The sequence below is a fragment of the Aerococcus viridans genome (assembly GCF_002083135.2).
Classification (GTDB): Bacteria; Bacillota; Bacilli; order Lactobacillales; family Aerococcaceae; genus Aerococcus; species Aerococcus viridans_C.
In genome coordinates this window covers 1,095,755-1,153,425 of the sequence record NZ_NBTM02000001.1, presented here as the reverse complement: position 1 = coordinate 1,153,425, position 57,671 = coordinate 1,095,755, and the positions used below count along the sequence as shown (strand labels likewise).

The following is a 57,671-nucleotide window of genomic DNA, read 5'->3' as shown; positions in this document are numbered from 1 at the left end:
CTAATTTGGCAGCATCTTTGTAATTGGCTACTGCTTCAACTATGGCTTTAGCACGTTTTTCTGGATTACCTGATTTGAAAATACCTGAACCAACGAAAACGCCTTCAGCACCTAATTGCACCATTAAAGCTGCATCAGCAGGTGTTGCCACCCCGCCAGCTGAAAAGTTCAACACAGGTAATTTACCACTATCATGGACTTGCTTTAATAAATCATAAGAGACGCCTAGTTCCTTAGCTTGGTTAAAGAGCTCATCATCTTGTAACGAAGCCACATAGCGGATTTGTTCATGGATTTTTCTTAAGTGGGTAACCGCTTGACTAACATCCCCCGTTCCTGCTTCACCTTTAGTACGAATCATTTTAGCCCCTTCTTGAATACGGCGTAAAGCTTCACCTAAATCTCTAGCGCCACAAACGAAAGGTGTTTCAAATTGGTGTTTATCAATATGATAAACATGGTCAGCTACTGATAAGACTTCTGACTCATCAATATAGTCAATTTGTAAACTTTCTAAGATTTGAGCTTCGACAAAGTGACCAATTCTTACTTTCGCCATAACTGGTATAGAAACCGCTTCTTGAATTTCTTTTATCATTTGAGGGTCACTCATTCGACTAACACCACCAGCAGCTCGAATGTCTGCAGGAACTCTTTCTAAAGCCATGATTGCTACGGCACCAGCCGCTTCAGCAATTTTAGCTTGTTCCACATTTACTACGTCCATGATTACGCCACCAGCTAGTTGTTTATGTACTTCTTCAATTGATCGTTTCATTTTGATTGCTCCTTTATAAATATTGTCTTCACTTTAACAGTCTTTTGGATGTTTCTTAAGATGCAAAAATGGATATTTTTATGGGTCCAGATAGTTTTTTTATGTATAATGGATAAAATGAATAATACGAGGGGAAAGAAATCATGATTACGGTGAACTTTAACGAAGACCAACACCTCTACTTACAAATAGTTGATGAAGTCATCCGGCAAATTGCCCAAGGACATTTAAAAAGTGGTGACCAATTACCCTCACGGCGGGCCTTGGCAGATCATTTAAAAGTCAGTCTTAATACGGTCATTAACGCTTATGACCAACTGACTGATGAAGGTTATATAGTTTCGAGGGAAAGATCTGGTTATTTTGTGGATTTACTTGCAATTGATATGTTGCCCTCTGAGGAAATTGAGACAAAGCCACAAAAACATGAGCATGCTAAAATAAGTGAAGCCAGCCAATATACTTATGATTTTCACTTTGCCAACCGTGATATGACTACTTTAAAACCCAAACAATTATTGCAGTATGCACCCGACGCTCTAGCAAAAAGCATGGCTAATTGTAATTTAAAAGAAGACTTGGGTGCGCTCCCTTTACGCTTGGCTATTGCTAATTATTTACGTAAATACCGGGGAGTGATGACTTCAGCTGACAATATCATCATTACAGGCGGTCATAAGGCTAGCTTACAGACGCTATTTGCCTTATTAGACGATTCAATCTATGCCTTAGAAGATCCTGGCTATTATAAAAATTTAGATGTCTTTACAGACTATCAGCAAAAGACGATTCGAATTCCGATTGATAAATATGGTTTCTCAGTTAAAGATTTGGAGACTACATCAGCTAACATCGTGATTACTACTCCCAACCATCAGTTTCCCACCGGCATTATCATGGGGATGCGTCGACGTCAGCGTTTATTAAAATGGGCCTATCAGGCAGAAAATCGTTATATTATTGAAAATGACTACTATAATGAGTTCCGTCTTAAGGGCCGTCCTGTTCCTGCTTTGACTAGTCTGGACGACCAAGAGCGCGTCATTTTATTAGGGGCCTTTCGTCAAAGTATGGGTTCAATTTTTAAGATGTCTTATTTAGTTTTACCCGATCAATTAATGGAAAAATTCCATCAAACTAAATTAAAAACCAGTGATATTTCCAGCTTTGAGCAATATTTAATGTCTGATTTTCTCAATTCTAACCATTTTCCTAAATACATTAATAGCCTGCGGACTAATTACCGTCGTAAGGAAAAAGCGGTTCTAGCAGCGCTTAACCAAACCCAACTACCCCTAACCATTAAGGAAGCAGGGGCTGGACTTTTCTTTATTATTAACATTGAGGGTGAGATTCCACCGGCTGACGTGATTCAAGCTAGGCTAGCAGAAAATAAGATCCGCTTGCAACCGGTCAACCACTACGCTAAATTAAAGAACAGCTTCGACCAAAGTTATATTTTAGGTTATGCTGGGCTAGCGCTTGATGAAATTTACCAAGCTATTCAAGCTTTAGTCACTATTTTTAATTAGATTAAAAGAAATTCAACTAGATAAACGACGATTACCAATACCGTCATAACTGCTAAAGTCACATAAGGATCATAAAATAAACATAAGTTTACATGTTCAAAACTATCAATGTAGGCTATGAATTCAAGCTTATATAAAAGCTCTAAAAGTAATGGTAAGTGCACCTGTACTCAAGCGCTGACTACTTCCTTCATAAGTTTGATAATTTCCCTATCCAACCTAACAGCCTTACTCTAATTGACCAGTTCCCACAAACATACCCCTGTTTGCATAATAAAAAGGAGTCACTTAATCTTAAAATTAAGTTTACTCCTTTTAATATTAGTGGAAGTTTTTATGTTGAAATGGCAACAGTTTTTTTGACAAATTTTATAAGGTGCAGAACTTCTTTCCGTATGCTATTCCGATTGTCCTTGACAATGAGCCTCCTCGGATGTGACGATCTTCGGCAGGAGCTAACAGTTAAAGTTAGACTGCCTCGCTAGCGTTCGCACATCCGAGCTCATTATCAAGGATTCGCTGCGCCAATTTCTGGTTACGGTAACCAACCGGTGTCTCGTAGCCAAGTGTACCGTGCAACCGAAGCAGTAACAGAAGAAATAAGGGCGTCCAGTTCTATCAAATCTAGCGTTGAGGTAGCTTCTGTGGTTACCGATACGAAAGAAAGTAAAGAAAATGAAGAAGTATATTCAGAGTCGGTAGTTCCTTCAGATGCTTCTGAAAGTGCCGAACCCCAACCGTCGGTATCTTTTGATGGCTATGCATTAATCGAAGTATATGGAGGGGAATTGTCAGGATATCGTGCAGCAAATGTAGTCGTTGATATCGGTTTTGGTGACAGGGAATATTGGGCCTACACAAATGAATTTGGGCAATTGGTTCGGGTTGTTGCAGCAGAAATCATTTTGCAAGATGATGCCACTGAACCGGTTAATTCCAACGGACGCTATTACGATGACGAAGCAAACGTTTCGGGTACTGAGAATTCAAATCTTGATCAAGGGCACGTCATCGCCGACTCCTTAGGAGGTGTGTCCAATGCCTATAATATTACTCCACAAGACAGTGTGCTGAACCGTCACGGGGATCAGGCTTATATGGAACGAAACATTGTGCAAGCAGGTGGGGCTACTAATTTAGAGGCTATCATTACCTATCCAGATACAACTACACAGGTTCCAAGTTCTTATAAATACACGTATACGATTAATGGGTACCAAGTAGTAGATGAATTCCAAAATATTAACCCAGATGAATACAACGCAGCACAAGGGCTAACAAGAGAAGATAGCTCACCTTCTGGCAGTTCCGGAATAGTAACATTCGCTGCACCCACCGAGACTGCTGGAGGAGATGTATCTGCTGTAGATACGAACGGCAATGGCCAAGTCACGATCCAAGAAGCAAAAAATGCAGGGTACGCTATACCCATTTATAGTGATCATTGGTTGTATCCGTACATGGATGACCGAGATGGGGATAGACAAGTCGGCGAATAGCTGTTAGAAATCTCATAAAATAACTCATACGTAGTCGGTAAAAATCAGTGCGTTGCGAGTCAGTTTCTAAAAATTATAATCCACTAAGTATAACCTTATTTTTTTTAGCTATACTATCGCCCTTGCAAAGGTTATCTTTTGACTTTTTCTGAGAGGTTTCATAAAGTTAGAGAAAAGTAATTCATGTGAATAACTGCGATGTTTGTTCTATTAAAAACAAGGAGGTTACACCATGGACAAGATTATGATCACCGGCGCAAGCGGTAACATAGGCAAAGTCTTAATAAACCATCTTAAAAAGAGTTACGAGTTGACTTTGGTGGATAACAATTTCTATGACGTTAGACCGGAGCTTTTGAAGGGCACTATCGTCAAAGAGCTCGACTTGACCGTTAGCGAAAATTGGGAGGGTCTATTAGAAGGAATCGACTATGTTATCCACTTAGCGGGTAATCCTTCCCCCAATGCTGCGTTTGATGATTCATTGATTGAAATGAATTACAAGATGCCTTACTATTTATTCAAAGAAGCCTCAAAGAACGAGAACTTCGTTAAGCGGATTATCTTTGCAAGCTCTATTCATGCTGTAAATGCCTATCCGAAAAATGTGCAAGTGTCTGTCGATGATCCAGTCCGGCCAGGAGATCTGTACGGTGTCTCAAAAGTCTACCAAGAAAGCCTTGCCAGCTATTTCGCCTTTATAGAAGGGCAAGAATCAATTGGCATTCGTATTGGTAATTTCAATGAAAACCTTCATGACCCGATTGTTGATGAATCCGGGCTGTCCGAATACCTTTCCCCGCGAGACCTTTGCCACCTAGTTGAATGCGCTATCAGGGTTACGCTGACTGAACCGTTTTTATTGGTTAATGGGTTGTCGAATAATAGATTCCCGCGTCTAGACATTTCACAGGCAGGGACAGCCATCAGTTACCAGCCACGTGATGATGCCTTTGCACTGCAGGACTTCTTTACTGACGAAAATAGAAATTAATTCTATCAAATTCTCCAAAAAAGAGCGCTGCTGTATATAAGAATCCATATTTCACTTGTTAAGTTTACTACGTATTGAGGGGGACCTTATGGGAGAAGTTATAGAAGGACTTTATGCAACGTCGGAAGATGCTAGCCTTGTTATTGAGCGGCTTAAGAATCAAGGTTTTCCCTCTTCTGATATAACGGTTATAGCAAACGCAGATATATATGGTAATTTTAGTGACATAGTAGATGCAGATGTAACTATACACTCTCGTACAAAGAAAGATATTGAAGATTCTATATGGGAAAAAGTTAAAGGGATTTTTGTAAAAATGGATCAAAAGAAAGAAGCATGTGACTTCACAGGTTCCACACAGACGGAAACAAAGCCACTATTCTCTTTTAATAAAGAAATTAATGCGGGAGCTGTAGTAATCTTAGTAAACGAGGAGGCTGACAATACTATAAATAAATGACAACTTAAATAATGAAATGGCAACAGTTTTTTTGACAAATTTTATAAGGTGCAGAACTTCTTTCCGTATGCTATTCCGATTGTCCTTGACAATGAGCCTCCTCGGATGTGACGATCTTCGGCAGGAGCTAACAGTTAAAGTTAGACTGCCTCGCTAGCGTTCGCACATCCGAGCTCATTATCAAGGATTCGCTGCGCCAATTTCTGGTTACGGTAACCAACCGGTGTCTCGTAGCCAAGTGTACCGTGCAACCGAAGGTGGTTCCACCAATTGACATAGTCAAATAACTCATAACTTGAAGACGGAAACCACTCTGAGTATATTCTACCCCATACATTTTGAGGTGTCTCTGGGAATGGTCCAATCGATTCAAATACTGCCCAGGTACAAGCATCAATTTTTAATACATCAAATTCTGCTATTTCATCACCTGAAGTTGCTACCCCGATGTAATGATCCAACTCGCCCTTTTCTTCCATTCTTCCTTCTGAAAAATTAGTGGAAGCACTAATAATACCCATTGGTTCTACATTTGAGATTGCTTTTAATTGTTTAATAGCCTCCGGTGTTAAAAATTCGGTCATTTGTGCAATCTCTTGCTTGACACCTTCAAAAATAATTGGGACTCTCTTCTTAAATCCTACTAACTTAAACGACTCTTTCTCAACAATACGATAGTTCATTTCGCATCCTCCTTTAATTGATAATTGAAAGGTCATTCGTGGATAAGCTTTTAATTGTGTATTCTCACTCCTTGCCTCAGAAGGGAGAATACCATGCAGGGAATGAAAAGCACGGGAAAATGAATCAGCCGAATTATAGCCATATTTGACGGCTACATCAATTATTCTCAAATTTGTATCTTTCAAATCAATTGCAGCCAACGACAGTCTTCTTCTCCGAATATATTCTGATAAACCTATGCCAGCTAAAAATGAAAACATCCGCTTAAAATGATACTCTGAACAGTAAGCAATTTTAGATACTTCACTATAGTCAATTTCTTCTGTTAAGTGCTCTTCAATATATGTCAATGCATTATTCATATTGCTTAACGTATCCAACAAACAACCTCCTTTCAATTTCAATATTAGCAAAGGATTTAATTACCCACCCGATAATCTGTGCACAATAAAATCGACTAAATTTAAAAATATTACTCACAATTACAACTATTTTAATGAACTGAACTTCAACTACAATTAAAGACTTAGGGAGTTCTTTCGCTAAAATGTTACAAACCACAAGCGTCTCAACATGTCATGTTGGGCATGTAATAATTGATTACAGTGTGTTGGAAATGTGGTTCGAATGATTATTAATATAAACTATTGACTGACCACTCCCAAATTTTAAATCATATATAGACCTTTGATATACCCCTAATGCTTTCATTATATTTTCACTCTTTGAATTTGAGTGAAAACAAAAACGTTGTCGACCTTTTTCATCAATACCTGGTTCAAATCCTGTCACTTCATAAGCAGAAACCACTGTATTATTTATCCCCGTATTGATTCCTAAAATATATTTAACTTTTTCAGCTTTATCTTTCGCAACTCTCCAAGTCCCTAACGTTCTAGATTTAAGATTATGGTCATCTCTATCGTAAAAAGGGTAATCATACGTTTCATCCTTATCTAACTGGAGGGAGTCTGTTATCTTGACAGCAAGTATAAGTTCGTCAATTTGTATTTCAGTTATGGACATTGGGATACTTCCAAACTGTTTTTCCAAATCACCCACTTCAGTTCCCCGGACTCCATGACCATTTACTTTATTTGTTAGGTTTCGAGGCGAAAAAATGTTAAATAAATTTATTAAAGTGTTTTCGCTCGCGAACGCTTCTCGTTCTGATAACCAGTAATTTAAAATTACTTTTTTTATTGGAAATCCTTCTGCCTTAATAGCTCTGATTTTGTTAATTTTTAAGTCTTCAGTTTTATCTTCACTTTCTAATAGCAGTTCCGACTTTTTATCAAAGGCAGCTTTCTCATGATTAAAGACTCGTTGGCCTTTCCCTTTACCGATGTAGAATATCTCTTCCTCATCGTTACTAGTATCGACTAAACAATAGATATAGAACTCTTTATCTTTGTTTTTATTTAAATATGATAATACTCTATCTGAAAATTTTTCCATAAAATATTCCTTTTTATCATCTTTTTCAATTCTGAAGCTATCTAGTAATCAACAAATAAATTAAATAGGCCTCAACATCCTCGTTAGCTCATCTAATTTTTTCGGTGGGTTAACAAGAATTTCACGGGCCTTATCCATATCAACTTTCACATTATATGTTAAAATTCCAGATGGTTTGCCTTTAAAAAGATAATATACAATATAACCTCCGGCAACTTCTTCAATAATCGCATCATCACGGTTGCGACTCATTTCACCGACACCTTCAATAGAAATATCTAAGACATTCGTATAAGAGAGTGGTGCACCATGATTATAAACTTCTTCAGCGCCCGTCATGTTTCGTCCCGCTACTTTCCCAGAATACTCCGCTTGTTCTTCATGTTCAAAACGATTACGTCCTATGATTACATCTGGATAATTCAACACATCTCCTGCTGCATAGATATGTTTGTTGGAAGTTTGCAAATACTTGTCAGCTATGACGCCATTACCCACTTCTAACCCAGCTGCTTCTGCTAATTCAACATTTGGCTTTAATCCAATTCCTAAAACAAGAATATCCGCTTTCAATACAGCGCCGTTCTCTAATGTAAGACTCACTTGATTGTCCTCTACACTGTAACTATTAGCATACGTATTGTTTATCAAAGAAACGCCAATATCTACAAAGCGCTGTTGAAATTCTTTAGCAAGCATTCGTGGTAGTCGTTTTTCGTTTAATATTTCATTAGGAAAAACAAGCGTCACATCCATATCATTCAGCTTTAGACCTGCTGCAAGTTCTGTTCCAACCCAGCCTCCTCCAACGATAATGACCTTGCTCCCAGGTTTGGCTAATTTTCGGAGGTTTCGGTAATCTTTTAAGTTTCTTAAAGCTAGGACACGCTCGCTCTCCAGCCCATCAATCCACTTTGGAGCGCCACCCAGTGAATAAAGCAATTTTTCGTATTGATAGATTTCTCCACTCTCAATCTCAATCGTTTGTTGATCGGCATTAATTTGCTTCACAGTTGTCCCAGTTAAGATATCAATCGATTCATCATCCGAAATATTATAATATATCGTTTCTTTTGGATAGTCTGGCTCTGTCCAAAATTCTTTACTTAATGGAGGACGATAGTAGGGTTTGTCAGTTTCTTGCGTGACTATCAACAATGTCCCTTTACGGTCATACTTACGAATTTCCATTGCGGCATTGGCACAAGCCATCCCGCCACCTAATATTATATATTTATATGAATATTGCATAAATCACGCCTTCCTTTTTCTCTTCCTACATATATTACCAAAATTCTTCTTAAATGTTTTTGTATACGCTATATTTCTTATTGTCTCTCGAATTAGATCTATGATTGTCTCAGTTATTCAAGTATAACCTATTAATAAAATATCAGCTTATTTATTTCCCATTTAGAGAATAAGAAAGCTGTGATCCATAATTGTTAAAAAATATACATAAAAAAGAGACACAAAACGATGCTAATTATATTGCATCGTTCTGTGCCTCTTTCATATTCCGGTTGTGTTATATGTATCTAAGCTCAACCTTATATACTTTAATGGTATATTCTACTTTCCGTGAAGCTGCTTAAAATTCTATGCAATCAGTGACCAAAGATGTTGAATCGTACCATTCTCTAACAGAATAAAAATACCCAAGCCGATGAAAACGACTGGTACGATGACTTTTTCGTAACGCTCAACTACCTCACCAATCATAGGAACCGAAGCTAATCGTTTGGATAAATAACACAAGGTAAAAATCCCAATGATAAAAACAAGGATCACAACCATGACTTCCTGGAAGGACATTCCAGTAAAGTAAGGAATATAAATTCCCAAATTATCTCCGCCAAGGGCAATGGTCAGAGCAACCACACTCGCAACTTCTGACTGTCTATGCGACATCTTTTCTTCTAAGTCCTTTTCATCTACATCTTCATCGATGAAGATAGCCCGAATCCCCAGAATCAAAGGAAGTAAACCAAGTAATCCGATCACCCAATCTTGTGGAATAAAGTTCAAGAAGTACGCTGCAATGAGACTAAAGCCAACGAGCAACCCCGTTCCAATATATTGGCCAATATAAATTGATCGTTGTTTAACCGTATTCATGGTAGAGAAAAGAATCGTTAAAACAACCAAATAATCGATGGACGTAGAGATAAAAACTAACATTGAAGATATAATTATTTCCATAAGCCTCCCCTTTCAATATGTTTATTAGAATTGGTGGTTTTCACACAAACACATCAACTTGGCCAAAGCCAAGGGAGAATGTTTAATAAATTGCTTCATATAAAACATCCAACTTTCATATTTTTTTCACGTGACTCATATGCTTTCTAAACCAACATTTATGAAGTCGCTTTGTTCCCTCGAGAATTATACCATTAAACATACAATGTTTCAGCCACTCAGCTTGCTCATTTTGCTTGCCTTCTTGGAAAATCCCTGCATGGGTAGGAGATCTACTTCTGCGAAACTAACGTTTCTTCTCAAGTAGTGTCACTGTCTCAACATGCCAAGTTTGTGGGAACATATCTAATGGTTGAACTTGCTCGAAGTCATAGCCTGCTTCTACGAATTTTGCGATGTCTCGTGCCATAGTTGTTGGATTGCACGAAACATAGACAATCTTTTCTGGGTTAGCTCCAATTGTTGATTCGATGAAAGTATCATCTAAGCCTTTACGTGGTGGGTCTACAACAACTACGTCCGGTTGAACGCCTGCTTTAACCCATTCGTCCATTACTGTTTCGGCTTGTCCTGTTTCAAAATGGACGTTATTAATATAATTTTTAGCTGCATTATTTTTGGCCATTTTTACAGCATCGCCTACCACTTCAACCCCGTATACTTGTTTGGCTTTTTTCGCTAGAGCCATGGTGATTGTACCAATACCACAATAGGCATCTACTACTGTTTCCTCACCTGTTAGATCAGCCGCATCAATCGCCAATTGATATAATTTTTCCGCTTGAGGAGTATTGATTTGGAAGAATGATCTACTTGAAATATCAAAGGTAAAATCAAACATCTTATCTTCGTATTTGTCCACACCGTATACCACACGTGGTTTCCCTGACATCACGACATTTGTTTGTTTAGTATTCGAACTCAAGACAATAGACACAACTTCTGGTACTTTTTCCACAATTTCAGTCACAATTTGATTTTCTGCTGGTAAATCTTTGCCATTAATCACAATAATGACCATGATTTGGTTTGTGTAGTAGCCTTTACGGATTACAATATTACGTATTAGTCCTGAATGTTTCGCTTCATCATAGCCTTTTAATTCATATTGATTAAAGATATCCACAATGCTTGCGATAGCTTCGTCAATTCCAGGTAATTGGATTTTAAAATCTTCCACAGGGATAATCTCATGAGAATTTTTCCGGTAAAAGCCTGAATATAATTGTCCTTCATCATCCGTACCGATAGGAATTTGCGCTTTATTACGGTATTTAAAAGTATCTTCAGAACCTACAGTAGGCAATACTTCGCGCCCTTCAGCTAGACCAAAACGACTAAAAGCATTCTCCACTTGTTTTTGTTTGAGAGCAAGTTGGGCTTCATAAGTCATATGTTGCAGCGGCATTGTACCCACTTGGCTTGATACCTTATCCACAATGTCTACTCGGTCTGGTGAATCCACAGTTCGTTCCATCATTTTTCCATAGCCAAACTTTTTACCCACAGAAATGGCCTTAATTGTCCCCTCCTCACCTGGTAAAGCATCCTCTACGAATAGTGGATAACCATCCACTTTAACCACACCTAAACCTTGAAAAGTAAGGTCTTCAATTGTCCCCTCAAAAGATTCATTCTTTTGAATTGGCGTTGTATATTTTTGTTTCATATTTATCATCATCCTTTTTCATTGTCCCCACCATTTTACCATGTATACCCTTGAAATACTTGAGAAAACAACAAAACGCCAACACCCAAGTGCCAGCGTTACTAATCAAATATTTTTTATAATGTGTTTCTTAACCCATCAAATAAATGAGTGTATCAATCTTATCGCCAAAACAGATGTCATTATGCTTATCCATTCTGTTACCAAATTCAATGTTCTTGGTTCATAATCTAAGTGAATTTTACACTTAAAGCCAAAGGATTACTTCAAGTATCCTTTATAAATATTCACATATTTATCGATGAAGGATAAGTATTGGTCCACTTCAATAGATTCGTCTATGGTATGAGCGCTATCAATCCTACCTGGTCCATAAATAACAAAGTCAAATTTGTTATCTACATTGGTAAAGTTAGACCCGTCAGTTGCACCACTTAACCCGCGGTTTTCCGCTTGTGGATCTTCTAGCTTAATTAAATCTACTAATACAGAATCATTATCTCCATCTGCATATTGGTTGTTTTGTAACAAGTTCAATTCTAACATACCTTGACCGTTAGCGTTAATATCTTCAATCACGTCATTGAAAATGCCAACCACAACGTCATTGCCTACTTCAGGAATTGTCCGTGCATTTCCTGATAGGACTGTATATTCAGGGACTGAGTTGATTTGGTTGCCCCCTTCAATCATAGTGAAGACATTCAACATTTTACCTAACATATCGTTTTCAGCTGTCGCAGCCGCTTCATCAATCTTGACATTGGTCTTGTTGATAAAATCGTTAATCAGCTGGATGGTGTTAACCCCTTTTTCTGGTGTAGAGGAATGGGCAGCACGTCCGTGGGCAATGACTTGATATTGGATTGATCCCTTGTGCTTTGTGTAATAATAAGGTGTTGATGGTTCAGCAATGATCATGCCGTCAATATCTTCTGTATAACCTAGGTCAGTTAATTGTTTAGACCCTAGCATACCAATTTCTTCCCCTACACAGGCTAATAAGCGAACTGTTCCACTAAAGTCTTGGCCAGATTCTTTTAATTCGATCATAGCGATGATTAAAGCCGTTAACCCAGCCTTCATATCAGTTGTTCCGCGTCCGTACATCACGCCATCATGGATTTCTGCCCCATATGGTGGGTATGTCCATAAGTCAGGATTACCCGCATCTACCACGTCCATATGACCTGATACCGCTAAAATTTTACCTTCTTCGTTACCTTTTAATTCAGCTACTAAGTTGGCACGACCGTCTGCATATTGAATCAATTGCGATTCAATGCCGTGGGCTTCAAGTAAGTTCTTGTAGTATAGGGCAACAATTTCTTCATTACCATTAGGTGTTTCTAATTGGATGACATCCTGTAAAATTTTAATTTTCTCTTGTTTATCCATAGAAACCTCCTTAATTTAGGACTTTACGTTCAAACGGATCTACTGAAAATCCTACTTCTAAAACGTCTTTAGCATATTGTTGGGCGCCCCATAGCGAATGGTCACGGAAGTTACCACATTCCACGCGCTCAGTCCCTTGTACATCTGACCATTTAGCCGCTAAGACATCATTCAATACTTTTGTCATGGCTGTTGCCACTTCCTCAACTGTTGGTGTTCCCCAAACAATCATATAGAAACCAGTACGACAGCCCATTGGTGAAATATCGATTACACCTTCTAAATAATCACGCGTGTAAGCCGCTAATAAGTGTTCTAAAGTGTGGATAGCACTGGTTGGAATGGAATCTTGGTTTGGTTGCACAAAGCGGATATCAAACTTGCTTAATTTGTCTCCTAACGCCCCCGTTTCAGCGCCCGCAACACGTACGTATGGTGCCTTCACTGCATCGTGGTCTAATGTAAAACTTTCTACTTTTGCCATAATAATCTCCTTATCATTTTGTATTGAATTTAAGTTAAAACTTCCTTATTATTTTATCATTAATTGTCAAGCTTTCAAAGGTATCGAGTTTATCCCTTACCGGAAGAGTGCGTAACTCCAGCTTGTTGGTAGCCAGATGAAAACCTATGCTATAATCAACGAAAGATCTAAAAGGAGGGCCTTCCATGAAAGCAGCCGAACGACGAGACTTACTGATTCAAACCATGAACCAAGCCACAACGCCTCTGAAAGCCACTAGCCTTGCCAAAGAATTTGGTGTTAGCCGCCAAATTATTGTAGGGGATGTCGCTATTTTGCGGGCGAGTCACCATGACATTATCGCCACAAACCAAGGCTACCTATTAGCCGATAAAGCTACGAGCGTGGATGATAGTCGCTTCCGTGGCAAAATCGTCTGCCAACATTTAGCGGACCAAGCTATTGAAGAATTAACTATAATCGTCAGCCACGGCGGTTACGTTGAAAATGTCGAGGTAGACCACCCTTATTACGGGTTAATTAAAGCCAGCCTACAAATTAAGCATACGAGCGATATTCAAGACTTCCATGCAGCCATGGATAAATCAGCCGGCACAATGCTGTCTTCTTTAACCAACGGCATCCACCTGCATACTATTACAACGTCTGATGAAGCCACATTTGAAGCCATTAAAGCCGACTTAAAAGCTGTTGGCATTTTATTAGATGAAAGTATTTAGTTTACACTTTCAAAGTTTAGATCATCTTCCTCGTTAGTCTTTACACCTGTCTTGACACCTAAAGGAATTTTGCGTATGATTAACTCAATAAATTTGGGAGGAAATTATCATGCAAAGGAATCAAGTGTCTAAGCGCACACAAAATTTAACTATCACTGGTTTACTTACCGCTATAGGGATTTTTATCCCATTAATTATGCCATTTAAAGTCATCATTGGTCCTGCTTCTTTTACCTTAGGTTCTCATGTCCCTGTTGACATGTCCATGTTTAGAAAACCTTCAACAGCAGCTATTGTCGCAGTCGGCACTACTATCGGTTTTTTAATGGCAGGTTTCCCTATCATTATCGTGGCTCGTGCCCTTACTCACTTAATTTTTGCAACTTTAGGCGCGTATTACCTACAAAAAGCACCAAATACCCTGGTAAAAACTAGCTCAAGAACTGCCTTTAACTTCGTTATCAACACCATCCATGGTCTTGGCGAAGTAGTAATTGTATATGCTTTGACTACGGCTGGCGTAGTCCCACCATCAGATGGTTTCATGTATACTTTAATTGTTTTAATCGGTATCGGTACCTTGATCCATGGAATGGTTGACTTCGAAATTGCCTATCAAATTTCAAAGGCCATCGAAAAAAGAGCACACCTTGGTTTTGCTCAGGTAGCTTTATAAAATTGACACAAAAAAGAGAGCAGCTGCTCTCTTTTTTCTTGCTATTTTCCAAATATCAATAGCTGCCATTATAGTAATTCGCCATGACGTTTCACATAGATATGTTTCACGATTTGTACGAATATCAAATACAAAACGACTGTTACGGCTAATAATCCCCAGAATTGGATTGGTAATGCGGCTAAGCCAAGTGCGTGACCTAAACCTGTATAAGGTGCAAATGAACCGATTAAGATACCAATACCTGTAATTGAAAGTACTACTTTTGATGGTCGACTTTGAATAAATGGGATTTTTGGTGTGCGTAAAGTATACAAAACAAGCGTTTGTGTCCATAAGGAAAGCACAAACCAACTAGATTGAAAGATCGCGATAAATAAATCTTGTTGACCTTCGTTTAAGTTTACAAATTGTCCACCAGCAATACTTGGTGCTATAAGGAAAAATGTAACGATAAAGGTCGTGACATCAAAAATGGAACTCGTTGGACCAAACCATACCATAAATTTTTGAATGGAAGAAGCTGCCCATTTTTTAGGTAGGTATAAATATTCTTTATCCATATCGTCCCATGGTAATGACATTGACGCAATTTCATAAATTAAGCCTAAGAATAGCAATTGAATAGGTAGCATTGGTAAGAATGGTAAGAAGATACTAGCAATCAGTACTGAGAATACATTCCCAAAGTTAGATGAAGTAGTCGCTTTGATATACTTCATGGTATTACCAAATACTTTTCGTCCTGCTAGAATCCCTTTTTCAAGAATCATTAAGTCTTTTTCTAGCAAAATGATATCTGCTGATTCTTTAGCAATATCCACTGCGTTATCCACAGAAATGCCCACATCAGCTGCTCTTAGTGCTGGCGAATCATTAATCCCGTCACCTAGGAAGCCTACCACATGACCATTTTCTCTTAGAATCGTCACTAAAGTTGATTTTTGCGTTGGATTTAATTTTACAAATAAGCTGTTTTTTTCAGCAATTTCACGTAGTTCTTCATTTGTTTTATCCACTAATTGATCACCTGAAATAATGTGATCTGTAGGAATACCTACTTGCTCAGCTACAGATACCGTCACTAGTTCGTTATCACCTGTCATAATTTTCACATTAACTGCATGATCATTTAAAACTTTAATAGCTGCCTTAGTCGATGGTTTTGGTGGATCTAGGAAGGCTAAATAGCCAATAAGTACCATTTCACTTTCATCTTTTACTGAGAAGGCATCTACAGGACTGGGGTTTGTTTTTTGAGCAACGCCTAGTACACGTAATCCTTGGCTATTTAATTTGGCAACTTGAGCTAATACTTTTTCGCGCACTTGGTCTGTCAACTCAAGTATTTCACCCGCATAGTCCACGTAAGATGATACAGCCAACATTTCTTCGACCGCACCCTTAGTGATCATTTGCGTTTTACCCGCTTGGTCTTCAACCACTACACTCAGTCTTCTACGCTCGAAGTCAAAAGGAATTTCATCTACTTTTGTATAAGCGAGTTTTTCACATGATAATTCATCTTCACCTGCTTGAATAATCGCCTTATCCATAAGGTTACCTAAACCAGTTTGATAATAGCTATTTAAATAAGCGTGGCGTAATACACGTTCGCTTTCTTCCCCATCAATATTTAGATGATGTTGGAGCACAATATTATCTTGTGTTAAGGTACCAGTTTTATCTGTCACTAATACGTCAATAGCACCAAAGTTTTGTATACCTTGAAGGTTCCGTACAATCGTACCCTCTTTTTTCATATCTTTAGCACCCTTAACTAGGTTTGTTGTCACAATCATTGGTAACATTTCAGGCGTTAAACCGACTGCAATGGAAATACCAAATAGTAAAGCTTGTAACCAATCACCTTTTGTTAAACCGTTAATGAGGATCACAATCACTGCCATCAAACCCATAAAGCGAATTAATAATAGTGACGTCTTTTCAATACCTTCATCAAAACTTGTTTTGATAGGTTCATTGGCAAAGGCATCCGCGATACCACCGAATAATGTATTATTCCCGGTTCTTACTACCACACCTTCACCGACACCGCTCACTACTTCACTTCCAGTAAATACTAGGGTAGCATAATCTGTTTCAGTAGTAGGTTCCTCTATTTCATCCAATGCGCGTTTCTCAACAGGGTGACTTTCACCTGTTAATGAAGTCTGAGATACGAATAAATCTTTACTGTTTAGTAAGCGAATATCCGCTGGAATCATATCTCCAGCTTTTAACCGAACTAAGTCACCGATTACGATATCTTCCGTTCTAATTTTTTCGTATTGACCTTCCCTCTTAACTGCCGATGTCACTTCGACCATAGATTCTAATGCTTCTACAGATTGATTTGAACGGATAGTTTGAATCAAAGACATGGTACCACTTAAGATAATTAACACTACAATAATAATTGGCCCTAAAATTTCCCGTTCAGCAGCCTCTACAAATACATAGTCTGTTAAAAATGAAATCAAAGCTAAACTTAATAGTACTAGTGTAAATGGCGTGAAATAAGCCTCAAAAATATAGCGCCATAAACTTTTCTCTGTACCATAATCTATTTCATTATCGCCGTATTCATTTCTAATTTGATTTGCTTCGTTTTCTTTAAATCCGTCTACTTTTACTTTAAATATTTCTTTTATTTCTAAAATAGGTTTACTAGCTAGTTCAAAGTAACCTAATTTATCTCTGTTATTCATCATTGTATTCAATCCTTTCTTTCACACGATGCTACTTCCTCACATTAGTCTAGACTGTAATCAGCCACCTAATGTTCTAGAAAGGATGCAAAGAAAGTCTTTAACCATTGAATGAATGATAAAAACAACTAAGAAATGATACACCTTTTTACCATAAAAATACCTCCTCATTTTATACTTGTTAAAATGAAGATTTGTCGTAATATAAAAAGCCCCCACTAAAATTAGCGAGAGCCTACTCTAAATATCCACAACAAAAATGGGTATACACCTCTTCTTGTTATTCGATCTTTTCGTGGAGTTTTAGCACTATACAACGTAAACATTACTGTTAGCTACGTTAGAAATTCCTTCTATTCGGATGATCCTGTTATACCCATTGGCGTCTCTGGACGTTTCTGGGCAGTAGCCTGTGTTTGTATAGGAGCCTCTGCCTAACAAATCATATTCTCTTTTCAACACCTATAAGCTTACAAACTTTAACAGTCATTGTCAAGTCATAGAGAAAACTTGGGTTTGTATCAAGCCTTTGTTAGCTTATATTTACTACTTAATTTGACGGTTTTTTTCTACCTTAACCTTCCCAGTCAACCCCCTTCGCTCGCTAGGTAAAACAGCCAATATTTACATTTCAACTGTAACCAGCTTTACCCCAACTTTGGACAATTAAATATACCTTAAATATCTTAATTGATATCGCTAGCTTGATTCACAGAATGTTAGATTTTTAAATTACTTATTAAATAATTTAGGTTTGTGAGATTCGTTTGCAAGATTGAGGCTGGAACTACCTAGCATGCCTGTACAGTTAGAAAGGATAACTGACCATATCAGAGTATTTGAGGGTGCGAGTAAACAAGAGACTTTGCGATTCATTTACTAACGATAAAAAAACATGTCCGATTCACCGATTTGATGGACCAGACATGTTTTCTTTTGTTCAAAATTAGCGCTTATCTAATTCTTCTGTTAATAATTGGTTTACTACTTGTGGGTTAGCCTGACCCTTAGTAGCTTTCATAATTTGACCAACTAAGAAACCAGTCGCTTTCTTCTTACCAGCTTTGTAGTCGTCAATTGATTGTTGGTTGTTATCCAGGATTTCAGTAATCAATGGTAACAATTGTGCTGGATCAGATAATTGTACTAATCCCTCAGCTTCAACAACCTCTTTAGCTGAACCACCTTTATCTGCTAAGGCTTTGAATACTTTCTTCGCTTGTTTACTTGAGATGGTTCCATTTTCAATCAAGCCAATCATTTCAGCTAATGATTCGGGTGTTAAACCAATTTGGTCTAAGTCTTTTTCATTGTCGTTCATGTAAGCATTCACTTCACCCATTAACCAGTTAGAAGCTTGTTTCGGATCAGCGCCAGCTTTCACTGTAGCATCAAAGAAATCAGACATTTCTAAGGTTTGTGTTAAGATTTGAGCGTCATATTCAGGTAATTCGTATGTATCTACATAACGTTTACGACGATCAGCCGGCATTTCTGGTAGGGTCGCTTGAATTTCTTCTAACCAAGCGTCAGAAACTGTAAATGGCGGTAGGTCTGGTTCTGGGAAGTAACGGTAATCCGCTGCCCCTTCTTTAACACGCATTAATTGTGTTTTACCAGTGTTTTCATCGTAACGACGAGTCGCTTGTTCAATCACGCCACCAGCATTTAAAACTTGTGCTTGACGTTTTTCTTCGTAAGCAAGACCTTTACGAACATAGTTGAATGAGTTCAAGTTTTTCAATTCGTTTTTGGTACCAAATTCTTTTTGACCGTAAGGACGTAAAGAAATATTGGCGTCACAACGCATTGAACCTTCTTCCATTTTCACATCAGAAACGCCAGTGAAACGGATGATTTCACGGATTTTTTCTAAGTAAGCATAGGCTTCTTCTGGTGAACGCATATCTGCTTCAGATACGATTTCTAATAACGGTGTACCTTGACGGTTTAAGTCAACTAATGAATCGCCAGCACCATGAATGTTTTTACCGGCATCTTCTTCTAAGTGAAGACGTTCGATACGGATTTTTTTCGTTTCACCATTCACTTCGATTTCAATCCAACCATTTTCACCAATTGGTTGCCATAACTGAGTTGTTTGGAAGGCTTTTGGATTATCTGGGTAGAAGTAGTTTTTACGGTCGAAGTGTTGTACTGGATTGATTTCACAGTTTAAGGCTAAGGCCGCTTTAATAGCGAATTCAATACCGCGACGGTTCATTTTTGGTAAGACACCAGGGTAACCGAAGTCGATAACGTTTGTGTTTGTGTTAGGTTCTGCTCCAAAGTGAGCGGCAGATGGAGAGAACATTTTTGATTCTGTCTTTAATTCGACATGGACTTCAAGTCCAATGACTGTTTCGTAATTCATGCGATTTCCTCCCTCTTACTCTGCTGGATGTTTAGTATAAGCGTCGTTTACTTGTTCAACAGCATACGCTGCACGGTAAATTTTTTCTTCTTCGAAACGGTTCCCGATAATTTGTAAACCGATTGGTAGACCTTTGTCGTCAAAACCAACAGGCATTGATAAACCAGGTAGTCCAGCTAAGTTTACAGGAACTGTTAATAAGTCAGCCATGTACATTTCGATTGGATCATCATTTTTCTCACCTAATTTAAAGGCAGTACCAGTAGTTACTGGTGATACGATTAAATCAACTTCTGAGAAGATGCTATCAAATGCTTCTTTAATTAACATACGTACTTTAGCAGCTTTCATGAAGTATTCGTCGAAGTTTTCTGATGCGATAGAGAACGTACCTGTCATCAAACGACGTTTTACTTCATCACCAAAACCTTCAGTTCTTGTATTTACATACAATTCTTCTAAGTCATTGAAGTTTTCTGCACGGTAACCATAACGGATACCATCGTAGCGTTGTAAGTTTGAAGATGCTTCTGCAGAGGCAATGATATAGTAAACTGGAATACCATATTTCAGATTTTCGAAGCTAATCTCTTTAATAGTTGCACCAGCATTTTCTAATTGCTTGATTGATGCGCGTACTTGTTCTTTAACTTGTTCGTCAACTGAGTCACCAAAGAACTCTACCGGTACACCAACAGTTAAACCTTGAACGCCATCTTTCATAGAAGCTACATAGTTAGGCACTTCAATGTTTGCTGAGGTTGAATCATGGTCATCATAACCAGCAATTGCTTCTAACATAATCGCATTATCTTCAACTGTACGCGTCATTGGCCCAACTTGGTCTAATGAAGAAGCAAAAGAAATAACGCCCCAACGTGACACACGACCGTAAGTAGGTTTCATTCCTACAATACCGTTGTATGCCGCAGGTTGACGGATTGAACCACCTGTATCGGTACCTAATGTTGCCATCACTTGGCCAGCTGAAACAGCGGCTGCTGAACCACCTGAAGAACCGCCTGGTACTCGGTCTGTATCGAATGGATTGCGAACTGGGCCGAAATAAGACGTTTCATTTGAACCACCCATGGCGAATTCATCCATGTTTAATTTGGCAATATTAATCGCACCTGCTTCAGCTAATTTTTCAGTAACTGTTGCATCATAAATTGGTACAAAGTCAGCTAGCATTTTAGATGCTGCTGTAGTTGTGACACCGTTTGTTAAAATATTGTCTTTTAATCCAATCGGAATTCCTTGTAATGGTCGGTCAGAGGAGTAACCTTTTTCGTCAGATGCTTTGGCTTTAGCTAAAGCATTTTCTTCGTCTAATGTGATCACAGCGTTAATAACGTCATTTTCTGCTTTAATGCGTCGGATAGCTTCTTCCACTAGTTCAACAGATGTCACTTGGCCTGCTACTAATTTCTCATTTAATGAGCGAATTGTATCTGTAAATTTTTCCATTAAGCGTCGCCTCCATCTGTATCAATAATTGATGGCACTTCGATAAAGCCATCGACTGTTGTTTTGGCGTTGATAAATAATTCATCACGCGTTTGCATTTTCACAACTTTATCTTCGCGCATCACGTTTTCAAAATCGACTGCCCAAAACATAGGCGCTACATCTGTAGTATCGATTTCTTGTAATTCTTCAATCATATTTAAAATATTCCCAAATTCTTCAGTAAAGTGAACGACATCTTCATCTTCAACCTTGAATTTAGCTAATTTAGCAATCCGTTTAACTTCTTCTTCAGAAATTGACATAACGGGTTCCTCCTTCATTCTTCAGCTTAGTTTTCGCCTTATTTTACCTGTTTTATTTTAGCACAAACCGCTCAAGTCAACAATGTAAATTAAGGTTACATGAGTAGCTTTTTTATAATTTTAATCTTCTATAGTTAAAAACCGCTTATAAATGGCAATAGACAAGCTTTTATACTAAAACTTGCCTATCGATTTGCTCATTTTTCCTATTGCTATCAGCTAGCAAACAGCTGACAACTACTTTTTCAAATAAGAAAAATAGATTGATATGTCACAAAACATCACACATGTTAATCGACTAATACATAGTCAAAGGTATCTGAATCTTTATTTCTCGTTAATAAGGCGCGTACACCGTCAGCGGTCACTACTTGAATTTGAATCTCAATATTATTATTGAATACTGAACTAGCAGTTGAAATTGCTTGCTGAGACAAGGCAATAACTTCACTATAACCATCAAACTGACTATTGATAACAATATTAACGTTTTGCAGTTCGTTATCTTGATAGTATCCTACCCCTGATAAACCTGATAGTTGCGGGTAGAAGGTCTGGATTCGGTCACGGAAACGGGTAAAGGATACAGTATCTTCTTCATTTGGTGCATCGTCTACGTCATAAACAACGAAGTCTTGATTATAAGTCGACCAGTCACCAAAAGTGTTGCCACTTGAAGAAACAGCATCTGTGGTATAAGTACCACCACCTAGATCACCTGATTCCTCATTTTCAAAAATGGCCACATGAATTGGCGTATCGGCGTAAGCTTCATCTTGACGAATATTGCTTACAATCTTTTCCGCCATTTGTTTCCCATGGTCGATACGCTCTTCGGATGTGATTTCAAATTCTTGTGTTTCTGATTCAGAGTTAAAGGTGTCCGAATAGTTCATCCCCAAACCGATTGAAATACCTGCTACGTTACCATCTTGGTCCACAACATCATATTCCATAATAGAATTTAAGTAGCGAGGCTCATATCCATCGAGTGTTTCAGAGAGTGCACCTGATGGATTTAATCCTTCTGGGTTTTCATCAGATTGTGCTTTTAAGAAGGCAATCGTTTTGTCTTCGCCAATTACTTGGCCCTCTTGAATTGAATAGTCCTCTGTTGAGAAAATATTCTTAGCTAGGTCATATAGACCGCGCTCTAAGTTTTCCGCATTGGCTTGTGAAGATGTTCCAGCAGTGATACCAGCACCAGAATTGACTTGATAAGTACCGTCACTAATATATGATGGATAATATTCTGTTGATAATTGGTCTGTTTTAGTTTGTTGTTCTTCACTATTAGATGAAGTAGATGAAGTTTGGCTGGCTGAACCTGCTGATTCGGTTGAATCCGCTTGGTCATCTTGACAGGCTGCTAGGGCCAAGGTTGCCACCAATAATATAGATAAGGTTTTGAATTTTTTGATTTTCAATACGACATTCCCTTTCTTAACTTGGTATTCTCCCCAATCACAAGTTCCCATTTTCTTCTATTGGTCTATTATATTATAACTTGTCAACCATGTCTTGTTCAGAAAATATGGTTATTCCTAAGCTTTCTGCTTTGGTTAATTTTGAGCCAGCGTCTTCACCAGCAACGAGTATATCTGTTTTTTTTGAAACAGAACCCGTTACATTACCACCTAAATTTTCAATGGCTTTTTTAGCTTCTGGTCTTGTGTATTGTGACAGCTTTCCAGTTAGGACAACGGTTTTACCAGCCCAGAAGGAATTGATGGCTTCCACTTCTGCTTTAACCGGGCCCTTGTACACCATGTTGACCCCATTTTCCATTAGAGAGTCAATCGTTTCTTGGGCACCATCTGTAGCAAAAAAGGCCACAATAGAATCCGCAATAGTTTCACCGATTCCTTCAATATTGGTAAAGTCCGCAATATCTTTGGCCATGATTTCTTGCATACTTGGGTAAACTTCGGCAATCTGACGAGCTGCTTTAGCACCCACATGGCGAATACCTAAACCAAATAACAAACGTTCTAGGGAATTCTCTTTAGAATCTTCAATCGCTTGGATAATTTTATCTGACGCCTTGTCACCAATTTTATCTAAGGCCATTAACTGGTCTTTTTTCACCTGGTAAAGGTCTGCTGGACTATGAACATCTGCCTTATCATACATTTGCTCAAGGACACTAGGCCCTACCCCAGTAATATTCATGGCATTACGAGACACGAAATGGTATAACTTTTCTTTCGCCTGAGCTGGGCAAGCTGGGTTCACACACCGTAAGGCTACTTCGTTTTCTAAATGGATTAAGTCACTGTGACAAACCGGACAAGTTGTTGGCTTGGGATAAGCTATCGAATCATCTGGGCGTTTATCTAAAACAACTGTTACCACTTCTGGAATAATATCTCCAGCTTTATGGATAATCACTGTATCATTTAAACGAATATCCTTGGCTTCAATCAGGTCCATATTATGCAAGCTAGCTCGTTGAACGGTTGAACCGTCTAGCAATACTGGATCCATAATAGCAGTTGGTGTAACGACACCCGTTCGACCTACTGTCCATTCAATATCACGAATCGTCGTTTCAACTTCTTCAGCTTGAAACTTGTAAGCAATCGCCCATTTAGGTGCTTTTACCGTATACCCCAAGGTTTCTTGGTCAGCGAAGTCATCCACTTTTATAACAATACCGTCGATACCGTAAGATAATTCATGGCGTTTAGCAGTCATTTCTTCAATATAAGCTTGAATTTCTTCTACATTTTCACACACTCTTGTCAGTGGGTTCACACGTAAGCCATATTCTGGGAAATATTTAAATAGGTCTTGTTGACTTCTAATCGGTAATTGATCAGAAAAAACACCTGAATATAAGAATATGTTCAAGTTTCTACCCGCTGTGACTTTTGAATCTAACTGACGAATTGAACCAGCTGCTGAATTTCGAGGGTTGGCAAAGGTTGGTAAACCCGCTTCTTCGCGCTTTTCATTTAAGGCCAAAAAAGACGCCTTTGGCATATAAATTTCACCACGAACTTCAATATCTATCTCTTCGCGTAGTTTCATTGGGACTGATTTAATTGTGCGGACATTGTTGGTAATATCCTCACCAACAACACCATCCCCCCGAGTAGCTGCTCTGACATAGCGGCCATTTTCATATTGGATAGCCACTGATAAACCGTCAATTTTCAACTCACATACAAATCGTACTTGGTCTCCAACAGTTTTCTTTGCATCCGCTACAAATTTAGCTACTTCTTCAAAATTAAAGGCGTTACCTAATGACATCATCGGTTGCGAATGGGTTACCTTGGTGAATGCTTCACTGACAACATCACCCACTCGTTGCGTGGGCGATTCTGCTTGGATGAAAGTTGGGTATTTTTCTTCTAAATCCTGTAGCTCACGGTAAAGTTTATCGTACTCGGTATCCGAAATACTTGGATTATCTAAGGCATAGTATTGGTAAGCATAATCATTCAACTGATGGGTTAAGGCCTCAATACGCGCAACATCAATACTTTGTTGGTCATCCTTGGTCATCGTTCAATCTCCTTTTATTCCGTGTTTTTTCTTTATGCTTGCTTTTGAATTGGGGCAAAAGCAGATAATAATCGCTTAATACCTTGATTTGGGAAGGCAATATCTAATTCTTGTTCATTGCCGACGCCTTGTACCTTTACAACAGTCCCGACACCCCATTTTTTGTGGACGGCTTTATCACCAATCGCCCAAGTAACTGGTCCCTCTACTGTTTCGATATCTTTATTGACAGTAACCGGATCAAATACTGACCGTTTGGCTTCTTTTTTCCGGTCATAGTATGACTTGGCATTCGCCTTTTCATAGGTGTTAGCTGCTCTTCTTTGTTTGCTACCGTAAGTTGATGCAATGCTTGACGAGCTATCAAAAGATGAACCTGCATGATGTCCAAATGGTAAATCTGATTGGCCTCTAGGTTGGAAAACAGAGCGTTCATTTTCGCTGTCATCTAGTAATTCATCATCAATTTCTGCGATAAATCGTGAAACAGGATTGGACTGGTATTTCCCGTAAAGCAAGCGGGATAATGAGTTGGTTAAATATAGTTTTTGTTCAGCCCGAGTAATTCCTACATAGGCTAGTCGTCTTTCTTCTTCAAGTTCAGACTCTTCCTTAGCGGCGCGAGCTAATGGGAACATGCCTTCTTCCATGCCGATAATGAAAACAACCGGGAATTCAAGCCCTTTAGCTGCATGAAGGGTCATCAAAGTTAATTCCCCTTGTTGGTCCAATTGTTGGTTGTCTAAATCAGAAACTAATGATAAGTCTGTAATAAAGCCCATCAAAGCATCATCTTCAGCTGGATTGGTCTCCATTACACTATCCAGTTCTGCCTGAATGCCTTCTAAGTCAAATAAATTAAAGGTCCCATCTGGATTTAATGGGGCATCTTCTTGGTTAGGATCAGCTTGGTTCAGGTTCGCATCTTGTAGGTCAGCTGGACGGTCTGCCTCTTCTTGAGCTTCAATTTGCGCTGCTTGTTCCCGCTCTTCTCTTTCAGCTTCCCAACGTTTATCAAATTCTTGGGTAACCGAAATAAACTCATGGATATTTTCAATACGAGCGTCAGCTTCCAATGTTTTTTGATTTTCTAAATCTTTTAAATAACCTGTTTTTTCTAAGACTTCTTCTACCAAGTCTTGGATAGGTAAAAAGGCCCGTTGTGCTTGAAGATTGGCCATCATTTTGCCGAAAGCTTTTAAATTTGTTGCACCTTTACCAGTAATTGGCGAATGGTCTACTAGTGATGCCGCCTGTAAAAGAGAAATCCCCTGTTGGCTAGCAAAAGTATTTAATTTATCCAAAGTTCCTGGGCCAATACCACGTTTTGGTACATTGATAATCCGGGTAAATGATAGATTATCCGACGGGTTAGCAAGTAAGCGTAAGTAGGCTAGGATATCTTTTATTTCTTTACGGTCGTAGAACTTTAATCCTCCAACGATTCGGTAAGGCATGTTGGCTTTGACCAAATTTTCCTCCATTACACGAGACTGGGCGTTGGTTCTGTATAGAATGGCAAAGTCTCCGTAGCTAAGGCTTTGATTATTAATAGCCGTTTTAATTTTACTGATAACATAGTTTGACTCATCACGTTCATTTTGGGCACGGTAATAAGAAATTAATTCCCCTTTATCGTTGTCTGTCCATAGGGTCTTATCTTTACGATAAGTATTTTTATTAATCACATTATTGGCCGCTTGCAAAATATTTTTAGTGGACCGGTAATTTTGTTCTAGTAGGATAGTGGTTGAATTTGGATAATCTTTTTCAAAGTTCAAGATATTTTCCATATTAGCACCACGCCACCCGTAAATCGACTGGTCTGCATCTCCTACTACACACACATTATGGAAGTAGTCACCTAGGTGTTTGACCAATTTATATTGGGCTTCGTTGGTATCTTGATATTCATCTACATGGATATAATGAAATTTTTGTTGATAGTATTTCAAAATATCAGGCTGTTGATCAAATAATTTAACGGTATACATAATTAAATCGTCAAAATCGAAAGATTGCGCCGCTTGAAGACCTTTTTGGTAGCGTTCGTATACATCTGCCACCACATCTTCTATATACCCAGAATAATTTTGCCGGTAGTCATCTGGTAACATTAAGTTATTCTTCGCATCAGAAATACGCCCTAATAACATTTTATAAGAGAATTTATCCTTATCTAAGTTTAATTCCTTAATAATACGTTTGATAAGTGTTTGTTGTTCTGATGGATCAGCGATGGTAAAGGACCTGGTAAAACCAATTGCCTCAGCTTCTCTTCTTAAAATACGTACACACATAGAGTGAAAAGTGGATACCCACATATCATTAGCATCCGGACCTACTAGAGCTGAAACCCGTTCTTTCATTTCTTTAGCAGCCTTGTTGGTAAATGTAATCGATAGAATATTCCAAGGATTCACATCTTTTTCACTTAAAATATAGGCCATGCGGTGAGTCAAAACACGCGTCTTCCCACTACCAGCACCAGCCATAATTAATAGCGGCCCTTCGGTATGCTCAACAGCTTCCTTTTGTCGATCATTAAGCCCCTTAGTAAATTGATTCAATGCCATCATTAGGCCACCTTCCCGTATAGTTTCATTGATAAGGATACCATTTATAGAACACCTGTTCAACGAAAACAAGGTGTGAGCGAGACCGTTCAGCTCAACAACGCTGGAGGACTAATGCAGTGGCTGATGCAATCAGCTGCAAGTTAGTCTGAAGTGGACTTGAGCTGGTCGAGCGAACCCGATGAAACATGGTGGACACAAAACGGTAGAAATGAACTTCTATCGCATTTAAGTGAGTAAATGCTAAAGCATCAACTCACTCATAACGTTGGAAGATTAATGAAGTGACTGACGCAGTCAGTTGCAAACTAATCTGAAACGCAGTCATTTCTGGTTTGTGGAGCCCGATTAAACAAGGTGTGAGCGGGACCGTTCAGCTCAACAACGCTGGAAGACTAATGCAGTAGCTGATGCAATCACCTGCAAGTTAGTCTGAAGTGGACTTGAGCTGGTCGAGCGAACCCGATTATAGGATGTGATTCAGAGCGCTAAGGCAGGAGACTTCTAACGCATTTGAGCGAGTATATGCTAAAGCATTAACTCGCTCATAAGATGGAAGATACAGTTGTAGTGATGGCACATCACGCAAACTATATCTGAAGCGGACACCTGACTGCTCTGAAGAGCTCAACTGACAAGGTGTATCACAAGCTGATGCCATAAGAAAAGACGAACCTTTTAGGATTCGTCTCTCTCGCTTATTTGTTGATTTGATAAAGAATTAATTGGTTTATCCAGATGCGAGCTTGCTTACGCGCCATCGCATAATCTTTATGCACTAAAGCTTTCAACATCGTTGGATAGATTTCTTTTAAATCATTCGCTTCACGTTTGAAGGTTGAGTGATCCTCCTTGGCTTCTTTTATGTACAATTCATGTAGGGGTTGAATTGTATTCAAGGTAACTTGTCTAAAGTATGAATTCGGATAGAAGGATACCAAATAGGTAAACATTTTGAATTCAGTATCAAAGTAAGTTTCCAAGTCATATGTTGCAAGTGATTCAGAAATAATTTGTTTCAACTCTTCGACTCGTTCGGTGTCTACTTGGACATCTTTATTTTGCATTTGCTGGAAGAGATTCATAGTTAACAATTCAATAAATTGTAGACGTTCCACAATTGCTCGTGCGTTTAGTGCATTTTTTGCTACTACCGCACCCTTGTATTGTTCAATACGAATATAATCTTCTTCAGCAAGTTGTGCCATGGCTTTTCGAACCGGCGTACGACTCATGCCTAGCGTTTCTGCAATTTCCACTTCTTTTAAGTGTGTGTCTGGTAATAGCAAATTACTATCGATTTGCTCCTTTAGGTATTGATATGCTATGTCCTTATAGCTCTTAGTCTTCGCCACGGTTTTACCCCCTATAAAAAGTACAATATACCGAAATATTGTTCATCTTTTATAATACACTTGAATAGGTACCATTGCAAATGAATTTTCTTTCACTTATCCTATTGAACCTGGTTATCAAACCGAGTTAATTCGTATCTTTCTATCACATCTATCAAAGATTCCGCATAATTAGGATCGGTAGCATACCCAGCTTCTTGCAAGGCATAGGCAGCTTCTTTATACGACCTTGCATTCAAAACACCATTATAATGTGTTTCATTCCATGAAGTGCCGTTTGCAAGTAATCTTCCGTGATCAGCTACTGATTCTTCCCAAGATGTATAAACTCGGAAAGGCTCATCCACCGTAATATATTGGCCATTCACAAATTCTTGTGTGGGTAAATCTACACTTGGATCATTTGGGCTATACGATTTACGGCCAAATAAATTAAAATACTCACTGGATAATTGACTTTTACCAAAATTAGATTCTAATACTGCTTGGGCAGTGACAATACTTGGTAATACATGAGATTTAGGATATTCAGTTACTGCATATTGACCAATTAAATCCACAAATTCTTGGTCCGTATATATTATTTCCACCTCTTCACTGGTGGTCTCACTTGACGTGGGTACGCCTTGATAGTCTCGGGAAAGGAAAAATAGCATTAATCCAAGAATTGCAAGTGTTCCTAACCATATTTCTTTACGACGTTGTGAACGTTTCTTCTTCGAAATATATTGTATTTTTTTATATTTTCTTTTTTTGAAAATTAGCCTGAATGCTTGTTGATACCCTTTCAACCAACCTTGACAACCATTTAATTTGCGTCTTGCTTGTTTCTTTTTCTTTGCCAAAATATTGTCACCTCCTTGCATACATCTTATTTTGGGCCATAATTGGTCCATTTTTCCCTTGCATTATACATAAAAAGCGTTAAGTAAACCATTACGATTACTCAACGCTTATATTAAGATTATATAAATCTAGATCATTGCCCCACCAAGATAAGCTTCTTGTACTTTCTCAGAAGTTAATAATTCCTGACCGGTTCCTGATAATAAAATTTTACCAGTTTCCATAACGTAAGCACGGTCAGAGATGCTTAATGCTTGCTTGGCATTTTGTTCAATCAATAGTACTGTTGTACCAGCTGCATTGATTTCTTCAATAATATTGAAGATTTGTTGAATGAATAATGGCGCTAACCCCATTGATGGCTCATCTAATAATAGTAATTTTGGCTTAGCCATTAAAGCTCTTGCCATGGCAACCATTTGTTGTTCCCCGCCTGATAAAGTCGCTGCGTCTTGATTTAAACGCTCTTTAATGATTGGGAAGTATTCAAATGATTTTTCCATATCCTCTTTTAAGCCATCACGGTCTTTACGAGTGTAAGCACCCATTAACAAGTTTTCCTTAACTGACATCCCTTTAAATACGTGACGCCCTTCAGGTACTTGAGAAATACCTGCTTTTACAATATTCATTGCGTTTGATTTTAGGATATCTTGTCCTTCATAAAGAATTTGACCACTTTTAGCTGGTTTGATACCTGAAATTGTCCGTAAGGTTGTGGATTTACCCGCACCATTGGAACCGATTAGGGAAACAATCTCGCCTTGATTGACTTCAAAGCTAATCCCTTTAATCGCTTCAATCATGCCGTATGAGACTTTCAAATCTTTCACTTCTAACATTGTCATATTTTACTCGCCTCCTAAGTAAGCTTTGATAACAGCTGGATTACTTTGGATTTCACTAGGTGTACCGTGGGCGATCAATTTACCGTATTCTAATACGTAGATACGTTCACACACATTCATTACTAGCGACATATCATGCTCGATAAGGACTACTGTAATGTCGAAATCTTTTTGAATTTGACGGATTAATTCAGTTAAATTAGCTGTTTCATTTGGGTTCATCCCTGCAGCTGGTTCATCCAAGAATAAGATTTTTGGCTCAGTCGCTAAGGCACGAACGATTTCTAGACGACGTTGTTGACCATATGGCAAGTTTTTCGCTTTTTCATATAGTAAATCTTGAAGGTTAAAAATACTTAGCAATTCGATTGCGCGTTCTTTTAATTCTTCCCGGTTTTTGTAGAAAGCTGGCGTACGTAAAACACTAGACAAGAAGCTAGCGCCGTGTTTAGTATGTAAAGCTACTAACACGTTGTCTAAAACAGTCAACTGACCAAATAAACGGATATTTTGAAAGGTTCTTGCTAAACCATAGCGGTTGATTTCACTTGGCTCTTTACCATTTAAAACCACGTCACCTTCGTCAGTTGATAATTTTACTTCACCTGAACTCGGCTCATAAACACCAGTCAGCAAGTTGAATAATGTCGTTTTACCTGCACCGTTAGGGCCGATAAGACCAACTAATTCATTCTTTTCTAAATCAATATTTACATTCGATACAGCGGCTAACCCGCCAAAATTTTTATTTAAATCTTTAATCGTCAATAATGACATGGTTATGCCTCCTCTTTATCAGAATCTTTTTTCTTGCGGTTGAATAATTTACTGAATTGTAATTCAAAATCACCCATCAAACCTGATGGCTTGAATACCATGATGGCGATAATCGCGATACCATATACAACCATACGTAATTGACCTAAAGGGGCTAAAACTGAGTTTAGTAAACCTAAAGCGATGGCTGCAACGAATGAACCTGTTACTGATCCGATACCACCGAATACAACGATGATTAACACGTCGATTGATCGTTGGAAAGTGAATTGGGATGGGTTGATTACTGAGAAGTAACCTGCATATAAAGTACCTGCGATTGATGCAGTAATGGCACCAATAACAAAGGCAATGATTTTATATTTGGTTGTTTTTACCCCAACAGATTCGGCAGCTATTTCATTTTCCCGAACAGCAATTGTTGCACGTCCTGGGCTAGAATGAATAAAGTTTACAATTAATAGTGTTGTTAAAACGATGAAGATAAATAGAGTAATCCAAGTTACGTTCATTGGAATACCTGAGATACCAGCGGCACCGTTAGTGATTTCCAAGTTTTGGATGATGATACGGATAATTTCAGAAGCCCCTAAAGTTGCAATCGCTAAGTAGTCACCTTTCAAACGTAAGGTAGGAACCCCTACGATTAAAGCGACGATAGCTGCTAAAACAGCCCCAGCAGCCATACCAGCATAGAAACCGATTGGTCCTGGAATTTGCGTTGAAAGGATGGCACCAACGTAGGCACCAATCGCCATAAACCCTGCGTGACCAAGCGAGAATTGTCCCGCATAGCCTACTACTAAGTTTAAGCCAACAGCTAGGATCATATTAATCCCAATTGTCACTATAATATTTTGATAGAACGACGTTACTAATCCCATTAAATAGGCTGCCATGATTAAGAAGAATAGTCCCAAAATCACACAAATCCAAGTAATTGTTGATTTAGTAAAGAAGTTTTTTGCCCATGATTCTTTTTTCATCATACACCCTCCTATACTTTCTCTTGTGTGCCTTTACCTAACAATCCGCTAGGTTTGAAGACTAAAATGATAATCAAAATGAAGTAAACCGCAGCGTCACGCCAAGTAGATAAACCAATCATAGATACCATTGATTCAACCACACCGATTAAAATACCACCTAACATGGCACCAGGAATTGATCCGATACCACCTAAAACAGCGGCTACGAAAGCTTTAATACCTGGTGTTAGTCCCATAGTTGGCGAAATAGAATTATAGTAGATACCAACTAATACCCCACCAGCACCAGCTAAAGCCGATCCAATAGCGAACGTAAAGGAAATGACATTATCTACTGAAATCCCCATTAAACGCGCTGCATCAGCATCTACAGATACTGCACGCATACCTTGGCCCATTTTTGTTTGACGAACAATGTACTGTAGGGCAATCATCAAGATAATCGTTACAATGAAAATCACCACTTGTTGTGTTGAAATCGTAAATAAACCTAAATCTAATGATAAGTTTGGTAATGATGTAGGGAAGGCACGTACTTCTGGTCCTACATAGTAGATCATAAAGTTTTGTAATAGGTAAGATACCCCGATTGCCGTAATTAAGGCTGCAATACGTGTTGATTTACGTAAAGGTTTGTATGCCACACGCTCAATAATTACCCCTAAAATTGCTGTAAAAATCATTGTTAATATAAGTGCTGGAATAATATTCATCCCTAACCCCGTAATTAACCAAAAACCAAAAAAGGCTCCAACCATATAAACATCACCGTGCGCGAAGTTAATCAAGCCGATAATTCCGTATACCATTGTATAACCTAAAGCCATAAGGGCATAAATACCACCCAAAGAGAGTCCGTTTACAAGCTGTTGCAAAAACATCTCCATTTATTTCACTTCCTTTTCCTTTTTTGAATACTTGTGAGTTGCCCCACGGCAAATATAACCCAACATTATATTTGTTCATCTTTATTAATAAAGTATGTATTTACTCATGTAACATTTAACATTTTCAACTTTTTGTCATCCCTGCCATTGCAGAAGTTGACCTAGTTACCGCAAATACCATAAGAATAAGACTGGTTTTATTATAAGAATATGCCAATTCTTATGCAATCTTTTTTAATAATTTTCTAATTTTGTTTTAAAGCCGTAACACTTTTGACGATGTTAACGCTTTATTTCCTCATTTTTCAACATAAAATAAGGGAAGTCCTAGTATTAAAAAGACAAACATGTACAAAGTTTGCATTTCATCTAGAACTTCCCAAATTTGTTTTTTATTAAATGGTCAGACTACTCTATTCACTCACGATGTCGTCTGGAGAGATTGTAGTAGAACCTACAACTACACCTTCTTGCATTTCTAGAATGTAAGCTGTCTTGATTGGATTATGTTGGTCATCGAATGAGAATGTACCGGTCGCACCAGCAAATTCTTCTGTTTCTTCAATTGCAGCTGTTACTGCAGCTGGATCACCTGATCCTGCACGTTCAATAGCGTCAATCGCTAAGTTGGCCGCATCGTAACCTAAAGCAGCAAACATGTCTGGTGTTTTACCGTATTCAGCTTCATATGCTTCAATAAATTCTGCCGTTGCTTCTGTTGACCCTTCACCAGTTGTATAGTGAGAAGTGTAGTAGAAGTCGGTTACATTTTCCGCACCCGCTAAATCAATAAACTCTTGGCTACCAAAACCATCTGGTGCCAGAATAACTGCATCAATTCCCTTTTCACGTGCTTGTTTAACGATTGGACCACCCTCTGAATAGTAACCAGCTATAAAGATTACATCCGGATCGTCAGAAGCGATGTTATTTAGGATTGAATTGAAGTCAGAATCACCTGCAATGTATGACTCATTTGCAACAATGTTTCCTTGGAATTCTTCTTCAAACGTAGCAGATAAGTTCTGTCCGTAATCAGTTGAATTGTCTTGGATAATTGCGGCAGTTTCATAACCTTCACCATTAGCAAAACTTGCAAGTGCCGAACCTTGGAAAGCATCTTGGAAAGCTACACGGAAAACGTACTCTAATGTATTACCAGAACTATCAACTGTTAAGGTATCCCCCGTCGCAGCTGGCGCAATCATTGGTATTTTAGCATTCGTTCCAGTTGGAATTTGTGCTTCAAATGCACCGGTTGTTGCTGGTCCGATAATCATTTGTACATTCTCCTCATCAATTAAGCGTGTTGCTGTATTGGCAGACTCATTTGGATCAGTACGGTTGTCAGCTTCAACATATTCGATCGTTTGACCGTTAATGCCACCAGCATCATTCGCCAGTTTAAAAGCTAATTTAACCCCTTCATTTGCCGGGCCACCATAGGCTGCACCAGCACCAGATAAGTCCCAGTTACCACCAATCTTGATAGTATCTCCGCTACTCTCGCTAGTTGAGCTTGCATTGTTGGATGTTTGCGTCACTGAACCACAGGCCGCCAACATCATTAAAGAACCCATTGTTAAAAGCATTTTTTTCATTTTCATCATAAATTCCTCCAAAATTTTATATTTGGAACAATAAAGATAAGACTAACATTAGTATAAGTCGGTTCTTTCTAAAAAGCAATTATTTTTTAATTTTATTTTAATGTTTTTTGAGGATTAGATTTAATAAGCAAATTAGTTGGCGACATCTTCTGGACTTACTGCTGAAGAACCTACTTCTTCACCATTTTCCATTTCGATGATGTAAGCAGTTTTCACTGGGTTGTGGTTTTCATCAAATGAGAATGTACCAGTTACCCCTTCAAAGTTAGTTGTTTCAGATAAGGCATCTGTGATCGCTTGACGGTCATCTTCGCCCGCACGTTCAGCTGCATCTGCTACTAAGTAAGCTGCGTCATAACCTAAAGCATCAAACATGTTTGGTGCTGAACCGTATTCTGCTTCAAAGGCTTCAACGAATTCAGTTGTTTTATCAGTTGCCCCTTCACCAGTTGTGTAGTGAGCAGTATAGTAGAAGTTATTCACGTTTTTAGCGCCAGCTAATTCAACGAATTCTTCAGCCCCGAAACCATCTGGTGCTAAGATTGCTGATTCAATACCCATTTCACGTGCTTGTTTCACAATTGAACCACCTTCAGTGTAGTAACCAGCGATAAAGATTACATCCGGGTTCTTAGAAGCGATGTTATTTAAAATTGAGTTGAAGTCAGTATCACCTGAAACGTAAGATTCAGTTCCGACTACTTCACCTTCAAAGATGTCATCGAACTCAGCTGCTAAGTTTTGACCGTAGTCAGAGGAGTTATCTTGGATGATTGCTGCAGTTTCGTAACCTTCCTGGTTGGCAAATTCCGCTAATACAGAACCTTGGAAAGCATCTTGGAATGGCACACGGAATACGTAATCCAACACATTACCAGAGCTATCTAATGTTAATGAGTCACCTGTCGCTGCTGGTGCAACAATTGGCACACTTGCGTCAGTCGCTGTTTGGATTTGTGCTTCAGTTGAACCTGTTGTATCAGAACCCACTAAAACGGAGATGTTTTCTTCATCAATTAAACGAGCAGTTTGCGTAGTTGATTCAGTTGCATCTGACTTGTTGTCTACAGAGATGTAGTTCACATCTTTACCTAAGACACCACCATCTTCGTTGATTTCTTTGAAAGCTAAGGCTGCACCATCATTGATCGCAGTACCGTAAGCAGAAAAGGCACCTGATAAACCAAAGTTACCACCGACATTGAAAGTTTCGTTGTCTGCAGTGTTTGAAGCGCCTGAATTGCTAGTAGAAGTCGCAGCCCCACAAGCAGCTAAAGTGACGGTAGATAGTAAAGTTAAAGCTAATTTTTTAAATGTCATCTATATGTCCTCCCTAGAACGTAATTGATTTTAATTTTGCCTCATGTTCAAACCCAAGCGCTACATCATTATTTGCCATAAAAAAAACGACAGCCTCTTTAGGACCGTCGTTCTAACCAAGGCCCTCATTAACGAGAAATAGGACCCTACACATTTGTAGAATCCCCTTAGTTAATAATAATAATAATGTTAGCAAAGGTTGACGAAACAAGATTATTGACATTGTATGATTGTTTTACAGCTGTTTTCATCATGTTCCACTCCCTTTCTAATTTGTTCTTAATGAGTTGCTATTAATATAACAAAGTTTTAAAAGGCTTACAAGCCTTTTATTAGAAATTTGCTAGAAAATCCGGAGATTCTTTTTTAAAGTATAAAAGTACTAAAGCCTATTCTGGCGCTACTGCAGTTGATCCAACCACTTCATTATTTTGAATCTCTTGGATGTAGGCTGTTTTATTTGGTGTATGGTCTTCTTTCATTGTGATCGCACCAGTTACCCCTTGGAAGTCAGTGGTGTTAGCAATCGCTTCAGCAATGGCTTGGTTGTCTTCAGAACCCACTTCTTCTACCGCATTTGCGTATAGGTAAACCGCGTCATAACCTAGGGCAGCAAACTCATCAGGCGCTTTACCGTAAGCTTCTTCAAAAGCTGCTGAGAATTCTTGAGAGGCTTTTGAAGCATCCTCATCTGAGGCAAAATGAGACACGTAGTAGATGTCATTCATGTTTTCTTCACCCGCAAGTGAGCTCAACTCTTCTGATGCCAAACCATCTGGTCCAACAATCGCTGCTTCAATACCCATTTCACGTGCTTGTTTGATGATTGTTCCCGCTTCAGTATAGTAACCAGCAATAAAAATAACATCAGGATTTTTAGATTTAATATTCGTTAAGATAGAAGAGAAGTCTGTATCGCCTGATACATAAGATTCAGTTGCCACAACATCCCCTTCAAAGGATGCAGTAAATTCGTCTGACAAGATTTGTCCGTAATCTGACGAGTTATCTTGCATAACCGCTGCCGTTTCATAGCTTTGGTCATTTGAAAAACGTGCAATTGCGCCCCCTTGGAAGGAGTTTAGGAAGGCTACCGAGAACCCATATTCATAAGCTTCACCATTTGAATCCAAGGTCGCCCCATCACTTGTTACCGCTGGCCCAATAAATGGCACTTGTGCTTGTGTAGCTGCATTAATTTGCGCTTGGAAGTTAGCGGTCAATGACGGCCCAACAATCGCTGATACGCCCTCTTCATCAATCAAACGCGCCGCTGCTGACGCCGATTCATTTGCATCCGACTTGTTATCCACTTCAATATATTCAATTTGCTTGCCGTCGATCCCACCAGCTTCATTGATCTCTTCAACCGCTAGTTTCGCTCCATTATTAATATCATTCCCGTAACCAGCAGCAGAACCCGTTAACTCAAAGTTCCCACCAATTTTAATCGTGTCCTCACTCGTATTAGAATTCGAACTAGAAGTCTGCGTCAAATTTCCACAACCCGCAATCACCATTGTTGAAAGCAACATGACTGAGAAACGTTTAATCCCTTTAATATTCATCATAAATCCTCCTATATCTCCGCTACATATTTTATTTTTAATATAATTACCAATCCCTTTTATTGAAAAAGGACATCCCTTAACTCAAAACCTTCCCCTTCATTCCCATCCCTCTTCTTAGCTAACTGATCCCAATAAAAAAGCCGGCGCTTCGTGAGATACGAGCCACCGGCTAATTAGCTAGGCCCATATTTCATAGAAAAAAGGACCCTACATCATGTTGTAGAACCCTAACTAAGCTAATAAAAGTAATAAAGATGCGTGAGAAATACTAAACGGATTTGAGGCCCAAATAGCCATCGATGATTTTTCGTTCATGTTAGTCATGGTACCTCGCTCCTTTTCGTTTTTCTGAGTTGTCTATAATATACCAAATTAAATTCTAATAATAAAGCTTTATTTTAATCATTTTATCATTTTTTGAAATCGTCTACTTTATAGCTCTGACTTAACTGTGATCGCATAATTTCGCTAAAAATTGGCATATTCCTGCTTATTTTCCTTTTTCCTATTGATTCCAGCTAATCCTTCCCGGTGGTCTATATAATGATAGTAAAATCAATAAAGCTGTGAATCTCTGATGTCTGTAATTCAAATAATCATTTTGGTGATGATTATGCTGATAGGGTTTGTCGCTGAACGCCAACAATTTTCTGCGACCACATCCAAAGCGACATGGCGCAAATGATTACAGTCGTCACAGCGCCTGCCCTGATCCTATCCACCATCAATTCATCCGGTGATTTAGGGACCAAAGGCGACGCCGTTAACTTCCTAATCATTGCCTTTGTCACCTGGATTATTTTCATTACCACTTCCTACTTCGTGCCTAAATTATTAAAAGCACCTAGAAGCATAGCCGGAACGGTCCAATTTCTAACCGTCTTTCAAAATAATGGTTTCATGGGCCTCCTTTTAATCCTCACCTTATACGGGCCTGACGCCACATTCTATACCTCGTTCATCAATATCCCAACCAATTTCTTTATCTATTACTTTGGAGTCTGGGCCATGTCACAAGGCAATGATACCGATTTACATCCTAAACAATTGGCAAAACGACTCTTACTTTCAACCCTTGTCTCAGTCGGACCTATTCGATTACTGATTAATGCCTATAGGTTTAGTTTACAAATTAAAGAAGGCTGTCTCCTTTAATCGAGACAGCCCTCTTTTTGTATCCTATATTATTATCGATTATTTACGTTTACGTCCTGGTAAGGCTAAACCTAATCCAGCAACGATTGCTGAGAAGGCATACCCAAAGTCACCTGCTGTGAATCCAGCTTTTGGCAATGTAGCCGCAGCCGCTAAAGCTGCTTCTTTTTCTTCAGCTTTAGATGATTTACCAGGTGTTTTAGGATCAGCTTTATTTGCGTTATCTGCTTTTTCTGTTGTTTTACCTGTTGAACCAGCTTCAGTTGAACCTGATTGTCCATCCGTTTTACCTGAAGTAGTCTCTTTTTCTGTACCCTCTTCTGCAGGAGTTTCCGCAGATGGGGTTTCCTCAGATGGGGTTTCCTCAGATGGAGCTTCTTCACCTGGCACTTCTTCGCCCGGCACTTCTTCGCCTGGTGTTTCACCAGCTTCAGCTAGTAAAGCATCGTAGTCCGCAGTTAACATTGGGATGATTTGGTTTTGTGGTAATTCGTCAGCGTAGTCTGCTAGGTTTACGACGCCAGTTTCCATTGCATCCATCACAACACGGTCTAACGAAGGTCCTTCTTCACGTTCACCAGATAGCATCGTATAGCCGTCACCGCCTTGTGCTAAGAAGTCGTTAGTTGCCATGAAGTAGCTATCACTTGCGTCATCAGCCACTAATTCAAATTCACCTGTTTCACGGTTTAAGATGTAAACACCTAATATACGTTGACCTGCTTCTAATGTTGGGTCGAAGTAGATTTTGATGTCAGAAGATACTTGTAAGAAACCACCTAAAGCCGCTAAGCTTGGTAAGTTTGAGTCTTCATCGATTGCTTCTACAGTGTATTGACCATCAGAAGAGGAATAAGATTCAGTCACAGTCGTTGCTGAGTAAGCCAATTCAAACATATCGTAAATTGTTTCACCAGTTACTTGGATTTGAGAGATGATGTTACCAAATGGTAAAACAGCAATCACGTCGCCTTCAGTGATTGGTTCACCTTGAACGATTTGGTCACGAATACCACCACCGTTGATCATAGCGAAATCAGTTGGGTTGTTGAAACCACCGTTACGGCCGTATTCAACCATTGCGTCGGTAACGTATGTACCTGAGTTTGTTTCGTGTGAACGCACGTACTCACGAACACCGTTAAACCAGATTGGATTTTCTTCAACGATCACACGACCTGTTTCTTCTTCAAAAGCCGCAGAAGCTTCATCAACAATCGCTTGAACTGTTTCATTTGTACGGCCAGCAGTTACTTGGTTACCCTCTTCGTCAAATTCATAACCAATTGTTTCTAAGGCTGTTTGTGCATCCACTAATTGACCTTCTGATAATGAAGGATCAACAAAGTTCAATGTCACTAAACCAATGTTATTTAAAGCAGTACCAGTTTGTTGTAGTAAAACATTACCATAACGTTCATTGGCAAAAGCTGTATGAGAGTGACCATCTAAAATGATAATTTGGTAAGCATCGAATGCTGCAACGTCATCTAAAGCCGCTGCTAAAGCAGTTGCGCGCCATTCTTCATTTGTTGTTGCATCTACACCTAAGTGAGATAAGAGGATAAAGGCGTCCTCAATCGTTGTTTGGTCTTCGATTAAACGGCTAATTTCATTAACTGTTGTATCAATTGGAGATAAGAACTCAATGTTTTGAACGTTATTTGGATGTGTTTTAGTCGCTGTTTCTGGTGTTGTTACCCCAATGACACCTAAGTTATACCCTTGTGTCGCAACATTTGTAGAAGGTTCAAATACTAATTCTTGGCTATCTGCATATACAGTGTTTACTGATAATACAGGGAAACCAGTTTTGTCTTGATAACCGGTTGCAACATCTTGACCGAAGTCAAATTCGTGGTTACCCACTGCCATTGCGTCATAGCCAGCTTCGTTCATCGCTTCAGCCATCGCTGCACCTTCATCATGGTTAGATAAAGGTAAACCTTGGAAGGCATCCCCAGCATCTACAATCACATCTGCGCCTACTTCTTCAAAGTATTGGGCTGCATTTGCGATACCAATTACACCGTTAGCTTGTTCAGCACGACCGTGGATGTCATTTGTGTGGGCAATGGTAATTTCATCCACACGACCGTCACCATCAGTATCTACGTCGCTTGTTGGAGTCGTTACAGGTGCTTCAACGGCTACTTCTGACACTGTTAAGTCCTCAGTAATCACGTCTTCAAGAACTGGATCTACAATTGTTGATTCTTCAACGACAGGTTCAGCAGCTACTTCTTCTGTTGTTTCAGTTATTGCTGAAGATTCTGCTGTTCCGCTTGCTACAGATTCTTCAACTGCTGTTTCACTTGCTACTGTCTCTTCATTTGTTGGTACTTCTTCAGCAACCACTTCAGAACTTGTAGCTTCAGTACTTGCGGCATTTGTTGCAGGTGTTTCTACGACGGCAGTTACTTCTGCTGCTTCAGCTTGAGGTGTAGCTGCTAAACCAACGATACCTGTTGCTGCAATTGATAACACAATACGACTAGTAGAAATAAAATAACGTTTTGACATGTTCTCCTCCTCATATAAAACCCATTAAGTGTCCCATTTAGTATCATACCGACTAAATGTTAATATCGCTATTTATATGGTGTAAATTTTGTGTAAATAATATTTTTAAAATAAAAAAAGCAGGTCTCCTATTGCCGGAAATCTGCTTTTTATAGAATGACATTGTAAAATTTAACTACTTACAGGAACTTTGATACCTTGATCATATTGATTATCTAACATACCACGTTGGCAGTATGCGATGTCGTCTTCAATGCGGCAAATCTTAACCAATTCGTTTTGAACGAATTCACCGTCAGGAATTGCACTCTTTGCCTTGTATACCATTTGATCAACTAAGACGCGGATTTCGCCTGATTGATCTTTTGTCACAGGTTCAACGACAATTGCTACCCTATTCATCAACATTACTATCTCCTAAATATATAAATACAGCCATTAGTCACGCTTATTTTATATTCTTTATTAAGGTATGTCAAATATTGCCAAGTTACACTACCTCATCATCTTCTAATAAAAAACACATTATTGTACTTGATGTTCACTTAAAATCCATTCACCCTCATATAATTGGGTGTCTATTTCTTTTAAGTCTTCAGCAATTTCTGGGTTAAATGGCATATGGTCAAGAACGTCCTTATGCAATTCTAGACCGGGTGCCACTTCAGTTAAAACCAATTTCGCTTCCTTATTCAACTCAAATACCGCTCTATCAGTCACAATAGTTATCTTCTTACCCGCCTTAACTGCTTTTGACCCATTGAAAGTAACATAAGATAGGGCATCCGTAAACTTACTTTTATTTCCTTGTTCATCAATTACTAGTTGGCTATTTTCAATATGACTTTTATCTTTCACCATAAAAGGACCTACAAAAATAATTTGCTTTGCCCCTTCCGCAATGTCCATCATGCCACCAGGGCCCATAATACGGTTACCCAATAAAGTCGTATTCACATCTCCATTTTGGTTTATTTCACCAAATCCAAGTACTGTTGTCTCTAGTCCGCCACCATGGTATAGGTCGAACATATCACCAGAGTTAATGACTGCCTCTGCATTATAATTTGGTCCATAGTCAAAACCGGGAGCAGGCACCCCACCAACAGCTCCTAAATCTGTGGTGAAATGATATTGATCCAGTAAATTGGCTTCATAAAATAAATTAGATACCATACAAGGAAGTCCAACTCCTATATTAATAATCGAATGCCGCTTCAATTCCAAAGCTGCCCTACGTGCAATCACCAATTTAGGGGACAACGGGGCTGGTTTTATTGGCAAATAACGGCTACGAATTTCATTTGAAAGCAACGGATTATAGTTTGTAGCAAAAGTTTGTTGATGATACTCAGGTGTGCCTTTATACACGTAATCTACTAAAATCCCTGGTACAAGAACGGATTTTGCCTGTAAACTATCTCTTTTAACTACTTGTTCAACTTGAGCAATGACGATTCCACCAGAATTCTTAGCTGCAATAGCCATTGTTAACGCTTGAAGATTCATGGGCTCATGGTTAAAGGCCAAGTTCCCCTTCTCATCAGCATACGTTGCCTTAATAACGGCTACATCAATGCCAATGCTCTTGTAAAATAACCACTCTTCGCCTTGTAGATTTTCAACTACCATTAAATCATCTTGCTGACGAGCTTTATCAGACATTTTTCCGCCAGACTGACGAGGGTCTACATAGGTATCAAGTCCAACTTTTGTCCACACGCCCGGTCCTTTTTCCGCAGCATTTCGATAAAGTAAACCGATCGTTCCTTGCGGTATAATAAATAGTTCAATTTGATTATTCAAGGCAGCTTGCCCAGTTAATGGGGCTCCGTGGATATGAGATCCGATATAGCGTTTGAGTAATCCAGGTGCTAACAATAAGTCAATCCCCGTTCCCTCACCGCGACTGAGTCCTGCAACTGATATCACAGTAATATCTTTTGGATGACTGGTTTGCTCATATTGCTGACGTAATGCGCCAAAAAATTCTTCCGCCAAACCACCAATACCACTAGTTGTGAAAGCAATACGTGCCTCATCTTTCACTAAGGTGACAATTTCTGTTACTGAACGTACCTTACTTTTCATAGTCCACCTCTAAATTCTTTTTAATGCTTCAATAAAAATAGCGGACTAAGTTTTCGCACCCGGTCCGCCACAAGACTTTTAAACAAACTATACAAAGGCGCTAAATCCTGTTAAATGTCGCCCTATAATCAAACTGTTCACTTCATGTGTGCCTTCGTAGGAATAAATGGCTTCTGCATCTCCAAAATATCTTGCAACTTCCGTATCAACAGTAATACCATTTCCTCCGCAAATTTCTCTACCCAATGCTACAGTTTCCCTTAATAAACGAGCATTTTGCATTTTAGCAATTGAAGCTGGCACTTCAGCATATTTCCCCTCAGTTTGAAGTTCAGCTAAGCGATAAGATAAGGATAAGCCAGTTGCAGCATTCGCTTGCATCCTCGCTAATTTTTCTTGGGTAATTTGGAATTGGCTAACTTTTTTACCGAACTGTTCTCGCTGTCCCGTATATTTCAAAGCCGCTCTTAAGGCACCCGCATGCCCACCTGTTGTGATATGAGAAACATCTGCGCGTGTTGCGTAAAGGATACACGAAACATCTTTAAAAGATCGGATATTTGGTAATCTAAAAGCCTCAGCTACCTGTACATTCTTTAAATGAATATGACCATTTTGTACCAGTCTTAGGGCTATTTTCCCATCAATCTTCTCTACGGTAAGGCCCTCGGTTGCGGTTGATACCATGAAGCAAAGGATATCATTATTTTCAGGGTTACGGGCAAATATTGGTATGAAATCTGCTGAACCTGCGCCGCCAATCCAACGTTTCTCACCATTTAGTAGCCAGTTATCGCCATTTCTTACTGCTGTTGTCGCCATACCACCAGCTATATCTGACCCGTGATCAGGTTCTGTTAAGGCAAAACAAGTCTGCCACTCAAAACTAGTAAATTTTGGCGCGAAGTAATCAATTTGTTCCTGACTTCCGCCTTGCAGTAAGGTAGTGAATCCTAGGCCCGCATGGACAGTCATAAAAGTCGCTAAGGACATATCCGTTCTTGCTAATTCATAATAGCGGAAAAGATTAAAATATTCACTCACTTTATATGGTTGCTGGCTTTCTTTGAATAAATCAGGATGATTCATTAAACCTAGGTCGCCGACCGCTTTAAACGCCTCAAAAGGAAAAGTCTCTTCTTTCCAGTGCTGTTTTAAAGTAGGCGCTATTTGATTTTCTAATACTTGCCGCAATTTGCTCAACAATTCAACTTCTATTTCAGTTAATTTTTGGCTGAAACCATATACGTCTTCAGGATATAAATCTGAAAGTATCTGCTGTTTATCCATATGCCTACCCTCCTACTTAAATACAGCCGAAAGGTTAGTCATATAGGCATGTCGTTCTTGGAAACCATTAATAAGCTCCTCAAATATTTCATCAACTGTCATAATCTCGTTAATCCGCCCCACGCCTTGACCCATGCTGAGTTGTGCATGTTGGACATCCCCATTTTGCATCGCTTCATAAGACCTACGCCCTGAAATCAAAGGCATTAGTGTTTCTAGTGTCGCTCCGTCTTTTTCTGCTTGAAGGATTTCTTGAGCCATTTCATTATTAGCCACACGCATAGCATTTCTTAAAGAGGTCATTGTTAAAACAGTCCCATTTTCTGGTATCTGTAATAAGGCCTGGCGATAAGTATCCGAAGCATTCACTTCTGGTGTTGCTAGAAATCTAGTGGACATTAAGACACCATCTACACCTAAAGCCATAGCGGCATATAGGCTTTTACTATCCACAATCCCACCAGCAGCCAATACAGGTACAGATATTTTCTCTACCGCTTTAGCCCAAAGTACTGGACCAGAAACAAGGTCTACTCCTGGGTGGCCACCACCTTCAGCACCAACAAAAGCGATTATATCAGCCCCATCTTCCTGTGCCGCTAATCCATGGCGGATGGAGGTAACTTTATGAATCACTTTAATACCAGCATCTTTCAATGGTTGGATAAAGTTTCTTGGTCGTTGACCAGAAGTTTCAACTACTGGTACCCCCTCTTCAACCAAGACTTGAATATAATCCATAATCACTTGTGGCATGGCTACTTCAGGTACTAATGAAATGTTGAAACCAAAGGGTTTATCAGTTAAAGATTTCATTTTTTGGACTTCAGCTCTTAAACTATCGACATCCGGGAAAGCCATGGACGGTACTATACCAAGTCCACCAGCATTTGACACAGCTGAAGCAAGTTCAGCCAGCGACATATACTGCATTCCCCCTTGGATAATTGGATACTGAATATTGAGCATTTCAGTGACACGCGTTTGCATATTGGATCGCTCCTTCTCATATTAACGATTAGAGGTTATCAAATAGGCCTGCACTTATCATGAAAGTTCATTGTCCGTACCGTATTTATCTAATAACCACTAATTAAGCTTCATCTAGAAAATCATATTTAAGACTTTCATTTTCTAGATAGAAATTCTCTAAAATAGATTGGTAAACAAAGTTTTCAACTTTTGAATACCCTGCTTTTTTCTCACGTACTAAGGTTGGAATATAGGGAATAGGATCTTCAAATCGTTTCTCCACAATCCCCATCTGATTTAATTTTGAAATAAATAAACTAAAATATACCGTTGGCAAAAGGGCAACTAATTGATTATAGAGGACTGTTTCAATCATGTAATCCCAAGAACCTGAAGTAAACAATTGAATCGCCTTAGAATCATGGGTACGCAATTTTTCCCTAACCAAATCGTGCACAATGTCTTCCTTATTATAAGTAACATAATGATAGCCATCTAGATGTGACCATTTAAGTAGGCGTTTCGTCCTTAAAGGATGGTCTGGTCCCATAAAAGCCACAATTTCTGTTCTCACTAATTGATGTGATTCATATTTATTTTCATCTAATATCTCAGGTGGTACTAGGACTGCCATATGAACCATATTATCTTGTAGCATCTGGTATAAATCATTGGTCCCAGCTTCCACAATTTCAATGTGGGCATCTGGATTTTCAATGAGGAATTGTGGAATAAACTTATTAAAGAAAAACCTTAAGTAAGTTGGGTGAATCCCAATCTTGATGCGCCCCTTGTGGACGAGCGATTCTTTCTCAATCACTTGTTCTAGATTGCTGTATTGATTCAGGACCTTTAAGGCTGAACTATAAACGCGCATCCCCGATTCTGAAACGCTTACAATTCTTCCGTTCTTTCGGTTAAAGAGAGACACACCTTGCTGTTTTTCAAAGTTTTTAATAAATTGGCTTAGCGCTGACTGTGAGACAAAAAGGTTATCTGCGGCAACTGTTAAATTACCATTTGATTTTACAATTTCCACAAAATACTGCATTTGGTTGATGTCCATATTTATTGGCCCCTTTACGTTTCTTCTTGCCAATAGTTTAACACACCAGCCTATTTTCCTTTAAACTGAGGCTTTCTTTTCGCTAAGAAAGCAGTTACTGCCTCGCGGTGATCTTCAGTTAAGGAAGCCTTACGCATATATTTCGCTTCTAATTGGTTACTCTCTAAAGCTTGTGGATATTGTAGGTCATACATTATTGCTTTTTGATAAGCTATAGCTACAGAAGGACTAGCAACAAAACAACTAGCCAAGTCCAAAGCGGATGCTAGTAAATCTGCATCCGGCACTACTTGATAGGTTAGGCCATATTTTTCAGCTAACTCAGCTGTGATGGGTTCATTTAACATAACATGACGATTGGTACGGTAGGTCCCAATTGACTCACTCAAATTAAACAGTAAGCTAGTATCCCCTGGAAAAGCCATCTGAATGAAGGCTGTCACTAATTGTGCGTTTTCTCCCATCAGGATAAAATCACAAGCTAAGGCTAAACCTAACCCAGCACCAGCTGCTACACCGTTTACGGCCGCAATCACTGGTTTAGACGACCTACGAACTGCTGCAACCATTTCTCCCGTTTTAATCACACCTGATTCGGGAATACCTTCACCAGACGCCGCCAAGTCTTTAAATTGGCGAATATCCCCACCAGCGCAGAAGTATTTTCCAGCCCCTGTAATTACAATCGCCTTTACATCTGGGTTCTCTTCAACGGATGCTACGGCATCAATCACTTCCTGATAAGTTGTTTCAGAAAAGGCATTGCCGGAAGCTTCACGATTAAAGGTAATCCTTGCAATTTGGTTCTCAATGGTAAATAAAATTGTTTCAAACATTGATTTACTCCTTTGCAAAATGGGCGAAGGACTAGCCAAGCTAATAGAATTCCAATAACTTAGCGAGTCCTTATACCATCTTGTCTAGTGAATATACTCAAAGATACCAGCAGCACCCATACCAGCACCTATACACATAGACACCATGCCGTACTTACTATCTTCACGCTTGCCCATTTCAGCTAGTAACCTTGATGTTAAAATCGCACCTGTTGCCCCTAGAGGATGCCCTAGGGCAATCGCTCCACCATTCACATTAGTGATGGATTGATCAATACCTAATTCACGTATAGACGCTAAAGCTTGGGAGGCAAAGGCTTCATTTAACTCGATTAAATCTAAATCATCTAAAGTTAAGCCAGTAAGTTCTAAGACCTCTGGAATGGCATAGGCTGGGCCAATCCCCATATATTTTGGATCAACGCCAACAGCCTTAAAGCCAACAAAACGAGCAATTGGTTTAACCCCTAATTCTTTGACTTTATCGCCTGACATTAAGACAACAAAACTTGCACCATCAGAAATTTGTGAAGCTGTTCCTGCTGTCACAGTACCATCTGCCTTAAAGATTGTCCGCAATTTTCCTAAAGTTTCCATTGAAGACTCTGGTCGAATCCCTTCATCTTGATCAAAGATTTTTTCTTCTACCTGTGGGCCATGTTCTGTATAGCGCACTTTATGGGTAGTAACCGGTATAATCTCATCCTTGAAACGACCAGAAGTTTGTGCTTTGTGGGCCCGGCGATGACTTTCTACACCAAATGCATCCTGGTCTTCGCGACTAACCTTGTATTTACTTGCTACGTTTTCAGCAGTTAACCCCATTGGATAAGACACACCCGAATCTTCTGTTTGTAAGGTTGGGTTATTTGTTGGTTCATTCCCACCCATCGGAACTGCACTCATAAACTCAACACCACCAGCTACTAGCACATCTGATTGACCAGCCATAATAGCATTAGCTGCTATAGCAATTGTTTGCAATCCCGATGAACAATAGCGGTTCACTGTTTGACCAGCAACTGTATAAGGTAATCCCGCCCGTAAGGCAATTGTACGGGCAAAGTTCATCCCTTGCACACCTTCTGGAAAGGCTGATCCGACAATGACATCCTCAATTAAAGCTGGATCAAAGTCACCTTCAATACGGTCAATGACCCCTTTTAATACTTCAGCAGCAACATCATCTGGACGATCATTGGCTAGGGCCCCATTCGGCCGCCCTTTACCAATCGCTGATCGGCCATAAGAAACGATATAAGCATCTTGCATCATTCGTTCATTCCTTCCTAATTTCATCCACTAGTTTCGTAATGGTTTACGTGTTTCTAACATATAGGCAATCCGTTCATATGTTTTTTGGTTGTTCGCTAATCTAAGGAAATGCATTTTTTCTAGATGTTGTAACCAATCTTGGTTAACAAATGTTCCCTCAGGTAAGTCCCCACCTGTCATAATTTCTGCAACGGTTAACCCTAATTCCATATCATAGTCACTGATAAAATGGCCTAGTCGCATCGCATCTAATTGACCTTCCACAACCGCTTTGAAGCTAGTACCTAGAATTGGAAAGTTCACTTTAGTTCGTGGAATATAGTTCGTTTTAGCTAAATAAGTTAACTTGTCTAAGGCAATCTCCACTACGCTATCACTAGCTGCCACAATATCATCAGACTGTCTTAGATAGTATTTATCTCTGGCTTCATAAGCTGACATCGATACATCACCAGAAGCTACGCGCGTAATGACATCGCCTAGAATACGCATTTTCGCATCTTTTTGGATTGGCATATTCATTACACGTTCAGTTAATTCCGCTAATCCACCGCCACCAGGGATTAGTCCAACACCCACTTCAACTAAACCAATATAAGATTCAGCCGCTGCTACAACATAAGGTGAAGCTAGAACTAGTTCTGCCCCTCCACCAAGTGCACGCCCACGGACAGCCGTTACAATTGGTTTTGATGCGTAACGAACGCTATTAACCGCTTTATGTAATTCACTAATCGTTTGGCCAATTAACTCATCAACCCCGTCAGATTCAATTGCTTCCTTCATCATATTCAAATTAGCTCCTGGACTGAAATGCGGCCCATTTGAATAGATCACCATACCAACATAGTCACCAGATTCTAATTCATCGACTGCTTTAATCAATTCAGTCGATAAATCCCCTGTGATTGTGTTATTTGGTGTATGGAAATTAAATAATAACTGATCTCCATTTATAACACTTAAAGTAGATGCATCTGTTTGCCAAATATTTTCATCTGTTTTTTCACTCATTGGCGTAATATTCTCAAGTATTTCCCCTTTTTGGTAGAATGGCTCATCTCGATGAGCTACCCATTCAGGTAGGGGACCAATCTCTTTTTCAATACGTTTTTTAACCCGTTCAAAGCCCATTAAATCCCAGAGTTGGAAGGGACCCATTTTCCAATTGAAACCCCAAACCATTGCCCGGTCGATATCTTTGTAATCTGCTGCCGCTTTAGGTATATTATTGGCTGCATAATAGAAGGTACTCGCTAAAGTTTCCCAAAGTAACTTACCAGCTGTATCTGTAGATTTAAAAATGATATCCATATTATTTTTTAAATTACTTGAAAACTCAGCTAAAATTGGTAAGTTAGGTTTTTCAACTGGTTTATAAGTCAATGTTTCTGGATCTACCACTAAACGTTGACGCCCTTCTTTCTTATAAAAACCATGACCAACCTTATTACCTAAAGCCCCTGCTTCAACCAATTTGCCAATTAAAGTAGGTTGGTTGAAATATGGTTGTTCGCTTGGATCTTGCGTCAAGCCTCCAACTACAAAAGTACCCACATCATTCCCTACTAAGTCGGATAAACCATAAGTCCCAGTGCGTGGTCGCCCAAGTACTTTTCCTGTTAAGGCATCTACTTCCGTGATTGACAAGCCGTCACGTTCAGCTCGGTACATAATGTCATTCATAGAATGGGTGCCCGTTCTATTAGCGATGAAGGCTGGTACATCATTGGCTATAACTACCCCTTTACCTAATTTTTTCTCAGTAAAGACTTTTAATTGATTAACCGTCGCTTCAGAAGTGAATTCAGTTGGAATCAATTCCACCAATTTCATATAGCGTGGTGGATTAAAGAAGTGCATACCTAAGAATCGTTCACGTTCAGCCCCTTTAAAAACTTTAGCAATTGCCTCAATTGGGATACCAGAAGTATTTGTCGCTAGAATGGCTTCTGGTTTAGCAACGGCAGCAATCTTTTCCCAAATTGCGTGCTTAATCTTGATATCTTCTTTAACTGCTTCAATAAAAATATCGGCATCTGAAGGTTCCTTTAAGTCATCATCAAAATTCCCGTAAGTTAAGTTACCTTGAAATTGACTTTGATATAACATCGGTTTCTTGCGGTCAGTGATACGGTCATAGCCAGACTTAGAAAGTTTATTGGGTTCATTTTCATCGATGACAACATCTAATAATTGTACTTTCAATCCCGCATTTACGAGTAAGGCGGCAATTTGACTCCCCATGACACCAGCTCCGAGAACGGTCGCTTTTGTAATTGTCATTGTATTTCCCTCCATCTTTGATCAATTTTCTAAAAATAAGAGATTGGGCAGATTATTTGAACTGTCTACCCGGCTCTTTATTATTGTCAGTTTAAATTACTAATTAAATGCTGCTTGTCCGGTTAAGGCACGACCAATGACTAAAGCATTTACTTCGTGCGTTCCTTCATAGGTGTAGACGGCTTCTGCATCTGCAAAGAATCGAGCAATATCATTGTCTACTACAATCCCGTTACCTCCACAGATTCCGCGTCCCATCGCCACTGTTTCCCGAAGTCTTAATGCATTCATCATTTTACCGACTGAAGTTACTACCTCGTTGTAGTCACCTTCCTCTTGTTGACGTGCAATTTGTGAACATAGAGCCATTGCAGCAGTTAAATTTCCTTGCATCATGGCTAATTTTTCTTGTACTAATTGATAATTAGAAATTTCTTTACCAAATTGCTTACGCTCAGTGACATATTTCAAGCTAGCTTGTAATGCCCCAGCCATCGCACCGGTGGCCATGTTGGCAACTCCTGCACGTGTTGAATATAAAACTTTCGCAATATCTTTAAATGAATTGATATTTTGTAGTCGATCACTTTCAGCTACTTCAACATCTTTCAAATGGATATTAGCATTTGGCACAATTTTTAGAGCAATTTTATTTTGAATTACATCAATATCCAAACCAGCTTGCCCCGCTTGAACGATAAAGCATTTTGGCTTACCAGTTTCCTCATCTCGAGCAAATACTGGAATCACATCAGCAACTGAAGCACCACCAATCCACCGTTTTTCACCATTGATAATCCATTTGTCGCCTTCGCGTCTAGCACTTGTTTCTAATCCCCAAGCCACATCAGAACCATGATTTGGCTCAGTTAAAGCAAAACATGTGCGTAGTTGATGACTGGCTAGTTTTGGAATATACTTTTGAACTTGTTCAGGACTACCACCAAATAGGAAAGTATTGAAACCTAGTCCCGTATGAACACCCAATAAAGTATTCAAGGAAACATCAAAGCGTGATAGGGTAAAAGCGAAAAAGAATTGGAATAATTGACTGGTTGTCTTTTTACCTTCACGTCCTTCAAATAAAAGGGGATTGTCAAAGTATCTTAAATTACCAATATCTTCAAAGAATCCTTCTGGTTCTGATTCAGTTACCCATGCTTCATTTAAGCCACTGCGATATTTGCTTTCTAATAGTTCTACCAACTGTTTTAAAACTTCAATTTCTCCATCGGTTAAACCACTTGAGATCTTTAAGATATCTTCTGGGAATAACTCTTTTAATACTGCTTCTCTATTTTCCATGAGGTAAACACTCCTTATTATTTATATATAGATCAATTGCCACGCTGGTTTTGCCTGAATTGAATATTTTCTAGTAAAACTAACAAAGATGATATCGCTTACAAACTTATATTAATACCAATAAGGTGTAAAGAAAAATAAGCCTTATTAATATGGACTATGAGTAATACTAATAGTTATTGTAAACGCTTTCTAAAAAGCGTCATTAACAATAGTTATAAGCTAAACTTATGATAAATATTAAAAAAAGAAATACAAAAGCTCTTATATAGTTGGTTTTTACAAGCAAGCATTATTAGGTAAATTTAAAAACAAATAAAAAGCACCAGGAAAATAAGCCTCCTAGTGCCTATAAGAATCTTTATTTTAACTACCTGCGCTTGCTGTCAAATTTTCTTTAGCGTGCGCTGACATCATACGGCTAAGTTCTAGACGGTCTGGTTTACCAACCGAGTTAACTGGGATTTCATCAATTTCCATGTAAAGTTTTGGCGTCTTATATCCGGCAAGTTTTTCCAGGCAGAATTGATCTAGTACTTCTTGGAATTTGTCTGCACCTTCAACATCTTGATTGACCATAATCGCTGCTGAAACAGATTCACCAAATTTTGGATGTTCAAATCCAAGTACAATAGCTGATTTAACCAATGGATGTTGGGTTAATACGGCCTCAACTTCAGATGGTAGGACATTTTCCCCACCAGTAATAATCAATTCTTTCAAACGATTGACTAAAGTCATTTCACCATGTTCGTTTAAGTAAGCTAAATCCCCAGTTCTAAAATAGCCATCGTGGAAAGCTTTGGCATTTTCTTCAGGCAACTTCCAATAACCAGGTGTTACGTTCTTACCTTTCACTAACAATTCACCAATTTCACCTTGCGGTAATGGATGCATCTCGTCATCTACAACGATCATTTCATCAAATAAAAGAGGAGAACCAATTGTAGCTGGGCGCTCATTAGCGCGTTGACTAGTATTAAACGTTAATAAAGGCGCTTCGGTCAATCCGTAGGCGTTAATGATAATTTTACCCATTTGCTGGAAAACTTTTTGTACAGCTGGTAATGGTGGTGACCCTCCTGCGACTAATAAGTCTACGCTCATCAAGTTTTCTGGTTTAAAGTCAGGTGAAGCGATAATACCGTAGTACATGGTTGGAATCATGACTAGTACATTTGGTTTGTAAGTACGGATCCAATCGTTAATGGTTTCATAGTTGAAGTAGCGTTCTAACACTAATTGACCACCTACAACTAACATTGGTATCGCAATATCAATAAAACCTAAAATGTGGAACATTGGGGTTGAGCCAATTGTTACCCAATCTTCACTCATTCTCCAAGAAATGATTTGATTGAATACGTTATTTAGATAACTTTCGTGGGTATGAATGACCCCTTTTGGTCGACCGGTTGAACCTGAGGTATAAATTAATAAAATAGGATCTTGCCAATCAATAGACACACTCTCAAAAGATTGATGGTTACTTAAATCCATCATTTGATTGTATTCAGCCTCGTCCACATTGTACTTGATGTAAGCGTCAGGTACTTCTGATAGACGGTCTAAATGGTTAGTTGCATATAAAATATATTCAATACCTGCATCTTCTACCACTCGGGCAATTTCTACTGGTTTTAACCGCCAGTTGAGTGGAACGAAGACTGCACCAATCTTAATTGCAGCTAACAACATATCAATAATAGCAATATCGTTAGGCGCAAAAGTGGCAATTCGGTCTCCCTTTTTGATGCCTGCATCCTCTACCAAGTGCCGAGCTAAAATTTCCGCTCGTTGATTTAATTCTTGATAGGTAAATTCTGTTTGTTTCAATGGATCAATCACCGCCACTTTTTCAGGGGAAGTAATTGCGCGCGTTTTAATCCAGTCCAAATTCATTGTTTATCTCTCCTTAAACATTAGAATTTGTAAGCGCTATCATCTTTTGTTACTCTCATTTTACTAAAAACTCAAGCCTTGTCTAGTAAATCCTTTAATTTTTAAGGAATTAAATGAGAAGATGAGACACAAAACCCCAATATTATGGGTTTATCTAAAACAATATTGTACAATTCATAGTGAGTTTGATGATTTTGACCATAAAAAATGTAGAACCAGAATTAAATCCCGGTCCTACTTTTATTAATCTTCTTCTTTTAGTGCTGATACCATTTCCACTTTCTTCAATTTGTAGTGCATGAAGATCATGACCACAATGGAGAAGGCTAAGGTAATCAGACTTGCGTATAGGTAAGATTGCCATTGTATCACTATCGGGAAGAATACTTGATCGATTGCCACTGTATTTAAGATATAGCTTAGTAAACCGTATCCTAAGAAATTCCCAATGATAATCCCAACCATGGTTAAGAATAAGGTTTCTCGATAAACATACATGCTGACTTCAAGTGACCGGAATCCTAGCACCTTAACTGTCGCCAATTCGTGCATCCTTTCTGACACATTAATGTTGGTTAATGAGTAGAGGACGATAAAGGCCAGCCCACCTGCAGAAATAATCAAGACGACGGTCACCAGATCAAGGGCTGATAGGGTTTCTTCAAAGTCCGTGATTTGACTAGCGTTTAAACTTGTCCCAATGACACCAGCTTCTTCTTTGACTTGGTCAAAGATTGTGGATTGGCCGCTAGTGGATAAGCCACTGTCAAATTGAACAAGGGCTGTGTTGTTTTCACTTTCTTCACCGAATACCTCTTGATAGTAAGCATCTGTCATGTAGATTTCATGACCTAGATAGTTGGTGATGACGCCTTTTACAGAAAATTCATAAGGATCGTTATTGGTATCCACTAAGGTCACTGTATCTCCTGCTTGAACCCCTAACAATGAAGCTAGTTTAGCGGTGATAAGGACACCATCTTCAGGTAAGGTCATTTGACTTTCAGTGTCTAATTCCTGCATTTGGAAGTAATCTTGATAGTTGCTTTCTGAGTCAAAGGCCATGACACTCACGATTTGTTGGGTGATTGATTCGTCATTGGTCATCAGAACGTCACGGGTCACTGGTAAAACATTCTCCACGTCACCATTATCTGATAAATCGGTCACTACTTGGTCGCGGTCTTCTTGACCGGCATCCATATTGAGTGACAGGCTACCGTCATACATTTTCACTTGGTTGAATTGTTCATTTGGTAGACCTGAAATAGAGTCAGATAGACCGAATCCAGTGACAATCAACATGGCACATCCGGCAACCCCGATAATGGTCATCAAGTTACGTCCTTTATAGAGGAAGATGTTCCGCCAAGTGATCTTGCCTTGGAAACTCAAGCGTGACCAGAACCCTTTGAATCTTTCTAGGAAAATATGTTGGCCATTTTTCCCGGTAACAGGTTGCAATAGGCGGGCGGTCTTCTCGTTCAGAGTCGTTCTAGTGGTTAACCAAGCTGGTACAACAGTCGTCAACAAGGAAATCCCTACTGCGATTGAGATGTCCACAATTTGCCAAGTGTATATCATGCCAGGTAAGGCCACGGTATTAGAGAAGGCAGACACAATGATATTCGGGAATAGATAGTTACCGATTGAAATACCGATGACCAGCCCTAAAATAGCTGCCACACTTGCATACATAATGTATTTGGTTTGAATCGTACGCGGGCTATAACCTAAGGCCTTGTAAGTCCCGATTTGAACCCGCTGCTCTGTTACCATCCGTTGCATGTTGGTAAAGGAAACTAAAGCTGCAATCAGGAAGAAAATAATTGGGAAGGCTTGGCCAATTGTCGCCATGTTATCCGCATTATTTTCCCAAGCGGTATAGCCTGAGACGCCAGAACGGTCATTAATCGTATAAGTCGGTTCATCTAAATCAGCCACTGTTGATTCAACGTCTGCAATATCTGCTTCAGCGCTAGATAAGGATTCTTTAGCTTTCTGACTTTCACTTTCATAATCACTTCTTGCTTGGTTTAACTCACTTTGAGCTGAATCAAGACTTGCTTGACCAGCTTCTAATTGAGCGGCCACACTAGACATGCCAGCTTGAGCTAAGGATACGCCTTCAGGTAGTTGCGACTCAATTTGACTTTCTTGTTGGTCTAGTTGACTTTGGTTGTCATCAATTTCTGATTGCGCTTTGTTTAATTCACTTTCGCCAGACGCCAATTCAGACCAAGCTGAGTCAATTTCCGCTTGTCCAGATGAAATTTCTGATTCGGCTTCAGATACAATCTGGTTATAGACTTCACTTGGTCGGTAGGCGAATACGTCTTCAATTTCTGATTGCTTATCTGCGATGACTTGATTGTATTCGTCTGAATAGGCCTCAAAGTCATCCACAGAGGTCACGTCAATGGCGATACTGGTATAAATATCCCCATTAATCGCTTCAGGTGTAACCACCGCAAAACCGTTTAATTGCCCGTCTCCAAGTGCTGTCGCCCCGCGGCTAACATTTGAAATTTGCAGGGGTGAATTCACGTAGCCGACAATGTTAAAAGTCTCACCTAAAAGAGCTGGCGCACCACTTTCATCGTCTTCTGAATTAGCGCCTAAATCAGTTAAACTGATCTTTTGACCAATTTGGTAGTTTTTCTCATTGGCTAATTGGTTATCAATGGCGACTTCATCGGCCGCTTCAGGTAACCGCCCTTCTTGGACATCAAATTGGTTGATATCTGATGTTTCATTGAAGTTTGGATAGAAACGGACTAAATCATGACTCGTAGCAATCTGACGGTCAACATAGGCATAGGGTTCATACACGATATCTCCCACGTCTTCCAGTAAAGCTAAATCATCCTCGTCTAGCCCCATAGTCGACTGAATAGACATATCTTCTAAGTTGGTTTGGTTAAAATACTTGTCTGCAACCTGGATCATGTCCGGTGCAGCAGCACGGATACCCACGAAGAACCCTGTTCCCAAGGCGATAATCAACAAGAGCGCTAAAAACCGCCCCAGGGTATTCTTAATCTCGCGAAAGCCGTCTAACCATATTTTTCTATTCTTCATTTTCATCAATAACCACCTACCATTCAATATCTTGAATTGGTATCGGTTGAGCATTTAATTCCTGCGATGAAACAGTTCCATCATTGATTTTGATGACTCGGTCAGCCATCGGCGCAATCGCCTGGTTATGGGTGATGACAACAACAGTGGTCCCCTGTTCATTGGTTAAGTTCTGTAAGAATCC

43 protein-coding genes, 2 pseudogenes and 1 riboswitch (2 of these 46 running past the window's edge) are annotated in these 57,671 nt (G+C 39.1%); of the genes and pseudogenes, 7 read left to right on the top strand and 38 right to left on the bottom strand.

Annotated features, from left to right (window positions below; all coding sequences use genetic code 11):
• On the bottom strand, positions 1-778 hold the 5' portion of the coding sequence (gene pdxS, locus A6J77_RS05500; RefSeq protein WP_083068874.1) for a pyridoxal 5'-phosphate synthase lyase subunit PdxS. It extends 80 nt beyond the left edge of the window; 778 of the gene's 858 nt are visible here — the first part of the coding sequence; its start codon is at positions 776-778; its stop codon lies beyond the left edge, outside the window.
• 143 nt (positions 779-921) lie between these two features.
• Here pdxS and A6J77_RS05495 point away from each other — a divergent pair, with 143 nt between their 5' ends.
• The 4 genes from A6J77_RS05495 to A6J77_RS05475 all read left to right on the top strand — a co-directional run bounded on the left by A6J77_RS05495 (position 922) and on the right by A6J77_RS05475 (position 5,263).
• Positions 922-2,310, top strand: a complete 1,389-nt coding sequence (locus A6J77_RS05495; RefSeq protein ID WP_083068871.1) for a PLP-dependent aminotransferase family protein — start codon at positions 922-924, stop codon at positions 2,308-2,310.
• 551 nt (positions 2,311-2,861) lie between these two features.
• Positions 2,862-3,809: a DNA/RNA non-specific endonuclease gene (locus tag A6J77_RS05485; RefSeq protein WP_083068869.1), complete on the top strand. Its 948-nt coding sequence runs from the start codon at positions 2,862-2,864 to the stop codon at positions 3,807-3,809.
• A gap of 232 nt (positions 3,810-4,041) precedes the next feature.
• The gene (locus tag A6J77_RS05480; RefSeq protein ID WP_083068867.1) at positions 4,042-4,803 is read left to right on the top strand and encodes an NAD-dependent epimerase/dehydratase family protein; all 762 of its coding nucleotides are present in this window, start codon (positions 4,042-4,044) and stop codon (positions 4,801-4,803) included.
• A gap of 88 nt (positions 4,804-4,891) precedes the next feature.
• A complete protein-coding gene (locus tag A6J77_RS05475; protein WP_083068865.1) occupies positions 4,892-5,263 on the top strand; it encodes a general stress protein in 372 nt (123 codons plus the stop codon).
• A gap of 140 nt (positions 5,264-5,403) precedes the next feature.
• Here A6J77_RS05475 and A6J77_RS09500 read toward each other — a convergent pair.
• From A6J77_RS09500 to A6J77_RS05440, 8 genes and pseudogenes are all read right to left on the bottom strand, one after another.
• Positions 5,404-5,553, bottom strand: a pseudogene (locus tag A6J77_RS09500) (IS3 family transposase); the annotation flags it as partial.
• 6 nt (positions 5,554-5,559) lie between these two features.
• Positions 5,560-6,309: pseudogene (locus tag A6J77_RS05470) on the bottom strand (AraC family transcriptional regulator); the annotation flags it as partial.
• 238 nt (positions 6,310-6,547) lie between these two features.
• Positions 6,548-7,405, bottom strand: a complete 858-nt coding sequence (locus A6J77_RS05465) for an LEM-3-like GIY-YIG domain-containing protein (RefSeq protein WP_083068862.1) — start codon at positions 7,403-7,405, stop codon at positions 6,548-6,550.
• A 60-nt stretch (positions 7,406-7,465) separates the two neighbouring features.
• Positions 7,466-8,656 carry an NAD(P)/FAD-dependent oxidoreductase gene (locus A6J77_RS05460; RefSeq protein WP_083068860.1) on the bottom strand — a complete coding sequence of 397 codons (1,191 nt, stop codon included), beginning with the start codon at positions 8,654-8,656 and terminating at the stop codon, positions 7,466-7,468.
• Between the two features lie 348 nt (positions 8,657-9,004).
• Positions 9,005-9,607, bottom strand: a complete 603-nt coding sequence (locus A6J77_RS05455) for a CadD family cadmium resistance transporter (RefSeq protein WP_069286121.1) — start codon at positions 9,605-9,607, stop codon at positions 9,005-9,007.
• 286 nt (positions 9,608-9,893) lie between these two features.
• On the bottom strand, positions 9,894-11,276 hold the full coding sequence (rlmD, locus tag A6J77_RS05450) for a 23S rRNA (uracil(1939)-C(5))-methyltransferase RlmD (RefSeq protein ID WP_227645129.1): 1,383 nt from the start codon (positions 11,274-11,276) through the stop codon (positions 9,894-9,896).
• Between the two features lie 261 nt (positions 11,277-11,537).
• Positions 11,538-12,674 (bottom strand): ArgE/DapE family deacylase, encoded by a 1,137-nt coding sequence (locus tag A6J77_RS05445; protein WP_083068856.1) that lies wholly within the window; start codon positions 12,672-12,674, stop codon positions 11,538-11,540.
• A gap of 10 nt (positions 12,675-12,684) precedes the next feature.
• Positions 12,685-13,158 (bottom strand): S-ribosylhomocysteine lyase, encoded by a 474-nt coding sequence (locus A6J77_RS05440; RefSeq protein WP_083068854.1) that lies wholly within the window; start codon positions 13,156-13,158, stop codon positions 12,685-12,687.
• A 185-nt stretch (positions 13,159-13,343) separates the two neighbouring features.
• Between A6J77_RS05440 and A6J77_RS05435 the strand changes: the two genes are divergently transcribed.
• Together A6J77_RS05435 and A6J77_RS05430 are read left to right on the top strand one after the other, a co-directional pair.
• Positions 13,344-13,877, top strand: a complete 534-nt coding sequence (locus A6J77_RS05435) for a transcription repressor NadR (RefSeq protein WP_083068852.1) — start codon at positions 13,344-13,346, stop codon at positions 13,875-13,877.
• Positions 13,878-13,986: 109 nt separating this feature from the next.
• Positions 13,987-14,553 carry a hypothetical protein gene (locus A6J77_RS05430; protein ID WP_083068851.1) on the top strand — a complete coding sequence of 189 codons (567 nt, stop codon included), beginning with the start codon at positions 13,987-13,989 and terminating at the stop codon, positions 14,551-14,553.
• Positions 14,554-14,621: 68 nt separating this feature from the next.
• On the opposite strand, the gene mgtA is transcribed toward A6J77_RS05430, so the two are convergent.
• From mgtA to A6J77_RS05350, 16 genes are all read right to left on the bottom strand, one after another.
• Positions 14,622-17,267 carry a magnesium-translocating P-type ATPase gene (gene mgtA / locus A6J77_RS05425; RefSeq protein ID WP_102950022.1) on the bottom strand — a complete coding sequence of 882 codons (2,646 nt, stop codon included), beginning with the start codon at positions 17,265-17,267 and terminating at the stop codon, positions 14,622-14,624.
• 278 nt (positions 17,268-17,545) lie between these two features.
• A riboswitch (M-box (ykoK) riboswitch) is annotated at positions 17,546-17,713 on the bottom strand.
• Between the two features lie 497 nt (positions 17,714-18,210).
• Positions 18,211-19,638 carry an Asp-tRNA(Asn)/Glu-tRNA(Gln) amidotransferase subunit GatB gene (gene gatB / locus A6J77_RS05420; RefSeq protein WP_083068850.1) on the bottom strand — a complete coding sequence of 476 codons (1,428 nt, stop codon included), beginning with the start codon at positions 19,636-19,638 and terminating at the stop codon, positions 18,211-18,213.
• A gap of 15 nt (positions 19,639-19,653) precedes the next feature.
• Complete coding sequence (gene gatA / locus A6J77_RS05415; RefSeq protein ID WP_083068849.1) at positions 19,654-21,108, bottom strand: Asp-tRNA(Asn)/Glu-tRNA(Gln) amidotransferase subunit GatA; 1,455 nt, start codon at positions 21,106-21,108, stop codon at positions 19,654-19,656.
• Complete coding sequence (gatC, locus tag A6J77_RS05410) at positions 21,108-21,413, bottom strand: Asp-tRNA(Asn)/Glu-tRNA(Gln) amidotransferase subunit GatC (protein ID WP_016897919.1); 306 nt, start codon at positions 21,411-21,413, stop codon at positions 21,108-21,110. The genes gatA and gatC overlap by 1 nt, the downstream gene beginning before the upstream one ends.
• A gap of 290 nt (positions 21,414-21,703) precedes the next feature.
• Positions 21,704-22,840 (bottom strand): CamS family sex pheromone protein, encoded by a 1,137-nt coding sequence (locus A6J77_RS05405; protein ID WP_193756642.1) that lies wholly within the window; start codon positions 22,838-22,840, stop codon positions 21,704-21,706.
• A gap of 73 nt (positions 22,841-22,913) precedes the next feature.
• Positions 22,914-24,926, bottom strand: a complete 2,013-nt coding sequence (gene ligA, locus A6J77_RS05400; protein WP_102950021.1) for an NAD-dependent DNA ligase LigA — start codon at positions 24,924-24,926, stop codon at positions 22,914-22,916.
• A gap of 32 nt (positions 24,927-24,958) precedes the next feature.
• On the bottom strand, positions 24,959-27,505 hold the full coding sequence (locus A6J77_RS05395) for a UvrD-helicase domain-containing protein (protein WP_415749486.1): 2,547 nt from the start codon (positions 27,503-27,505) through the stop codon (positions 24,959-24,961).
• 695 nt (positions 27,506-28,200) lie between these two features.
• Positions 28,201-28,857: a GntR family transcriptional regulator gene (locus tag A6J77_RS05390; protein WP_083068846.1), complete on the bottom strand. Its 657-nt coding sequence runs from the start codon at positions 28,855-28,857 to the stop codon at positions 28,201-28,203.
• A gap of 101 nt (positions 28,858-28,958) precedes the next feature.
• Positions 28,959-29,702 carry a glycoside hydrolase family 73 protein gene (locus tag A6J77_RS05385; RefSeq protein WP_083068845.1) on the bottom strand — a complete coding sequence of 248 codons (744 nt, stop codon included), beginning with the start codon at positions 29,700-29,702 and terminating at the stop codon, positions 28,959-28,961.
• Between the two features lie 129 nt (positions 29,703-29,831).
• Entirely contained in the window at positions 29,832-30,545 is a 714-nt protein-coding gene (locus A6J77_RS05380) for an ABC transporter ATP-binding protein (protein WP_227645187.1), read from the bottom strand.
• Between the two features lie 9 nt (positions 30,546-30,554).
• The gene (locus tag A6J77_RS05375; protein ID WP_016897926.1) at positions 30,555-31,328 is read right to left on the bottom strand and encodes an ABC transporter ATP-binding protein; all 774 of its coding nucleotides are present in this window, start codon (positions 31,326-31,328) and stop codon (positions 30,555-30,557) included.
• A gap of 2 nt (positions 31,329-31,330) precedes the next feature.
• Positions 31,331-32,317, bottom strand: a complete 987-nt coding sequence (locus tag A6J77_RS05370; protein ID WP_083068842.1) for a branched-chain amino acid ABC transporter permease — start codon at positions 32,315-32,317, stop codon at positions 31,331-31,333.
• 8 nt (positions 32,318-32,325) lie between these two features.
• On the bottom strand, positions 32,326-33,204 hold the full coding sequence (locus A6J77_RS05365; protein ID WP_083068835.1) for a branched-chain amino acid ABC transporter permease: 879 nt from the start codon (positions 33,202-33,204) through the stop codon (positions 32,326-32,328).
• Positions 33,205-33,617: 413 nt separating this feature from the next.
• Positions 33,618-34,811, bottom strand: a complete 1,194-nt coding sequence (locus tag A6J77_RS05360) for an ABC transporter substrate-binding protein (RefSeq protein ID WP_083068833.1) — start codon at positions 34,809-34,811, stop codon at positions 33,618-33,620.
• Between the two features lie 135 nt (positions 34,812-34,946).
• Positions 34,947-36,134: an ABC transporter substrate-binding protein gene (locus A6J77_RS05355; protein WP_083068831.1), complete on the bottom strand. Its 1,188-nt coding sequence runs from the start codon at positions 36,132-36,134 to the stop codon at positions 34,947-34,949.
• 389 nt (positions 36,135-36,523) lie between these two features.
• Entirely contained in the window at positions 36,524-37,702 is a 1,179-nt protein-coding gene (locus tag A6J77_RS05350) for an ABC transporter substrate-binding protein (RefSeq protein ID WP_083068829.1), read from the bottom strand.
• 648 nt (positions 37,703-38,350) lie between these two features.
• Here A6J77_RS05350 and A6J77_RS05345 point away from each other — a divergent pair.
• The gene (locus tag A6J77_RS05345; protein WP_227645186.1) at positions 38,351-38,860 is read left to right on the top strand and encodes an AEC family transporter; all 510 of its coding nucleotides are present in this window, start codon (positions 38,351-38,353) and stop codon (positions 38,858-38,860) included.
• A gap of 39 nt (positions 38,861-38,899) precedes the next feature.
• On the opposite strand, the gene A6J77_RS05340 is transcribed toward A6J77_RS05345, so the two are convergent.
• From A6J77_RS05340 to A6J77_RS05280, 13 genes are all read right to left on the bottom strand, one after another.
• Positions 38,900-41,383: a 5'-nucleotidase C-terminal domain-containing protein gene (locus A6J77_RS05340; RefSeq protein ID WP_083068825.1), complete on the bottom strand. Its 2,484-nt coding sequence runs from the start codon at positions 41,381-41,383 to the stop codon at positions 38,900-38,902.
• A gap of 171 nt (positions 41,384-41,554) precedes the next feature.
• Complete coding sequence (locus A6J77_RS05335; RefSeq protein WP_227645128.1) at positions 41,555-41,785, bottom strand: hypothetical protein; 231 nt, start codon at positions 41,783-41,785, stop codon at positions 41,555-41,557.
• 123 nt (positions 41,786-41,908) lie between these two features.
• Complete coding sequence (locus A6J77_RS05330) at positions 41,909-43,474, bottom strand: CoA-transferase (RefSeq protein ID WP_083068821.1); 1,566 nt, start codon at positions 43,472-43,474, stop codon at positions 41,909-41,911.
• Between the two features lie 87 nt (positions 43,475-43,561).
• On the bottom strand, positions 43,562-44,764 hold the full coding sequence (locus A6J77_RS05325; RefSeq protein WP_083068819.1) for an acyl-CoA dehydrogenase family protein: 1,203 nt from the start codon (positions 44,762-44,764) through the stop codon (positions 43,562-43,564).
• A gap of 12 nt (positions 44,765-44,776) precedes the next feature.
• Positions 44,777-45,754: an NAD(P)H-dependent flavin oxidoreductase gene (locus A6J77_RS05320; protein WP_083068817.1), complete on the bottom strand. Its 978-nt coding sequence runs from the start codon at positions 45,752-45,754 to the stop codon at positions 44,777-44,779.
• Positions 45,755-45,857: 103 nt separating this feature from the next.
• Positions 45,858-46,802, bottom strand: coding sequence for a LysR family transcriptional regulator (locus A6J77_RS05315; RefSeq protein ID WP_083068815.1), 945 nt, complete (start codon positions 46,800-46,802; stop codon positions 45,858-45,860).
• Positions 46,803-46,852: 50 nt separating this feature from the next.
• Positions 46,853-47,638, bottom strand: a complete 786-nt coding sequence (locus A6J77_RS05310) for an enoyl-CoA hydratase/isomerase family protein (protein ID WP_083068813.1) — start codon at positions 47,636-47,638, stop codon at positions 46,853-46,855.
• 84 nt (positions 47,639-47,722) lie between these two features.
• Positions 47,723-48,910 carry a thiolase family protein gene (locus tag A6J77_RS05305; RefSeq protein WP_039934675.1) on the bottom strand — a complete coding sequence of 396 codons (1,188 nt, stop codon included), beginning with the start codon at positions 48,908-48,910 and terminating at the stop codon, positions 47,723-47,725.
• Positions 48,911-48,940: 30 nt separating this feature from the next.
• Positions 48,941-51,199 (bottom strand): 3-hydroxyacyl-CoA dehydrogenase/enoyl-CoA hydratase family protein, encoded by a 2,259-nt coding sequence (locus A6J77_RS05300; RefSeq protein ID WP_083068811.1) that lies wholly within the window; start codon positions 51,197-51,199, stop codon positions 48,941-48,943.
• Between the two features lie 99 nt (positions 51,200-51,298).
• Entirely contained in the window at positions 51,299-52,504 is a 1,206-nt protein-coding gene (locus A6J77_RS05295; protein ID WP_003141131.1) for an acyl-CoA dehydrogenase family protein, read from the bottom strand.
• Between the two features lie 366 nt (positions 52,505-52,870).
• The gene (locus A6J77_RS05290) at positions 52,871-54,406 is read right to left on the bottom strand and encodes a class I adenylate-forming enzyme family protein (RefSeq protein ID WP_083068809.1); all 1,536 of its coding nucleotides are present in this window, start codon (positions 54,404-54,406) and stop codon (positions 52,871-52,873) included.
• A 243-nt stretch (positions 54,407-54,649) separates the two neighbouring features.
• The gene (locus tag A6J77_RS05285) at positions 54,650-57,493 is read right to left on the bottom strand and encodes an FtsX-like permease family protein (RefSeq protein ID WP_227645127.1); all 2,844 of its coding nucleotides are present in this window, start codon (positions 57,491-57,493) and stop codon (positions 54,650-54,652) included.
• Between the two features lie 10 nt (positions 57,494-57,503).
• Positions 57,504-57,671, bottom strand: the final stretch of a protein-coding gene (locus A6J77_RS05280) for an ABC transporter ATP-binding protein (RefSeq protein ID WP_083068805.1). It continues 534 nt past the right edge of the window; 168 of the gene's 702 nt are visible here — the last part of the coding sequence; the start codon falls outside the window, past its right edge; it ends in the stop codon at positions 57,504-57,506.

Coding starts and splice junctions, on each gene's coding strand:
- A6J77_RS05495 (WP_083068871.1), top strand. CDS start 922: ATGATTACGGTGAACTTTAACGAAGACCAACACCTCTACTTACAAATA.
- A6J77_RS05480 (WP_083068867.1), top strand. CDS start 4,042: ATGGACAAGATTATGATCACCGGCGCAAGCGGTAACATAGGCAAAGTC.
- A6J77_RS05475 (WP_083068865.1), top strand. CDS start 4,892: ATGGGAGAAGTTATAGAAGGACTTTATGCAACGTCGGAAGATGCTAGC.
- A6J77_RS05465 (WP_083068862.1), bottom strand. CDS start 7,405: ATGGAAAAATTTTCAGATAGAGTATTATCATATTTAAATAAAAACAAA.
- A6J77_RS05460 (WP_083068860.1), bottom strand. CDS start 8,656: ATGCAATATTCATATAAATATATAATATTAGGTGGCGGGATGGCTTGT.
- A6J77_RS05455 (WP_069286121.1), bottom strand. CDS start 9,607: ATGGAAATAATTATATCTTCAATGTTAGTTTTTATCTCTACGTCCATC.
- rlmD (WP_227645129.1), bottom strand. CDS start 11,276: ATGAAACAAAAATATACAACGCCAATTCAAAAGAATGAATCTTTTGAG.
- A6J77_RS05445 (WP_083068856.1), bottom strand. CDS start 12,674: ATGGATAAACAAGAGAAAATTAAAATTTTACAGGATGTCATCCAATTA.
- A6J77_RS05440 (WP_083068854.1), bottom strand. CDS start 13,158: ATGGCAAAAGTAGAAAGTTTTACATTAGACCACGATGCAGTGAAGGCA.
- A6J77_RS05435 (WP_083068852.1), top strand. CDS start 13,344: ATGAAAGCAGCCGAACGACGAGACTTACTGATTCAAACCATGAACCAA.
- A6J77_RS05430 (WP_083068851.1), top strand. CDS start 13,987: ATGCAAAGGAATCAAGTGTCTAAGCGCACACAAAATTTAACTATCACT.
- mgtA (WP_102950022.1), bottom strand. CDS start 17,267: ATGATGAATAACAGAGATAAATTAGGTTACTTTGAACTAGCTAGTAAA.
- gatB (WP_083068850.1), bottom strand. CDS start 19,638: ATGAATTACGAAACAGTCATTGGACTTGAAGTCCATGTCGAATTAAAG.
- gatA (WP_083068849.1), bottom strand. CDS start 21,108: ATGGAAAAATTTACAGATACAATTCGCTCATTAAATGAGAAATTAGTA.
- gatC (WP_016897919.1), bottom strand. CDS start 21,413: ATGTCAATTTCTGAAGAAGAAGTTAAACGGATTGCTAAATTAGCTAAA.
- ligA (WP_102950021.1), bottom strand. CDS start 24,926: ATGACCAAGGATGACCAACAAAGTATTGATGTTGCGCGTATTGAGGCC.
- A6J77_RS05395 (WP_415749486.1), bottom strand. CDS start 27,505: ATGATGGCATTGAATCAATTTACTAAGGGGCTTAATGATCGACAAAAG.
- A6J77_RS05380 (WP_227645187.1), bottom strand. CDS start 30,545: ATGTTAGAAGTGAAAGATTTGAAAGTCTCATACGGCATGATTGAAGCG.
- A6J77_RS05375 (WP_016897926.1), bottom strand. CDS start 31,328: ATGTCATTATTGACGATTAAAGATTTAAATAAAAATTTTGGCGGGTTA.
- A6J77_RS05370 (WP_083068842.1), bottom strand. CDS start 32,317: ATGATGAAAAAAGAATCATGGGCAAAAAACTTCTTTACTAAATCAACA.
- A6J77_RS05365 (WP_083068835.1), bottom strand. CDS start 33,204: ATGGAGATGTTTTTGCAACAGCTTGTAAACGGACTCTCTTTGGGTGGT.
- A6J77_RS05360 (WP_083068833.1), bottom strand. CDS start 34,811: ATGAAAATGAAAAAAATGCTTTTAACAATGGGTTCTTTAATGATGTTG.
- A6J77_RS05355 (WP_083068831.1), bottom strand. CDS start 36,134: ATGACATTTAAAAAATTAGCTTTAACTTTACTATCTACCGTCACTTTA.
- A6J77_RS05350 (WP_083068829.1), bottom strand. CDS start 37,702: ATGAATATTAAAGGGATTAAACGTTTCTCAGTCATGTTGCTTTCAACA.
- A6J77_RS05340 (WP_083068825.1), bottom strand. CDS start 41,383: ATGTCAAAACGTTATTTTATTTCTACTAGTCGTATTGTGTTATCAATT.
- A6J77_RS05335 (WP_227645128.1), bottom strand. CDS start 41,785: ATGAATAGGGTAGCAATTGTCGTTGAACCTGTGACAAAAGATCAATCA.
- A6J77_RS05330 (WP_083068821.1), bottom strand. CDS start 43,474: ATGAAAAGTAAGGTACGTTCAGTAACAGAAATTGTCACCTTAGTGAAA.
- A6J77_RS05325 (WP_083068819.1), bottom strand. CDS start 44,764: ATGGATAAACAGCAGATACTTTCAGATTTATATCCTGAAGACGTATAT.
- A6J77_RS05320 (WP_083068817.1), bottom strand. CDS start 45,754: ATGCAAACGCGTGTCACTGAAATGCTCAATATTCAGTATCCAATTATC.
- A6J77_RS05315 (WP_083068815.1), bottom strand. CDS start 46,802: ATGGACATCAACCAAATGCAGTATTTTGTGGAAATTGTAAAATCAAAT.
- A6J77_RS05310 (WP_083068813.1), bottom strand. CDS start 47,638: ATGTTTGAAACAATTTTATTTACCATTGAGAACCAAATTGCAAGGATT.
- A6J77_RS05305 (WP_039934675.1), bottom strand. CDS start 48,910: ATGCAAGATGCTTATATCGTTTCTTATGGCCGATCAGCGATTGGTAAA.
- A6J77_RS05300 (WP_083068811.1), bottom strand. CDS start 51,199: ATGACAATTACAAAAGCGACCGTTCTCGGAGCTGGTGTCATGGGGAGT.
- A6J77_RS05295 (WP_003141131.1), bottom strand. CDS start 52,504: ATGGAAAATAGAGAAGCAGTATTAAAAGAGTTATTCCCAGAAGATATC.
- A6J77_RS05290 (WP_083068809.1), bottom strand. CDS start 54,406: ATGAATTTGGACTGGATTAAAACGCGCGCAATTACTTCCCCTGAAAAA.
- A6J77_RS05285 (WP_227645127.1), bottom strand. CDS start 57,493: ATGAAAATGAAGAATAGAAAAATATGGTTAGACGGCTTTCGCGAGATT.